This window comes from Burkholderia lata, from assembly GCF_902499025.1.
GTDB classification, from domain to species: domain Bacteria; phylum Pseudomonadota; class Gammaproteobacteria; order Burkholderiales; family Burkholderiaceae; genus Burkholderia; species Burkholderia lata_C.
This window is the reverse complement of record NZ_CABVPW010000001.1, coordinates 229,230-286,700: the sequence shown is the minus strand read 5'-3', so window position 1 is coordinate 286,700 and position 57,471 is coordinate 229,230. Positions and strand designations below refer to the sequence as shown.

The following is a 57,471-nucleotide window of genomic DNA, read 5'->3' as shown; positions in this document are numbered from 1 at the left end:
CGGCTCACACGTCCACCGAACCGGTTTTCGGACTCGCTCAACGCGGCACAAAGCGAAACTGACAAAAAAGTCATGTTCACGTCAGGGTCTCAACGGGATGCGCGCGCCATCATGACGTACCGGACTGCGCATCCGGTCCATCGCCACCCCGCCCGCGTTCGATCCCTGCGGGCACCTCCGTCCCCCGGCGATGGGCTCCGTGACTGGGCGAGCAGACACGGCGCGCAGGCCGATTTCCCGCCCCGGACTTCGCGTCCGGGGCGTTTTTGTCTGTGGTTTCCAAGAAAATAAGCGTGGATTGTTTCTAAATCGGCAAAAGGTAATTTGAGCCAGACAGGATGTTTTTTCCGGTCACAGACGCTTACATTTAGCGCACCACTCATGGAAACCGCTACGGATTCGCGATCGGGTAGTGACATCCACTGCCATGACCGAACCGCACGAGCTTTAGGAAACGGCAAATGAAGGCCTCCAAATCCCTGCCTCCGCTCGATCCCGCCGACGTTCACGTCGAAATCCTCGAACGTTCCGATACGCTGCTCGTCGTCCGCTGGGTCGAACCCGGCCGCTGTCACTACGGTGAACAGCGCTGGCGCCGCCGCTTCGCGCAACGCACCGGCACCTGCGCGCTGTCGCGCCAGGTCATCCACCGCGGCGACGAAGTCTTCCGCCCGGCCGAACGCCCGGCACCCGCGAACGCAGCCGCGATGATCTCCGCCGCCGAAGTGCTCGCGCTGGCCGGCGGCAGGTAAATCCTGCCGGCCGCGCGTCACGGCACGCGGCGCCACACGATGTGCCGGCCCTAGAAGCGCCGGTCTAATTCCCCCGCTTGTCTGCCACGCCTGCGCGCACTATCGTTACACCACTCAATGTAATGATTACGTGCCGCGGCCGTCCGGTCGCGCCGATGGAGGCAGACATGCATGCATGGAGCGCGCGCCACGTCCCGGCGCAAGGCGGCAAGGTCGCGGTCGTGACCGGCGCCAACAGCGGGCTCGGCTGGCAGCTGACGGAAACGCTGGCCGCGAAAGGTGCGACGGTCGTGATGGGATGCCGCGATGCCGCCCGCGCCGCGCAGGCGGCCGACGCGATCCGCCGGCTCCACCCCGGTGCCCGCGTCGAAGTCGACGCGCTCGACCTCGCCGATCTCGCGTCGATCGCACGCTTCGCGGCCGATGTGGCCGAACGCCATGGCCGCGTCGACATCCTCTGCAACAACGCCGGCGTGATGTTCCTGCCGCTGCGTCATACGCACGACGGCTTCGAGATGCAGTTCGGCACCAACCACCTCGGCCATTTCGCGCTCACCGGCCATCTGCTGCCCGCGCTGCGCGCCGCGCGCCGGGCGCGTGTCGTGACGATGTCGAGCGGCTTCAACCGCGGCGGCCGGATCCGCGTCGACGACCTGCGCGCCGAGCACCGCTACAACCGTTATCTCGCCTATTGCGACAGCAAGCTCGCGAACCTCGTGTTCGCGATCGAACTGCAGCGCCGGTTCGAGCGCGCGGCGTTCGCCGGGATCAGCGTGGCCGCCCACCCCGGCTACGCGGCCACCAACCTGCAGTTCGCGGGCCCGACGATGGACAGCTCGCCCGCCCGTGCCGCGCTGATGCGCGCCGCGAACCGTTATCTCGCGCAGCCGGCCGACCAGGGCGCGCTGCCCGCGATTCATGCGGCAACCGCGCCCGATCTCGCCGGCGGCGCCTACCTCGGGCCGTCCGGCTGGTTCGAGTCGCGCGGGCTGCCGGCGCCCGCGAGCGTGCCGCGCGCAGCGCGCGACGTGGCCTCGGCTGCGCTGCTGTGGGAAGCCTCGGAAGCCGCGACGGGCGTGCGCTTCCTCAGCACGGGCGCACCGGCCGGCCGCTCGCCGGGCCGGCCGTTCGACACCGCGGCCGAGGCGCGCTGAACCGCGCACCGCGCTCCGCAACATTCTTCAGACTTGTTGCACGAGTCGAAAAGAAAGCCGGTTGAAAGCATGATTCTTCGCACTACTGTTACCACTCAGGAAACAATCTATCGTCAAAATCAGCGTTTACCCTGAACCTTCCGATGACTAAGATTTGATCAATCGCTTAAGACATGGTGTCGAGAGCGAACTCAATAAAACACCGGAGGTCATCATGAAATCGCTCGTTTCCGCAGTCGTTGCCGCTGCCGCCCTGTCCGCTTCGTTTGGCGCATTTGCCCAAAGCACCGTGACCCGCGCTCAAGTGCGCAACGAACTGGTTCAGCTCGAACAAGCCGGCTACAAGCCGGGCCTGTCGAGCCCGTACTACCCGAACGACATCCAGAGCGCCGAAGCGCGTGTTCATGGTGCCGACACCAGCGGCTACGGCGCACAACCGGCTCCGGCCGTCCACTCGGGCGCCCCGGTTGCAACGTCGTCGAACGCTCGCGACTCGGTCTTCTTCGGCCAGTAAGCCGATGCGCCCTCGGCGGGCGCCGCGCGTCGCGCGATGAAGCAATATCCGGACGAGCCCCCTTGCGGGGCTCGTCTTTTTTATGAAACGCATACCTCCGCCGCCCGGCAACGGGTGGCTTCGCCCGGGCGCCTGGCGTCCGGGCGCTTTTTCATTTCCGAAGGAGGCGTGCAAGCAGGATGAAGCCGCGCACGCCCGTCAGCGCGGCGCGGCCGCGGCAGGCGCCGAACGCGACAGCACCCGCCACCGCGACAGCAGTTCGTCGCGATCGACATAGCAGCCCTGCAGGTGGCGGCGTCCGGTAGACGGATCGAACTCGGTGCGCGCATGCATCACGCGGCGGTTGTCGAACGCCCACATGTCGCCCGCCCGCAGCCGGCGCTGCACGCGAAAGCGCGGCTCGCGCGCGAGCGCAAGGAACCGCCGGTACGCGCGATAGACGGCCGCGACCGAGCCGGCCGGCGCATCGAGCGGCCCGCGCAGGAAGTTCGCGACGCGCACCTCGGTGACGTTGCCGCGCGCGTCGAGCCCGATCACCGGCGCCGAGCAGCGGTAATCGCTGTTCGCACTCTTGTTCCAGAACTCGAACGGCGTCGACGCGAGCTGTTCAAAATCGGCCGGATGCTCGCGCCGCAGCGCATCCGCCAGCGCGAAGCCGTCGAGGAACACGCTGTCGCCACCGGTCGCGTCGTTCGCGAGGCAATGCAGGAACTGCACGCCCGGCTGCAACTCGCGGGTCGGCAGGTCGGTATGCGGCGGCAGGTTCAGCGACGTATACGCATTGCTGTCCGGGCGCGGCTTCGATTCGACGTCGAACAGCACGCCGAAATTACTTTCGCGAATCAGGCCGATGCGGCGCGCGATCTCGTCGACGCGGCCACGCTCGGCCGGCACGCCTTCGACGAGCGTCAGCCCCGTGCGTTGCAACGCGGCGAGCCACGCGAGCAATGCACCGTCGTCGTTCATCACGTCGCGCCACGCGAACACGCCGATGGCCGTCGCATCGTCGCCGGCCCACACGTGCCGCCCGTGCGCGGCCTGGCGCTCCGCGCGCGACGCGTCGTCGTACGCATGCGCGCGCAACCAGCCCGGCGACCACGCGCTGCGGTGCCCGTCGTTCCACTCGACATGCAACGCGCCATCGGTTTCGACGTGCACCGTGAGCGCGGAGAGATCCTCGCGCGCGTCGGCGATCTCGAACACCTGTTCACGTGTGACGGCATGCACGCACGCGGAACACCCGCAGTTGTCGCGCAGCCAGTCGAAATGAAACGGCGATCGTCGCGTGTCACTCCACTCGACGTCCACCGCGCCCTCGCCAATCGTCGCCGCCGCAATGGCCGCGTCGGCCGAAAACGTCCGCCAGTCCTCGATACGGTGTTGCGCTGCCTGCATCGTTGCCTCCCGGAAACGCCCGCTACGCGTGTGGTGCGAGCAGAAACCCGCCGACCGTCCGGTGCAGCCGCGCCGCCTGCGGGCTCGTTCCGAGCGCGCGCCAGCAGCCGTGCACCAGCCCCTCTCCCATCCAGTAGTGCGCGGCACCGCCGGCCGCGCGAATCCGTTCGACGTACACGCGCGCGTCGTCGCGCAGCGGATCGTGTTCAGCGCCGATCGCGAGCACGGGCGGCAGGCCGTCGAAACGCGCCGCCGCGAGCGGTACCGACGCGCGCAGCAGCGGGTTGCCGTCTCCCAGCGCGTCGGACAAACCGCCTTCCCAATACAGCGCGCGATAACGATGGACATCGTCGAGCGTCAGCATCGGCGCGTGCGCTTCCGTTTCGCGCGCGGGCGATTGCGGTTCGAATCCGAGCATCGGATAGACGAGCGCGATCCCGTCGACACCGCCTTCGCCCGCATCGCGCAGCGCAGTGGCCACGGCTGCCGCGAGCATGCCGCCCGCGCTGTCGCCCGCGAGCGTCAGCGGCTGCACGCACGGCCCGAACGACCAGCGCGCATCGCGGGCAGCGCGCGTGACCGCCAGGCAATCTTCAAGTGCGGCCGGCGCGCAATGCTCGGGCGCCAGCCGGTAATCGACCGCGATCACGTCGAGCCCCGTATCGGCTGCCAGTTGCGCGGTGATCAGCGCATGACTGTCGAGCGAGCCGACGACGAAGCCGCCGCCATGAAAGAACAGCACCGTGCCGCGCGGCGTGCCATGCGCGGACGTGTAGCGCCGCAGCGCGATCGCGCGACCGTCGGGCGCCTGCCAGACGGCGTCCTGCTGCACGATGCCGGCCGGCAGCGCGGCCGGCGTCCATTCGGCCGCGAAGCGGTCGTACAGACGGCGCTGCTCGTCGGGCGAGCGCGCCGCCGCGTCGGCCGGATACCACGCGTCGACGGCCGCAACGAACGTCGCGATTTCCTGTTCGAGCATCGTGTGCGCTCCGCGGTTGAAGGTTCGCGCCGGCTATCGGCGCGGCGGCAGCCCGATCACGCGGCCCGCATACGCGGGCGCCGCGCAATCGCGCTGCAACGCATGCAGCTCGGCCACGCGTGCGGCCACGTCGTCGTCGAACGGCGCAGATTTTGCGCCGTCGCGCGTATCGACGTGCAGCAGCATCTGCTCGCTCGCCGATACCGCATCGTCGTGCCCGTCCGCGAACAGTTCGAGATACAGATGCAGCCGCTTCGCGTCGTGCGCGAGCACACGCGCATCGACGCGCACCTGCGTGCCCTCCTTGATCTCGTGCAGGTAGTTCACGTGCGCTTCGAGCGTGTAGACCGAGCGGCCCCGCTCGCGACGCGCGGCGTCGTCGAGACCGATGCGATCCAGCAGCGCATCGGTCGCGAAGCTGAAGATCAGCAGGTAGAACGCATCGCGCAGGTGGCCGTTGTAGTCGACCCATTCGGGCCGCACCACGTCGCGGTAAGTCGTCAGCGGGGTATCGCCCGTCATCGTCACTCGTCCTCAGTCTTCGAATCGCATCCCGTGCCGCGCCTTCACCGCGGCGATCGACTTCAGCACCTCGGTGATGCACTCGTCGCGATAGCGCTCGAGCGCCTTGATGCTGCGCGTGCCCTGCTGTTCGGTCGTGCCTTCGACGACGCTGTCGATCAGCGCATCGGTCAGCGTGGGCGCGACCAGCTTCGTCCACGGCAGTTCGAGCGCGGGGCCGAACTGCTGCATGAAGTGTCGCATGCCCGCGTCGCCGCCCGCGAGCGTGTAGGTCAGGAACGTGCCCATGAACGACCAGCGGATGCCCGCACCGAAGCGGATCGCATCGTCGATCTCGCCGGTCGTCGCGACGCCTTCGTTGACGAGGTGCAGCGCTTCGCGCCACAACGCTTCGAGCAGCCGATCGGCGATGAAGCCCGGCACTTCCTTGCGCACGTGCAGCGGCCGCATGCCGAGCTTGCGATAGATCTCCATCGCGCCTTCGACCGCTTCCGGCGACGTGCGCGCGCCGCCGAGCACCTCGACGAGCGGCAGCAGATAGACGGGATTGAACGGATGGCCGACCACGCAGCGCTCCGGATGCGTCGCCCGTGCGTAGAAATCCGTCGGCAGCAGCCCCGACGTCGACGACGCGATGATCGCGTCGGGCTTCGCCGCGCGGCTGATCTGCTCGTGCAGCTCGAGCTTCAGCGCCTCGCGCTCGGGCGCGCTTTCCTGGATGAAATCCGCCTCGGCGACGCACGCTTCGATCGTCGAGACGAAACGCAGCCGCGCGGGATCGGCGCCCGGCGCCAGGCCGACGCGTTCGAGCGCGGGCCACGCGTTCGCGACGTTCGCGCGCAGCCGCTCTTCCGCGCCCGGCGCCGGGTCCCAGACGACCACGTCGAGACCGTGCGCGAGTGCGCGGGAAATCCATCCGCTGCCGATCACGCCGGTGCCGATGGCGGCGAACGTCTTGATGTCGGTCTTCACAGCCATGTCAACGCATCCTTCAAATCAGGGGAAATCGGTGGGCGGCCGCGCCTGTGCGTGCCGCCGCGTCAGGTCAATCAGTCGGCGCAACCGCTCACGCGAACTCGGCGATCGCACGGCGTTCGAGCGGGCGCTCGCCGCGTGCGGGCAAGCCGAGCTTGCGGCGGCCTTCGGCCGGCGTCAGCACGCGGCCACCGAGCCGTTCGACGATCTCTCGCGCGCGCTCGACGAGCGTGCCGTTGGTCGCGTGCACGCCGCGATCGAGCCAGATGTTGTCTTCGAGGCCGACCCGCACGTGGCCGCCGAGCAGCATCGCCTGCGCGACCATCGGCATCTGCATGCGGCCGATCCCGAAGCCGGCCCAGTGCGCGCCCGGCGGCAGGTTGTCGACCATCGCCTTCATCGTGCCCGTGTCGGCCGGTGCGCCCCACGGAATGCCGAGGCACAGCTGGAACAGCGGCGGATCGTCGAGCAGCCCTTCCTTCAGCAGCTGCTTCGCGAACCACAGGTGGCCCGTGTCGAAGATCTCCAGCTCCGGCTTCACGCCGAGCTCCTGGATGCGCTGCGCGCCGGCGCGCAACTGCGCGGGCGTCGACACATAGATGTAATCGCCGTCACCGAAATTCAGCGTGCCGCAGTCGAGCGTGCAGATCTCGGGCAGCAGATCCTCGACGTGCGCGAGGCGTGTGAGGCCGCCGACCAGGTCGGTGCCCTTGCCGAAACGCATCGGGTCTTCGCCCGGACCGATCTCGAGATCGCCGCCCATGCCTGCCGTCAGGTTGATGATCACGTCGACGTCGGCCGAGCGGATGCGGTCGACCACTTCGCGGTACAGGTTCGGGTCGCGGCTGCCGCGCCCCGTCTGCGGATCGCGCACGTGGCAGTGCGCCACCGTCGCGCCGGCCTTCGCGGCCTCGATCGCGGCGGCCGCGATCTCCTTCGGCGTGACCGGAATCGCCGGATGCTTGCCGACCGTATCGCCCGCACCGGTGACGGCGCAGGTGATGATGACTTCGTGGTTCATGCTGGTTGCCTCGCTTGAATCGGGTTGTGTCGCAATGCGGATGTGTCGTCGGGGCGCGCCGCGTGCGGCGCGCAAGCCGTCACAGGCCGAGATACGCCTTCACGGCCGGCAGCCCGTCCTTGCCGTCGAACGTCTTGACGCCCGCGAGCCACGGATCGAGCACCTGCGGGTTCTTCTTCAGGTACGCCTTCGCGGCATCGGCCGGCTTCGTCTTGTTCATCACCGACTGCATCAGCTGGTTCTCGAGCTGCGTCGAGAAGCGCAGGTTCGTGACGAGCTTGCCCGCGTTCGGGCAGCGGGAAATGAAGTCGGGCGCCGTGAGCGTGTACACGCGCGCTTCGCCGTAGTTCGGCCCGAACGATGCATCGCCGCCGGAGAGATAGTTCATGCTGAGCTGGATGTTCATCGGGTGCGGTTCCCAGCCGAGGAAGACGACCCACTTCTTGTCGCGGATCGCGCGCTCGACCGTCACCAGCATCCCGGCCTCGCTCGATTCGACCAGCTTGAAGCCGCCGAGCCCGTACTGGTTCGTGTCGATCATCTTCTGGATCGTCGCGTTCGCGCTGCTGCCCGGCTCGATCCCGTAGATCTTGCCGTCGAGTTCCGCGCGGTGCTTCGCGATGTCCTCGAAGGTCTTCAGGCCGGCCTGGTATTCGTAGCTCGGCACCGCGAGCGTCGCCTTCGCGCCCGACAGGTTCGGCGGTTCGACGACGTTGATCGACTTATTGTCGAGAAACGGCTGGAGCTGCTTCTGCTGCACGGGCCACCAGTAGCCGAGCGACACGTCGAGCTGCTTGCTCTTCAGGCCGGCGAACGAGATCGGCACCGACGCGATCGTCGTGGTCGGCTTGTAGCCGAGCGCCTCGAACACGGTCGACGCGAGCGCCGTGGTCGACGTGATGTCGGTCCAGCCGATATCCGCGAAACGCACGGTGCGGCAGGTCGCGGCATCGGTTTCGGCCAGCGCCGCATGCGTGAACGCGCCGGTCGCCAGCACGGCCGCGGCAAGCGCGGCGATCTTCGTCGACTTCATGGTTCGTTTCCTCCCGGTTGGACTCGCGGCAGCCGGTGCGCGGGGTGTGCCCGGCCTGCATCGTGGGAGTAAAAGTAACGAGCCATATTGGCCGCGAGAAGACCGGCGGCGACCTGTTCTTGACTATTTGCGACTATGAGTGGAAACCACTAGGTTTCTTGAAAGGCTTGATGGGCGGGGTTTTCATGCACATTTCCGATTGATTTCGTTTGTCCACATGCGGCGCGACGCTTTCGATTCTGCCGGGACGAAACGAAGTGTCGGCGCGGCGCCGGGCCCGGCGTGTTCGCGCCGCCCCGACGAACGGGTGTCACGGGCACGTGTGAAGCTGGCCCGGCCTCCAGCAGCCGAAAGTGCGTTTCGTATTGCGGAATCCACGCCGAATTCCCGTGCCACCGCCTTTTCGTCGCTTGAAAACATGTTTTACATCGCAAAAATGACGACGCAACTCTTTGAAAAACAACAAAAAATAATGTCTTATGTCTTATATAAGACATCGCCAAAAGCTCGATGGGCGGCGTTACTATTTATCCCATGCAGTTCGCTTCGACAGACGTAGCGGGCACGCTCAACCAGTTACTCAAACGCGCTTTGCTCCCAGGAGATTGACATGGCCCAGTATCAAGACGACATCAAGGCAGTTGCCGGTTTGAAAGAAAACCACGGCAGCGCGTGGAATGCGATCAGCCCCGAGTACGCCGCCCGCATGCGTGCCCAGAACAAGTTCAAGACGGGCCTGGACATCGCCAAGTACACCGCGAAGATCATGCGTGCCGACATGGCCGCCTACGACGCCGACCCGGCCAAGTACACGCAGTCGCTGGGTTGCTGGCACGGCTTCATCGGCCAGCAGAAGATGATCTCCATCAAGAAGCACTTCAACAGCACCGAACGCCGCTACCTGTACCTGTCGGGCTGGATGGTCGCTGCGCTGCGTTCCGAGTTCGGCCCGCTGCCGGACCAGTCGATGCACGAAAAGACCTCGGTCAGCGCGCTGATCCGCGAGCTCTACACGTTCCTGCGCCAGGCCGACGCCCGTGAGCTCGGCGGCCTGTTCCGCGAACTCGACGCCGCCAAGGACGCCGCTGCGAAGGCCGCGATCCAGGACAAGATCGACAACCACGTCACGCACGTCGTGCCGATCATCGCCGACATCGACGCCGGTTTCGGCAACGCGGAAGCCACGTACCTGCTGGCCAAGCAGTTCATCGAAGCAGGCGCCTGCTGTATCCAGATCGAAAACCAGGTGTCCGACGAGAAGCAGTGCGGCCACCAGGACGGCAAGGTCACCGTGCCGCACGAGGACTTCCTCGCGAAGATCCGCGCGATCCGCTACGCGTTCCTGGAACTGGGCGTGGACGACGGCATCATCGTCGCCCGTACCGACTCGCTGGGCGCCGGCCTGACCAAGCAGATCGCCGTGACCAGCACGCCGGGCGACCTGGGCGACCAGTACAACGCGTTCCTCGACTGCGAAGAACTGTCGGCCGACCAGCTGGGCAACGGTGACGTCGTCATCAAGCGCGACGGCAAGCTGCTGCGTCCGAAGCGCCTGCCGAGCAACCTGTTCCAGTTCCGCGCCGGCTCGGGCGAAGCACGTTGCGTGCTCGACTGCATCACGTCGCTGCAGAACGGCGCCGACCTGCTGTGGATCGAAACCGAAAAACCGCATATCGCACAGATCGGCGGCATGGTCAGCGAGATCCGCAAGGTGATCCCGAACGCGAAGCTGGTGTACAACAACAGCCCGTCGTTCAACTGGACGCTGAACTTCCGTCAGCAGGCATACGACGCGCTGAAGGCCGAGGGCAAGGACGTGTCGGCCTACGACCGTGCGCAGCTGATGAGCGTGGAATACGACGAGACGGAACTGGCCAAGCTGGCCGACGAGAAGATCCGCACGTTCCAGGCCGACGCATCGCGTGAAGCCGGCATCTTCCATCACCTGATCACGCTGCCGACGTACCACACGGCTGCACTGTCGACCGACAACCTGGCCAAGGAATACTTCGGCGACCAGGGCATGCTGGGCTACGTGGCCGGCGTGCAGCGCAAGGAAATCCGCCAGGGTATCGCCTGCGTGAAGCACCAGAACATGTCCGGCTCGGACATCGGTGACGATCACAAGGAATACTTCAGCGGCGACGCAGCGCTGAAGGCGGCAGGCAAGGACAACACGATGAACCAGTTCTGATACCGGTCATTTCCAGGCGAAACGCCAACCCTTCGGGGTTGGCGTTTTTTTTATCCGGCGGGATGATTCGCGCGTCGCCGGTCAAACATCTTCCCGGGCGCTTCCCGCTCCGACCACGCGCACGAACGAGCCCGCCAGTACCGTCGGCTCGACCGGCAACACCAGCGCGCACACCGACTTTGCGTCTTCATCCGAGATCGGCACGAAGGCGACCCCGTCGATCCCGAGACTCGCCATCCGTTCCGGCACGATCGCGACGCCATGCCCGGCCGCGACGAGATTCAGCATCGACGTCTTCGGTGACACGATCCGGGCGGTAGCGGGCACGAAGCCCCGCTTCAGGCAAAGATCGATCACGACGCGCGCCAAGCCGCCCCGCTCCCGATACACGGCCGACACGAACGGCTCGTGCCGCAGCCGCGAGAGCGCCGTGCGCTTGCGGCCCGCCAGCGGATGATCGGCCGGCACCGCCACGCACAAGCGCTCGGCCGCGAGCTCGACGAAGCGCACGCGCGGATCGCGGCGCAGCACCGGCAGACGAACGATCCCGATATCGGCGTTGCCGTTCGCGATCTCCAGGATCTGATCCTCGGACGAGGCACGATCGAGATCGATCCGCGCGCCCGGACACGCGCTCATGAAGCGCTCGAGCACCGGCATCAGGCTTCCGACGGGAACGGTGCTGGAATGCAGCAGCCGCAATACGCCCGCTTCGCCGCGCGACAACTGCGCCCCCTCCTCGGCCGCGGCGGTCAGGGTCGCCGGAATCGACGCCACGCGATCGCGATAGATCGCGCCGGCCGGCGTGAGCCGCACACCTCTCGGCTCGCGGTCGAACAGCAGGAACCCCAGCTCGTCTTCGAGTTGGCCGATCTGCCGGCTGAGCGCCGACTGCGCGACGTGGAGCGCGCTCGCGGCCGGCGTGAAGCCGCCGAGATCGGCCACGGTCAGGAAATACTGGATCTGCCTCAGGGATGGCATGCCGAAAAGAGATGGATAAGCGCCCGATTTGATATTTGCGTTATACCGTCGCGCTTCCCAGAATGGAAGTCTTCCGTGCCGGCACCGCCGTCACGGCCACCTCGCCGGAGCCTCCCTCGTCGTGACTACTCTCCTGTCCTATCTGCTGGTCGTTGCCGCCGGCGTCAGCGTCGCATTGCAACAGGTGCTCAACGCCAATCTCCGCGCGCAACTCGGCTCGCCGTGGTGGGCCGGGTCGGTCAGCTACGTCGTCGGCCTGGCCGCGATGCTCGCGGTCGCGCTCCTGTCCCCGCATCCGCGCTTGAGCGGCACCGTCACCGGCGCCGGGTCGTGGTTCAGCTGGACCGGCGGATTCTTCGGCGCGGTGTTCGTCGGCATCGCGATCCTGATGGTGCCGCGACTGGGCGCCGCGACGACGTTGGCGCTGATCGTCGTCGGGCAGATGACCGGCGCGCTCGTGTTCGACCACTTCGGCCTGCTCGGCATCCAGCAGCATTCGGCCAGCCCGATCCGCATGGCCGGCGCGGCGTGCCTCATTCTCGGGGTGGTGCTGGTTCGTGCGTGACGCCGTCGCGGATCGCTGCCGGATGCGTGTGCGTTGCCGAACCGCCGGCCACGCACGCACCCGCCGCTACGCTCATGCGTAGTTCATCATCACCGACTTGCTTTCCGTGTACTGGTCGATCACCGCGCGACCGAGTTCGCGACCGAACCCCGACTGCTTCATCCCGCCGAACGGCATCGCGTTGTCGAGCAGCGAGTGGCAGTTGACCCAAACCGTGCCGGCCGCGATCCGCGGGATCAGCTTGTGAATCGCGGAAAGATCGTTCGACCAGATGCTCGCGCCGAGACCGTACGGCGTGTCGTTGGCGAGTTGCACGGCCGTCTCGACGTCGTCGAACGGCATCGCGACGAGCACCGGCCCGAAGATCTCCTCGCGCACGACACGCATCGCCTGCGTCGTATCGACCAGCACGGTCGGTTCGACGAAGAAGCCGGGGCCGTCGATCGCGCGGCCGCCCGCGGCGGCGCGGGCGCCCTCGCCGAAGCCCGAGTCGATATAGCCGCACACGCGCTGGCGCTGCTTCGCCGAGACGAGCGGGCCGATCTGCGTCGACGGGTCCATCCCCGGGCCGATCTTCAGGCTCGCGGCGATCTTCGCGACGCGCTCGATCACGTCGTCGAACACCTTTGCATGGATGTACGCGCGCGACCCGGCCGTGCACACCTGCCCCTGGTTGAAGAAGATCGCGTTCGCCACGCCCAGTGCGGCCTTGTCGGGATCGGCGTCGGACAGCACGATCACCGGCGACTTGCCGCCGAGTTCGAGCGACATCCGCGTCATGTTGTCGAGCGCCGCGTGGCCGATCGTCTTGCCCGTTTGCGTCGAACCCGTGAACGCGATCTTGTCGATGCGCGGATCGTGTGACAGCGCGGCGCCGGCCGTGTGACCGTAGCCGGTGACGATATTGACGACGCCATCGGGAAAGCCGGCCGCCTGAATCAGCTCGCCGAGGCGCAACGCGCTGAGCGGCGTATCTTCCGCGGGTTTCAACACCAAGGTGCAGCCCGTGGCCAGCGCGGGCGCGAGCTTCCACGCGGCCATCAGCAGCGGGAAATTCCACGGAATGATCGCGCCGACCACGCCGACCGGTTCCTTGCGCGTATAGGTGAAGATCTCGCTGTCCGGCATATACGGCATGCCTGCGTCGATCACGCTGCCTTCGATCTTCGTCGCCCAGCCGGCCATGTAGCGGAAACACTGCGCGGCCATCGCGACATCGAGCCCCTGCGCGACCATCACGGGCTTGCCATTGTCGAGCGACTCGATCTCGGCCAGCTCGCGCGCATTCGCGTCGATCAGGTCGGCAAGCGCGAGCAGCAGACGCTCGCGGTCGGTGGTCTTCGCGGTGCGCCACGGCCCCGCGTCGAATGCGTGCCGCGCGGCTGCGATGGCCTGCTGCACGTCATGCTCGTCCGCTTCGGGCACACGTGCGAGCACGGTGCCGTCGGCCGGATTCACGACGTCGAGCTGGCGGCCCGACGCCGCATCGCTCCACTCGGCGCCGATCAGCATCTTCTTCGGTTTCGCGAGAAACGCACGCGTGGCGTCGAGCAGCGGGAAATTGTCGTTCGTCTCCATCTTCGATCCTCCTAGAGTTCCTGAATGGGTCGGTCAGTAGCGATCCGCGACGCCGTCGATCCCGCGGGCCTGCAACGCGCGAACGAGGCCGGCGCGCACGGTCGCGACATCGGAAAAGGCGGGACGGCGGTGCGCGGCGACTTCGGCGGCCGTATAAGGCTTGAAGTCGCGCGGCAGCGCGTCGTGGTTCATGGTCGTGAGTACCCAGTTGAGCACGTCGGCCAGATCCTGGTCCGACAGTGCCGAGTTCGACGCGCCGGGCACGCGCATCACGTACTCGCGCCCAGCCGGCAAATGCGTGAAATAGCCGAGCGAGTTGGCAAGCGGCGGTACCTTGCCGGGGATACCGCCGCCCGTCGCCGTGTGGCAGCCCATGCAGTTGAGCACCCAGTGCTGCCGCGCAAGCGCCGCATCGGCGGCGCCGTCGGCATGCGAGGGTGCCGCGGTCAAACCGACGACCGCCCCGGCCAGCATCAGCAACGACGACAGGCGGCGCGACACGCTGCCGAGCCGCGACGACACCGCGCACCGCGTGCGCGGTGCGGCGTCGCCAACACGGGATGCGCGGGCGAGCGTCACAGGCCGAGCCCGTTGACGACGGCTTCGCGTTGCGCATGAACGGCCGTGCCGTCCATCGCCTTCGCGCGCGCCGCGCGGATATCGGCTGCCGTGAACGGCTTCGCATCGCCGTGCTGCGCGTTGAGATCGAACACGACGTAGTTGATCACGTGCGCGATGTCGTCATCGCTCGCACTCGCAAACGACGGCATCTTGAAGTTGTAGCGCTTGTCGCGCACCGTGATCTCGCCGAACATCCCGTGCAGCAGCGTCGCGACCAGTTGTGCGCGCCCCGCCTCGGCCGTCGCGTACTTGCCCGGATACTCGGTCAGCGGCGGCGCGAGGCCGTCCTGCCCCTTGCCGCCCGCCTGGTGGCACACCGCGCACTGCGCGTCGAACACGCTCTTGCCGGCCGGGTAATGCACGGCTTCCTGCGCGCCGGCCGCGCCCGCCAATGCGAAGGCTGTCATGGCCGTCATGCATGCGACGGCGATCTTTCCAGCTTGCTTCCCTGTCATTGCTTTGCCGCTCCCAGCAGAACCGAAACCGAACAGTGATAGTTCGAATTACCGTTGGCCATGCACCAGTTGATGTCGTTGTTCAACGACAGCTTGTACAGCGGCTTCTCGCGCTCGTTGCGGTTGCAGAAGCACTTGCCGCACGACGTCTTGCCGCAGCAATCGTTGTACGACACGATGTAGTCCGAACCGTCGTGCGGATTGCGGCACGTGCCGATCCACGTGATCGGCGAAGGCGTCGTGCCCGGCGGGCAACTGCTCGACGTACCGCCGCAGCAACTGCACAGCCAGCCGTCGATCGCGCAGTACTTCCAGTAGTCGCAGCTCATCGGATCGTCGCTTGCACCCGATGCGGCACCACCGGACGCCGCCGACGCGCCCGATGCCGCATCGGCCGCATACGCGGTGCGATCGACGGGCAGCAGCGGCAGCATCGCCGATCCCACCAGTACCTTGCCGAGCTTCGCCATCGCACTGCGCCGCGAACTGTGCTGCGCGACGCCGCGCGCCGACCGCTCGAACCATGAATCAAACAGGCCCATGTCGTTGTTCTCCCTTGACGTTGAAAGAGGGTCGGCCGGTCATGCGTGCTGCGCGTGCGCGTCGTGGTCGTGGCTGTGATCGCCGTGCACGAACTGCTGCAGCGATGCGACGCCGCGCTCCTTCGCTTCGAACAGGCTCTCGAGATGCTCGCGCGTGTTGACGAGCCCCTTCGCACGCACCGTGCCGGTTTCGTCGAGCAGCACCGCATACGGCAGCTTGCCGATCTGGTACGCGAGGCCGAGTTCCTGCGACAGCACGTACGGGAAGCGCCCGAGATCGTGCTTGCGCGCGAAGCGCGTGTGTTCGTCGATATCGCCGTCGCTCGCGAGCACGATGTTCACCGGCGTCGATTCGCTCGCCTGCAGCGACGGCAGCAGCGGGAGCAGCTTCTTGCAGACGGGGCACGTCGGCGACAGGAAGAACAGCAACGTCGCCTTGCCCGACGCATCGAAGCCGCCGACCTTCACCTGCGAGCCGCGAATGTCGGTCAGTTCGAACGTCGGCGCGATCGCGCCGACCGCCGGCCCCTTGTCGATCATCAATGCACCGGCCGGCATGATGCGTTCGTACAGGATGCCGATCTGGCGCACGAGCGCGAGGCAGATCGCGCCGAGCGCGAGGACGGCCACCCACAGCAGGGCGGTGGAAACGGTGAGAGCGGTTTGCATCATGAATTCCTCAGGTGGGAAAGGCGCGGTACGTTGGCGAGCAGCACGTCGACGGTGAGCAGTGCGCAGACGATCAGCAGCACGGAGAAGAACAGCGTCAGGTAGTCGAGCCACACGACCGCGCGTGCGCCCGGCTCGACGAGCGCGGTCGCGGCCAGCGCGGCGAGCAGCAGCGCGCGCCCGACATGCAGCCAGCCGATGCCGCGCGGCGCATCTGCGCGCGCCGTCGCGAAACCGGAACAGCCGCAGTCGATATCGGTGTGGCCGCGCAGGAGATTGATCGCAATCGCCGCGGCGAAGGCCAAGAGCAACGCGATCAGTCCGATCGCGCCGGCCGTGCGCGTATCGGGAAACAGCAGCGCCGCGGCGCCGACGGCTTCCGCAAGCGGAATCGCAAACGCGACGGGGGCGGTCAGCGCATCGGGCAGCAGCCGGTAGCCGGCGAGCGCCTGGCTGAACGCGGCGGGGCGGCGCATCTTCGCGAAGGCGCCGAGCAGCACGACGACGGCAGCGCCGGCCTGCGCGCTGGTGGCAAGTACGGGATCGAGCGTCATCGCGGCCTCACGGGTTGACGAGCAGCGACGACGTATTGCCGATCTGCTTCTCGACGTGCTGCAGCTTGCCGGTGCGCGCGTCCATCACGACGAGGTCGGACGTCGCCGTCAGCCCGTAGAACAGCGGCTTGTCGTCCTCGCTGACCTGAATCGACACGAGCGGGTCGACCTTCTGCTGCGCGAGATCCCAGCGCGCGACACGCTGCTTCGACTTCAGGTCGTATACCCACACCTGCGTACCGGGATCCTTGTGCGAGCCGTCGCCGCCCTTGTGCATCAGCACGTAGTAGCGGTTTTGCCTGCCCTGCACGGCCGTCTGCTGCATGCCGCCCGGGCGCCAGCCCTCGGCGCGCTCGGCGTCCGTCAGTAGCGGCCACGGTGTGCCGAACGCGGGCTTGTCGCCGCTGAAATCCGCGCTGCGCACGTTGCCGCCGTACGTCGTGAACAGATAGTCGCCCTTGTAGCGCGATGCGTTCACGAACGCCGGATCCTTGTCGACGTCGATGAACGCATCCGACATCGCGCGCTTCGTTTCCTTGCCGTTCGCATCGAGCGTGACGGTCAGCGCCTTGCCGCTTTCGCACAGCGCGGTGAAGCGGTCGTTGCCCGACGGATACGCGAGCACGCAGGCCGCCGTGTCGATCTCCGACAGCACCTTCTTCGACACGGCATCGATCACCGTCACCGATGCGGCCGGCGTGATGTTCGCGACGTACAGCCGCTTGCCGTCCGCGCTGAACGCGGTGTTGTACGGCGACGGCACATGCTGCGCGTGCTTCGCCGGAATCATGATCTCGCCCGCGTGATCGAGCGTCGTGTTGTCGGTCATCTCGACGACGTCGGTGCGCGTGCCGTGCGAGCCGCGCGAGAAGTAGGTCGTCGCGACGAAGCTCGTCTTGTGGTCGGGCGAAATCGCGAAGCCGGGGCCAAAGCCGCCGTCGATCTGGCCCAGCAGCTTCTTCGCATCGGCGTCGTACACGTAGATGCGCCCGTCGGTCATCGACGGCATCGAGATGTCGACGATATAGACCTCGTGCGGATGCCATGGCGGCATCTTCTGCACGACCAGTTCCTCCGGCTGTTCCGTCGCGTTCGCGCTGCCGACCCATGCCGCCGCGAACGCCAGCGTCGCCGCGAGCGCCGCGGTTCGTCGCCTTGTCCTCATGTCGCCTCCAGTTGGGGATTCACGTTATGTGGGGCGACTGTAGTTCGACAATAAATCCGGTCAGCACCCGGACCGGCACCGCGTGCGTGCCGATTCGGGATATTGGAAAACCGCCTGAAAGCCGCGTCGGCCGGAGGCTTCCGACCCTCTGACCCATGCGCGCGGAATAGCGCTCCCCCTTATTGCGCCGACCGTGCGGTCGGTTTAATCTTGCGCGGTCCTGATCGACGCACCTGGAGGCGCTGTGTTCGTGTTTCACGAGAGGTTCGACAACGCGGACCGGCACGCCGAGGCGCTGCGCGGCTGGAACCAGCGCTACGACCAGATCGGCTCCGGCGCGTATCGCAGCGCGGTCAAGCATGCGGTGCTGGACGGCATGCAGCTGTTCCAGGAAGCCGCCAACGTGCGCATCATCCAGCGCGGACGATTGCCGCACGACCACACGGTATTCGGCATGCCGCTCACCGGCTCGGGTACGTTCGCATTCGGCGGCGCGCGCATCGAGCGCGGCACGATGGTGATGGCGCGCGGCGGTGCGCCGTTCGAGCTGCATTCGCCCGACGACATGTCGCTGATCGGCGTCGTCGCCGATGGCGAACTGATGCAGCAAGTCGAGGATGCAGCCGATGTGCACCTCGACGAAGCCACGTTGCGGCGCGGCGTCGTCGACATGCCGACCGCCGTGCTGATGCGCGCGAGCGTGCAGGTCGCCACGCAACTCGAGCGCGTGCTGTCGGCACCCGATACCTACCTCGATGCACGCGCGCAACGCGAACTGCGCGGCGAGATCGGCAACGTGCTCGTCGATCTCCTCACGTACCGGATGCCCGAACCGTCGAACCGTCTCACGCACGCGTGTCGCGCCGACATCGTGCGCCGCGTGCACGACTACGTGATCAACCATCCCGAAGCACCGGTCGACGTGCTGAGCCTGTGCACGCAGTTGCGCGTGAGCCGGCGCACGATGCAGAACAGCTTCCAGTCGGTCGTGCAGACCAGCCCGTTGAATTACGTGCGCTCGCTGCGCCTGTCGCAAGTGCGGCGGATGCTGCTCGATACGCGGCAGGCCGACCTGCCGATCAGCGACGCGGCCGCGCGCTGGGGCTTCATCCATCTCGGGCATTTCGCGAACGCGTACAAGGCGCAGTTCGGCGAGTTGCCGTCGACCACCGCGCGCCGGGCCGTGCGCGGCGCAAAAACGCGCTGAAGCCGCGCAAAACCCGCGATAATCTCCCGCTGACCGTTCGGCGCGCGCGAGCCGGCCGCGGCGCATGTCCGTCCGCTCGCCGCCCCGCACGATGCGCGACGACCACCGGATTCCATCCCCTGCCCCGATGCCCGAGGATTTCCACTTCCTGCTGCTGCCCGGCTTCTCCGCACTCGGCTTCATGTCCGCGGTCGAGCCGCTGCGCGTCGCGAACCGCTTTCGCACCGAGCTCTATCGCTGGCACGTGATCAGCGCCGACGGCGCGCCGGTCGCCGCGAGCAACGGCATTCCGGTTGCCGCCGAAGCCGCGTGCGCGGAGGTCGACAAGGTCGATACGGTGTTCGTCGTCGCGGGCTTCGATCCGCTCGTGTGCTACACGCGCGCGATCGGCGACTGGCTTCGCCGCCAGCACCGTCACGGTGCAACGCTCGGCGGCATCGATACCGGCAGCTTCGTGCTCGCGGAGGCCGGGCTGTTCGACGCATCGCAGCCGCTCACGCTGCACTGGGAAGCGCTGGCCGCGTTCCGCGAGCGTTACCCCGCCCTGAACGCGACGCAGGAGCTGTTCGAGATCGATGACCGGCGCATCACGTGCGCGGGCGGCACCGCATCGATCGACATGATGCTCGACCTGATCGGGCGGCGGCACGGCGCCGATCTCGCGGCGGCGATCTCCGAGCAGTTCGTCGTGAGCCGGATCCGGCAGCGCTCCGACAGCCAGCGGCTCGAGATCGCCGCGCGCTACGGCGTGCACAACCGCAAGCTGATCCAGGTGATCGGCACGATGCAGCGGCACATGGAAAACCCGCTCGGCTCCGATGCGCTCGCGCAGGAGGTGTCGATCACGCGGCGCCAGCTCGAACGGCTGTTCAGCGCGACGCTGAACGACACGCCGACGCATTTCTACCTGAACCTGCGCCTCGATCGCGCACGCGAACTGCTGCAGCAGACCGACATGAGCATCACGTCGGTCTGCGTCGCGTGCGGATTCGAATCGCCGTCGCATTTCTCGCGCACGTATCGCGCGCGATTCGGGTTGAGCCCGCGCAACGACCGGCGCGCGACGCGCTGATCGTCGCCGGTTTCAAGCACAATCCGGCGCGGAATTGCGCGTTCCGGCAGCGATTCCCGCCGCTCGCTGAACAATTCCGGCGATTGATCGACGGACCGAAGCGGTCATCGAAAATAAATTGGAATGTCGTTGAAAATATTCTGTAACATACCAAAAAAAGTTAGATAGGCAGCCTAACGACTCGCATGCTTCATCCCGACGCGCGTCGCGCCACGCGGGCTGCCAACCGAAATCGATTCGATCCGAGGGGTATGACATGACGATGCTCGATTCGCCGTCGCCGCACCTGCCTGCCGTTCGCATCCCTTCACGCGCGTCCCCCGCGTCTCTCTCTTCGCCCGCCTGTTTCTTTTCGACCTGACATTTAGGGCTCCTTAGTCAGTCGACACCCCCAACACCGCTTCGCCGCACCGGCTCCATCGAGCCGGCGCGCGGGCCGTGTCGTGCCTGCGCGCCACGAACGCGCGGGCGTATCCAACCGTTGAGATGAGGATCACGTATGCAGACATCACGCAAAGCACTGCCGCTCGCCCTGGGTCTCGCGCTCGGTTTCGGCATCGTCGGCGGCACCGCGGCCGATACGAAAGTGTCGAATCCGCAAGCAACGAGCCTGCGCGAAAGCCTGACGCGCGGCGTCGCACCGGCGGCCGCCAAGGCCGATACGGCCGCCGGGCAGTTCCGCGCGGACGGCGTCGCCGTCACGCTCTACAACCCCGCGTATCGCGCGAAGAAAACCGCCACGACGCCCGCCGCCACCGCGCGCGACTTCGTCGCATCGCAGGCCGCGCAGCTCGGGCTCGACGCAACCGCACTCGCGAGCCTCGTCGTCACGTCGGAGCGCAGCGATGCCGACTTCACCGTCGTGCGCCTGCAGCAGCAGGCGGCCGGATTGCCCGTGTACGGCAGCGATATCGCGGTGACGGTCGCGAAGGACGGCCGCATCCTGTACGTCGCGAGCAACACGATCAACGGCGTGGTCGCGACGTCGCGCAAGTCGCAGGCCGTCGACCAGCAGCAGGCGCTCGACCGCGCTCGCGCGTATCTCGGCGTGAGCGGCTTCACGAACCTGGATGCGCAGCTCGTCGCCTTCGTCGACAAGACCGGCACGCATACCGCGTGGAAAGTGCGCGGCCGCCCGAACGACGGCCCGAAAGGCGACTGGGAACTGCTGATCGACTCGGGCAGCGGCGAAGTGCTGCGCGCCGAGGACAAGGCGTTCTACGCGACCGACGGCACGGGCTTCGTGTTCCGGCCCGACCCGCTGTCGTCGACCAAGAGCAGCTACGGCAGCACGGGCTACAAGGACAACAACGACGCCGATTCGTCGCAGCTCACCGCCGCACGCGTGCGCGTGACGTTGAAGGATCTCGCGCAGTCGGGCGGGCGTTATTCGCTGTCGGGGCCGTATGCGGTATGCGTCGATTTCGATGCGCCGCTCGACAACGCGTGCCCCGTGCAGTCGACGCCCGCGTTCGAGTTCACGCGCGGCAACCTGTACTTCGAGGCCGTGAACGCGTACTACCACATCGACACGTTCCTGCGTTACGTGAACCAGACGCTCGGCATCAAGGCACTGCCGTACCAGTACACGGGCGGCGTGCAGTACGACCCGCACGGCGAATCGGGCGACGACAACTCGTCGTACTCGTCGAGCAGCGGCCGGCTGACCTTCGGGCAAGGCGGCGTCGATGATGCGGAGGATGCGGACGTCGTGATCCACGAGCTCGGCCACGGCATCCACGACTGGGTGACGAACGGCGGCCTGTCGCAGCAGGAAGGGTTGTCGGAAGGCACCGGCGACTATCTCGCCGCCGCGTACAGCCGCGACTTCAACCAGTGGAGCCCGTCGGATGCGCAGTACCACTGGGTCTACAACTGGGACGGCCACAACGAGTTCTGGGGCGGCCGCGTGACCAACTGGAACGTCGGGCGCACCTATGCGCAGGCGCGCGGCGCGGAGATCCATACGGCCGGCCAGTACTGGGCCTCGTGCAACCTCGTCGCGCGCGACGCGATCGGTGCGCAGGCGATGGACAAGGCGTTCCTGAAGGGGTTGTCGATGACCAACAGCTCGACCAACCAGAAGGCCGCCGCGCAGGCCGTGCTGACGGCCGCCTCCGCGCTGGGCTACAGCAACGCGCAGCTCACCGCGATCGGCAATGCGTACAACCAGAGCTGCACGTACGGCGTGACCGTACCGAAGAAGTCGTAATTCCGCAGCAGGCGGGGGCGCGTCGCACGACCTGCGGCGCGCCCTCTTCCTCGACATCGCCATCCTCACGAGATCGAACATGCCTACTCTGAAACTGACCCGCCTGAGCGCCGCGCTGGGCGGCATGCTGCTGACCGCCGCCGCGCACGCGACGCCGGTATGGATCACGCTCGGCGACGCGGCGTTCCGCCAGTTGCAACGCATCGACGCCAGCGCCACCGCGCAATACAGCACGACCCTCGACGCCGGCAAGACGGCCGACGGCGCCGCGCGTCGCGAAACCGTTCATGTCGTCGAAATCGACGATTCACGGCTCGGCGAGCTCGCCCATGCCGTCCACCATACGCGTGGCCACGGGCCCGGCTATGTCGTGCACGACTCGTTCGACGAAGCGCGCCACGCACTGCAGCCGTTGCCGCCGACGCTCGCGAAGCAGGCTGCCGCCTCCGTGTACAAGGTGTCGAACGCACCTCAGATCGGCACCTGGATTCAGCAACTTCAGGCCAGTAACATCGTCGGCACGATCACGTCGCTGTCCGGCTTCACCAATCGCTACTACACGACGTCGCACGGCGTCGCCGCGTCCGACTGGCTCGCCTTGCAATGGAAGCAGCTGGCGGGTTCGCGCGCCGACATCACCGTCGAGCAGTTCGCGCACACGAACTTTCCGCGGAAATCCGTGATCCTGACGATCCGCGGCAGCGATCCGGCCGCGGGCACGATCGTGCTGGGCGGTCACCTCGATTCGACGGTCGGCCGCACGACGGAAAACACGCGCTCGCCCGGCGCGGACGACGATGCGTCGGGCATCGCCAGCCTCACCGAAGCGCTACGCGTGCTGCTGGCGAACAACTACAAGCCGAAGCGGACGATCAAGTTCGTCGGGTACGCCGCCGAAGAAGCCGGGCTGCTCGGCTCGAAAGCGATCGCGAAGCAGTTCCGCACGCAGAATGCGAACGTGGTCGGCGTGCTGCAGCTCGACATGACGAACTACAAGGGCGATCCGAAGGATATCTACCTGATCACCGACTACACGAATGCGTCGCAGAACACCTACGTGACGAATCTGGCGAAGACCTACCTGCCGGAACTCGCGGTCGGCACGTCGCAGTGCGGGTATGCGTGCTCGGATCACGCGTCGTGGAATGCGCAAGGGTATCCGGCGTCGTTCCCGTTCGAGGCCGACGAGAACGACAGCCCGTATATCCATACCGTGAACGACACGCTGGAGAATTCGGATCGGCAGGCGAATCACGCGCTGAAGTTCGGCAAGCTGGCGCTGGCCTACGCGGTCGATCTCGGTGGCGACGGCAGCACGGCCGTGAAGCCCTGACGGTGTGCGGTCGGGAAGGAGGCGGCTGTAGGTGTCTCCTTCCCGGCGACCGCGGTCAGATTCGGACGATCTCGTCCAGCGTCCCGTAAAGACGCATGCCCACCGCGCGCGCGACCGCCGCGGAAGCCGGATTGTCGAGCTGGCACCGGTACTGCGGCTCCAGCCCTTCGCGACAGGCCGCGACGCTCATCGCGCGCACGACGCCGCGCGCGTGGCCGTTGCCCCTGGATGCGGGCAGCGTCAGCACGCCCATGTCGGCCAGGCAGGAATTCCACCACGCGTACACGCTGCCCGCGCACACCAGCCGATCCTGCTCGAATGCACCGAAGACGCGCCAATGGTCGAGCTCGACGCTGGCCGTATCGAAGTCTTCTTCCGGCATCGCGGCGGTGAATGCGTCGAACGCCGTGCGATCCGCCGGCGTCAGCGCCCGCACCGTGGCGGGAATCGCGTGACGCTGCAGATCGGCCAGGGCCTGCGCGGAATAGTAGAAAAGATTGTCCGCGCCGCACAGGCCGCCGCCGGATGCCGACAGGCGTTCGAGGAACCCGGCCATCGTCCACGCATCCGTTTCGTCCAGACGCAACGTGCGTGCAACCTTTTCCTGCACGACGATCCGGCTTCTGCCGTCGGTCGGCATGAGGACCATGCCCTGCTCGTCGTCGAGCGCGGAACTGACGGCGATCTGCAGATCGTCGCCGTCATGGACGCACCGGTCTCCCGAAAACTTCTGCTGCCAGAACTCGCTGATACATTCGTTAAACAATGCCCACCTCTCGATTGTTTGACCGGCAGCATCGCGATAGCGTGCGACGCCAACCACCGACTTCGTGTGCGCGTCCGGATAGAATCGTCATTCGACCACTCCGCTACCCAGGCCCCGCCATGATCGATACCCCCCGCTCCCTCGACGATCTGTCACCCGCTCGCGTCACGACGGCGTTCGACCTGCCCGGCCACACGACCGTCCGGTCGCTCGGCGTCGCGCAAGGCATCATCGTGCGCTCGCGCTCGATCGTCGGCTCGTTCGGCGCGTCGCTGCAGACGATCTTCGGCGGCAACATCACGCTCTATACGTCGCTGTGCGAGAAGGCGCGCCAGCATGCCTTCGACAAGATGCTTGCCGATGCCCGCAAGCTCGGCGCGAATGCGATCGTCGCGATGCGCTACGACTCGACCGAGATCGGCTCGGGTGTAACCGAAGTCATTTGCTACGGCACGGCCGTCATCGTCGAACCGGCATGATGCCCGACGCCGGCAAACCGCGTTGCCCCGTTCAGCCGGACCTGCCGACCGGGCTCCGCCCGCTGTCCCGAAATTGTTCTTGCCCATCGCTGGCAGCGCCCGATCGCACCCGGTCGACCTGCCGGCGAACCCGCCCGAAACACGTGCGAAGTTTTCGATTGACGCGCCGCGCGGTTCCCTCTTACCATCGCACTCGTTTTCATTCATGGAGGCTTCTGTGCCTACCGATGCGAGTTGTAGTTGGTCCTGCACCAACCTGACTGCCGCCTGAGGAAGCTTCGCAGAGCCTTGTCTTCTGCCGCATCCCGGGATAGCAGGATGCGGTGTCTTTCAGGATCGGCATGCCGTCGATCCGAAATTCCCGTACTCGACAATTCATAGCCGTTCGACATTCGAGTGGCGTCCGTACGTGACCCGCGTCGCGTGCGTGTGTCCGGCTGCATGCCCACGCGTGCACAGCCCAGGTTCACGCACGCGTTGCGCAAATAGACAGGAGTTCGAAATGGACGACGACCCTAGCCGATTAAGCTGCGCCGGCGCGCGCTCGCACGCCATGCCGGCGAACACCCGACTCCCAGCCTCTTATCAGCCGATCGCGCCCGACGCGGCGCGGCGGGAAGCGCTCGTCCGTCGTTGACGTCATGACGCTCCCGCCGTGCGCAGTCCGGCGCCTGGAGCACTCATGACACGACTCGATCTCTCCGCTCAGCCGAACCGGCAGCACCGGTTCGCACACGACAGCCGCAAGGACGCTCTCCCGCGTCGCCACCCCACCGGCCATTTACGTCGATCCACAGCGGCTGCTTCACGCGCGCCGCGATGACGCCGACCGGGTCGCGCACACCACGCCCCGCCTTCTCATGTGCCCGCAACGCGGCAATGCCCGCCGTTCGGCACCACGCCATGTCCGATGTACCGGGAGAACACCATGCAAAACCGTATGAAACTCCATGCAAGCCGCCTGATCCGCGACAGCTACATCTACTTCAAGATGCCGTACGCGCTGCTCGTGCATTTCGACCGGCTCGCGGCAGCCTATGACCAGCTGGATCGCAAGCAGAAGCACGCGTTCTCGTTTCCGGACCAGACCGACGGCTTCCTGCCGTTCGGGCTCGAATACTCGCATACGCCGGACCGGCCGGATCTGTGCGACCGGTTCTGCTACTGGGTCGCACGGCGCGACGCACATCACGGCTTCGCGCTGGCCAAAACCGCGTTCTATCGCGAGATGGCCGCCTACGAGGCCTGCATCCATGCAATCGCGCAGGACCTGCTCGATGCGGTATGCGACAACCTCGGCGGCACGCCGCAGCCGCCGGTCCGGCACAGCTCCTACCTGCAGTTCTGCGCGTACGAGCAGCATCACGGCAGCCACGACCGCGCGTACCTGCAGGATCCGCACGAGGACGGCCACCTGCTGTCGTTCATCCGGCCCACCGCACCCGGCCTGGTCCTGCTGCCGGATGCGTCGCCGATTTCCGCGCTGCCTCGGCCCGACGAAATGATCGTGCTGGCCGGCTCGCTCCTCGAGGCCCTGACCGACGGCGAAGTGCCGGCGATGCAGCACGCGGTCGAACGCCCGCGCACGCGCGCACCGCGCAAGTCGCTGATGTACTTCGTCAATCCCGACCTGTCGGCCGGGCACGCCAGCACGGTCGTCAACCAGCGGCCGCTGGACTTGCGGGCACTCGCAGAAGGCCGGCACGTCGCGTTCGGCAACAGCGCGCTGTGCCGCCCGTGCGCGGCCTGACCCGCCTCATCCCGCCCACCTTTTCCCCGGAGAATCCATGCTTGGACGCTTCCTCCCCGTCGAAAACCGCTTTTTCGACCTCTTCGACACGCATGCGCAGCACATCGTCCTCGCCGCGTGCGAGGTGCAGATGCTCCTCGACAATCTCGACGATGCCGAGCTGGCCATGGCCAACGTCCAGATCACCGAACGAACCGGCGACAAGCTCGCGCACGATGCGATCGACCTGCTGCACAAGACGTTCATCACGCCGCTCGATCGCGACGAGATCCACAAGCTGGTCACGACGATGGACGACATCCTCGACCTGATGGAGGACGTCGCGACCACCGTCGTGGTCTACGACCTGAAGTCGGTCACCGAGGAGGCCAGCGAACTCGCGGACATCGTCGTGCAGTCGGCGCTGCAGGCGCAGATCGCGGTCAACCTGCTGTCCGACATGACCGAGTCGGCGCAGATCCTCAAGGCCTGCGAAGAGATCGACACGCTCGAGACCCGCGCCGACCGCGTGCTGCGATCGGCGATCTCGAAGCTCTTTCGCGACGACATCGACGTGAAGACGCTCATCAAGCTGAAGGGCGTCTACGACCTGCTCGAACGGATCACCGACAAATTCGAGGATGTCGCGAACATCGTCGAAGGCATCGTGCTGGAAAACGCCTGAGCGAATCAACAAGATGCATTCGATACAACTCGCCCTCTGGATGGTCGCGACGCTGGTGCTCGTCGCGCTCGTATTCGACTTCATGAACGGCTTTCACGACGCGGCGAACTCGATCGCCACCGTCGTGTCGACCGGGGTGCTGAAGCCCCAGCAGGCCGTCGTGTTCGCGGCGGCGTTCAACGTCATCGCGTATTTCATCTTCCACCTGAAGGTCGCGCAGACCGTCGGCAAAGGCACGATCGATCCCGAGATCGTCGACCACTACGTCGTGTTCGGTGCGCTGGTCGGTGCGATCGGCTGGAACGTGATCACGTGGTACTACGGGATCCCGTCGAGCTCGTCGCACGCACTGATCGGCGGCCTGGTCGGCGCGGCGCTCGCCAAGTCGGGCTGGAGCTCGCTGAACATCGACGGGCTGCTGAAGACCATCGCGTTCATCTTCATTTCGCCGCTGCTCGGGTTCATCCTCGGCTCGCTGTTCATGCTCGGCGTGTCGTGGCTGTATTTCCGCACCGCGCCCAGCAAGGTCGACCGGCGCTTCCGCCGGCTGCAGCTGCTGTCGGCCGGGCTGTACAGCCTCGGCCACGGCGGCAACGACGCGCAGAAGACGATCGGCATCATCTGGATGCTGTTGATCGCGTCGGGCTACGCGTCGGCAACCGCCGATGCGCCGCCCGCGTGGGTGATCGGCGCGTGCTACCTGTCGATGGGCCTCGGCACGCTGTTCGGCGGCTGGCGCATCGTGCGCACGATGGGCCAGAAGATCACGAAGCTCAAGCCGGTCGGTGGCTTCTGTGCGGAAACCGGCGGTGCGATGACGCTGTTCCTCGCGTCGTTCCTCGGCATTCCGGTGTCGACCACGCACACGATCACCGGTGCGATCGTCGGCGTCGGCGCGACGCAGAAGCTGTCGGCCGTGCGCTGGGGCGTGGCCGGCAACATCGTGTGGGCGTGGGTGCTGACGCTGCCCGCGGCCGCGCTGTTCGCGGCCGGTGGGTGGTGGCTCGGGCACCGGATCTTCTGATGCCGGCGGCCCGCGCGCTTCACTGCGGCGGGCCGCCCGTATCGGTCGAGCCTACGGCAATACCGAACAGGCGTTGCCCTTCCGACGTGTCCTCGACTCTCCAGCCCTCGGCGCTCAACGCTTCCCGGATCCGGTCAGCTTGCGCCCAGTCCTTCTCCGCCCTGGCGCGCTCACGCTCACCAAGCAACATGCGGACGCGTTCCGGAATGTCGAACGCAACCGGCCTCCATGCGCGCAAACCGAGGCCAAGCACCGCGTCGAAGCTGTCCACGGTCGCTTTCAGCGTCGCGGGCGGCAGGTTGCTCCTGACCAGCTCCCACAACACGGCGAGCGCCCTGGGCAGATTCAGGTCCTCGTTCACTTCGGCGTCGAAGCGCGCGGAGAAATCCGCATCGATGCGCCCGCCGTCCGGCCAGCCCGCATAGAGGTGCCGAAGTCGGTTCAACGCGGTGTGCGCCGCATCGAGCGACGCCCACGTGAAATGCAGCTTGCTGCGGTAATGGGCCGTCAGGCACAGGTAGCGATACGCGAGCGGATCGACACCCCGGCTCTGCAAGGTCTGCAGACGGACGAAATCGCCGCTCGACTTCGACATCTTCGCATCGGCATCGAGCGTCAGGAAGTGCCCGTGCATCCAGTAATTCGCGAGTTGCGTGCCGTGGGCCGCCCGCGTCTGCGCGATCTCGTTGCTGTGATGCACGGCGATATGATCCTCGCCGCCGCAATGGATATCGAACAACGTCCCGAGATACTTCGCGGACATCGCCGAGCATTCGATATGCCAGCCCGGAAAGCCGCGCCCCCACGGGCTGTCCCATTCCATTTGCCGCGTGACGTCGGCCGGGCTGAACTTCCACAACGCAAAATCGGTGATGCTCCGCTTCTCGCCCAGCGCCACCCGCTTGCCCGCCTGCAACCCGGCACGGTCCAGCCGCGCGAGATAGCCGTAGTCATCCTGACGACTGGTGTCGAAGTAGAGGCCATCGTCCGTGCGGTAGACGTAGCCGGCCCGGTCGAGCGTTTCGATGAACGCGATCTGTTCGGCGATGTGATCGGTGGCGCGGCACCAGACCGTCGGCTCGAGCAGGTTGAGCGCGCGCCAGTCCCGGACGAAAGCCTCGGTGTAGCGCCGGGCGATGGCCCACGCCGATTCACCGGTTCGCCGGCTGCCCTTCTCCATCTTGTCTTCGCCTTCGTCGGCATCCGAAGTCAGGTGGCCGACGTCGGTGATATTGACGACGTGCCGGACCGCGTAGCCGTTACGCTCCAGTGCGCGGCGCAGGAGGTCCTCGAACACGTAGGTTCTCAGGTTGCCGATGTGGGCATCATCGTAGACCGTGGGGCCGCAGCAATACATGCCGACCTGTCCGGCCCGGATTGGCGTGAACGGGCGCACGGTACGCGACCAGGTGTCATACAGCGCAAGCGGCATCGAGTTTCTCCATCCCGAGGTGTGGCCCAAAAACAAAAAGGCCGCCTGGTTTGCATCACAGGCGGCCGGAAGGCGATTGCTTGAATGTTTAGCGAGTTCGCTAGACGCAACTTCCCCCTGGCATGTTCTGACAACATGCGCGGATCAACGAGGAGGGGGACATGGCGCGATCAAGCATGCGGACGATGCTAGCGTCTATAGACGGCATTGGTCAATACCGTCGGGCCGCGGTTCCCCGGGCAGTGGCCAGGCGGCCGGCACCGGCCGGACGGATCCCATGCCCGCTCACACCCGGCAAAAAAAAAAGCGCGAACCTCGGTTCGCGCCAAAGAGAGACCTCTCGCTGAAGACGTCGCTGCCCCACCCCATCCCGTTCAGAACGAATGCCGCATCCCGATCCGCACGTCGGCCTGCGTCTGCGTCGTCGACGGCGTGAAGCTGTAGCCGATCACCGCATCCACGCCTTGCGACGCGCGCAGGTAATCGCCGGAGATGTACACATCCGTGCGCTTCGACAGCAGGTAATGCAGGCCCGCCGTGCCCTGGTTCCAGTGATGGCCTTCGAAGCGCGTGTGCTGGTAGCCGGCAATGAGGCTCAACGCCGGCGTGAACTGGTACGAGCCGCCGCCTTCATAGACCTGCATGTGCGACGACTGGCCGAAGCCCTTGATCGTCGTGTACGAGAAGTTGCCGTCGAGCGTCAGCTTGCCGATCGTGTAGCTCGTGCCGATGCCGAACGTACCCTGGCTGTCGACGTCCATCGGCGTGTTCGCGAACAGGTCGGTGCGTGCGCCGGTCGCCGGATCGACGGTGACGGTCTGCTGGCCGAGGAACGTGTGCGTGCCGATCATCGCGTACGGATCGAACGCGTAGATGCCGTTCGGGTTGTTCAGGCGCGTGTACGCGGCGCCGATCGAGAAGTCGCCCTTCGTGAAGCTCGCGCCCGCGCTCCATGCGCTGTTGCGGTGGAAGTTGCCCGCGACGTTGCCGAACGAGTACATCGCGCCGAACTTGAAGCCGCTGAGGTCGTTCGACAGGAACTTCACCGAGTTCGGGAGACGGTCGCCGTTGAAGCGGTCGAAGTCGCCCTGGTGAATCGCGTAGCCGCTGCCCCACGCGGAGATGTTGTAGATCGACACGAGTTCGTTCGTGATATCGAGCTGGTTGCCGAACGACAGCGTGCCCCAGTCGTTCTGCAGGCCGACATACGCCTGCCGGCCGAACTCCGAGCCGCCGAAGCCGAGCTGCCCGGTGCCGAGGCGGAAGCCGCTCTCGAGGGTGAACACGGCCTTCAGGCCGCCGCCGAGATCTTCCGTGCCCTTGAGGCCGAAACGGTTCCCGTACGCGACGCCGTCGTCGAACTTGACCACGTGCGAGCCGCCCGTGTTGTTCACGTACGTGATGCCCGCGTCGAGAATCCCGTACAGCGTCACACTGCTCTGCGCATGCCCGATGGCGGGTACACAGGCCGCGCATGCAAGCGCGGCGGCTACGGCAACTTTCGTGTGCTTCATTATCGACCACCCTCCCTGAACCGTTCGATGGAAAGAACCTCGTCCCGGCGCGTGCAACGATGCGCCGGTGGATTCGAATTCAGTACGCCCGCTGGCTTCGGCATTTCGTTTTCCGCAATAACGCAGCCATTGGCGAAAAATACAAACCCATATTTCGGGTCACCCGTCTGAAGGCGACACCAAATGGTCACGATGCGACCGGTCGGGAAAACACGTAGACGGCGGCACGGTAAAAACCGGCCGCCCGGAGGGAGGAAATCAACGACCGTCGAGGGCCGCGCGCACGGCCGGCAGGCCCGGTGCGCCGGCTGCCGTCGTCACGCCGTCCAGCCAGCCGGCCAGCAGCGCCGGGTCGGCCTTCAGCGCATGCTGCGCCGCGAGCGCGGGCGAGGTCTTGTGGTCGAGCATGTCGGCAATCATCCGGTTCTCGACGTCGACGGAAAACGTCATCTGCCGGAACAGCCGCGCCAGGTTCGTACACTGGCCGGCGAACCCGGCGCGCGTGACCGTATTGACCGTCGCGCCGCCGTAGTTCGGGCCGAAATACGCATCGCCGCCCGACAGGTAGGTCAGGTGGAACTTCGTGTTCATCAGATGCGGCTCCCACGCGAGAAACACGATCCAGTGCTTGTCGCGTACCGCGCGCTCGACCTGCGTGAGCATGCCCGTCTCGCTCGATTCGACGAGCGACCAGTTCGCCGGGCCGAGCGCATGGTCGGACAGCAGCCGCTTGATGTTCTGGTTCGCGGGTGCGCCGGGCTCGATCCCGTAGATCTTGCCGCCGAAGCGGTCCGCGTAGCGCGCGAGATCGGCGAACGTATGCACGCCGGCGGCCGCCACGTAATCGGGCACGGCAAGCGTGAACTTCGCGCCGCTCAGGTTCGCGTGCAGCACGTCGATCGACTTCTCGTCGACGAACGGCTTCACGAGCGGTGCCTGCGCGGGCATCCAGTTGCCGAGGAACACATCGACCTGCCCTTTCTTCAGCCCCTGGTACGTGATCGGCACCGACAGGTTAGCCACGTCCTGCCGGTAGCCGAGCGCCTTCAGCACGACGCCCGCCATCGCGTTCGTCGCATCGATATCGGTCCAGCCGGGCGCCGCCATCTTCACGTCGCTGCACGTCTGCGGGTCGGCCGCCTGCGCGGCCTGCGTGGTCATCAGGCACGCGGCCGCGCCAAGCGCCGCGCCGATCCGGATTGCTGCATTGCATTGCCGTTCCATCGTCCGCTTCCTCCGTCGTTCGTCAATGTTCGCGATGCGGGACGCTCAGCGCCCGACGCGCGGAAAGCGCGCCATCGCCTCGAGCGTGTCGAGTTCGATGTGATTGCGCATGTAGCGCTGGCTCGCGTCGGTGAACGGCTGCCAGTCCCACGCCTGGATGCGGCCCTGCGTCGTCGCCGCGTAATGGAAGCGCCGGCGCCGCTGGCTCGCGCGCACCTGCCGGTCCAGTTCCGGCAGGTTCCAGCGTTGCGCGGCTTGCGCGCGGAATGCGGCGAGCACATCGGCCGCTTCCGGCGTGCCGGCGAGGTTCGTCAGCTCGCGCGGGTCGTCCGACAGGTTGTACAACTGGTCGGGATCGAGCGGGCAATGCACGTACTTCCAGTCGCCGCGGCGGATCATCACGACCGGCGCGACCGCGCCTTCCGCGAGGTATTCGCCGAGCGCGACGTCGTGCGCCGGCGTGCCGTGCAGGTGCGGCACGAGGCTCGCGCCGTCGACCGGGTCGGGCCAGCCGCCGGCCGGCGCGGCGCCGGCCAGGTCGACGAGCGTCGGCAGCAGGTCGACGTGCGACACGGGCCCGCGCACGCGCGCGGCGTCGAAGCGGCCCGGCGCATGGACGATCAGCGGCACGCGGCAGCCGCCTTCGAAGAACGTCATCTTGTACCAGAGCCCGCGTTCGCCGAGCATGTCGCCGTGGTCGGACGTGACGATCACGATCGTGTCATCGGCGAATCCGCACTGTTCGAGCGCGGCCAGCACGCTGCCGAACTGCGTGTCGACGTAGGACGTCGCGCCGTAGTAGGCACGGCGCGCGGCGCGGATCTGCGCGTCGGTGGGCGGCGTGCGGTCGTTCTCGCAGACGAAGCGCAGCCGCTGCGAATGCGGGTCGCTGTCCGCCGCATCCAGGTGCACGGCCGGCATGTCGATCTCGTCGTCGCTGTATCGATCCCAGTATTCGCGCGTGATCGCATACGGATCGTGCGGATGGGTCAGCGACACGACCATGCAGAACGGCCGCGCATCGTGCCCGGCCGCACGCTCGCGCGCGACGTCGTACAGCTTCTGCTTCGCCGCGAACGTGACTTCATCGTCGAAATCGAGCTGGTTCGTGCGCACGCACGGGCCGGCCTCCAGCACCGAACTCATGTTGTGATACCAGCTCGGCCGCTCGGTCGGGCTGTCCCAGTCGGGCACCCAGCCGAAATCGGCCGGATAGATATCGGTCGTGAGCCGCTCCTCGAAGCCGTGCAGCTGATCGGGCCCGCAGAAGTGCATCTTGCCGGACAGCATCGTCCGGTAGCCGCCCGCGCGCAGGTAGTGCGCGAACGTCAGCGTTTGCGCCGGCAATTCGGCGGCGTTATCGTAGGCGCCGATCCCCGACGGCAACTTGCCCGTCAGCAGCGAGAAACGCGACGGCGCGCACAGCGGGCTCGCGCAGTACGCGGCGTCGAACACCACGCCTTGCGCGGCGAGACGGTCCAGCGTCGGCGTGCGCGCGACGCGATTGCCGTAGGCCGGCAGCGCGAACGGCGTGAGCTGGTCGGCCATCAGGATCAGGATGTTGGGTGTCGGGTTCGTCATCGGCTGTCGTGGGGAAAACGGTGTTCGAATGGAACGGCGCGCCGCTCGCGCAGCGAGACGTCCGGCATGACGGAAGCGGCTCGAAGAAAGTGCCGCACCTGCGGCCCGCGACTGGCTAGAATCGCGGAATGCCTTGCGCGGCGGCCGTGAAACGGGATGCGAAGCGCGCATGCCGTACCGTCCGAAGCACTATCACCCGCCCGAATTCGCGCGGGTAGGCGTCCGGCCCTTATGGGGCCATTAGAGAGACTTATGTCGAAATCCGAACCGTTACCGTCGATGCAGGCGCTGCGCGCGTTCGAATCGGCTGCCCGGCTCGCGAGCTTCACGGCCGCCGCGCGCGAGCTCGGCTCCACCCAGCCGGCCGTGAGCCAGCAGGTGTTCCAGCTCGAGGCCGAACTGGGCGTGCCGCTGTTCGAGCGCAGCCCGCGCGGCGTCACGCTGACGGCCGACGGCCAGTGCCTGTACGAAGCCGTGCGGCTGAGCCTCGACACGCTGCGCGGCGCGACCGCGACCCTGCGTGCGCGCCGCGAGCATGGCGCGCTCACGATCGTCACCGACTTCGGCTTCGCGACCTACTGGCTGATGCCGCGCCTGGCCGGGCTGAAGCGCGTGATGCCGGACGTCGACGTGCGCGTCGTCACGTCACAGGATTACGACGCGCAGCGCGACCATGGCGACATCGCGATCCTGTTCGGCGACGGCCACTGGCCGTCGTGCACCGCCGCACGGCTCTTTCCGGAATCGGTCACGCCCGTCTGCTCGCCCGCGTTCCGCGACGCGCACCCGCACGTCGCGCGGGCCGAGCACCTGCTCGCGATGCCGCTGCTGCACGTGCAGCCGACGCGCCCCGAGCGCTGGCTGTCGTGGTCCGGCTGGTTCGACGCGCACGGCCTCGATACGGCCGCCGCCGCGCGCGGCGTGACCTTCAACAGCTACGCGCTCGTGATCCATGCGGCGCTGCTCGGCGAAGGCGTCGCGCTCGGCTGGTCGCCGCTCGTCGACGAACTCGTCGCGTCGGGGCAGCTCGTGAAGCTCGTCGATGCGCCGGTCGTCACGTCGCGCGGCTACTTCCTGGTGCGGCCGCCCCAGCGGCCCGAGCCGGACGCGACCCACGTGTTCCGGCGCTGGCTGCTCGACGCGTGCGCGAGCGCGTGACGGGCCCTGCCCGCCCCCGCGTGCTGGCGCGCCGATACCAGCCACACGGCGCGTTGGTTCTATCCGCCCCAAAATCGTCCTGATTTACTTGAGCCTCCCGCTACCCGCGCGGCGCGGCGCCTTCGTGCGCCGCCGCACGGCCGTGCGCCCATGCCATCCGAGGAGTCTCATGACCGCCGAGCACCGCCCCGATCAATTCGTCCTGACACTGTCGTGCCCGAGCGCGGCCGGCCAGGTCGCCGCCGTCGTCGGCTTTCTCGATCGCCATCGCTGCTATGTCGATGCGCTGAACGTGTTCGACGACGATCTCAGCAACCGATTCTTCGTGCGCTGCGTCTTTCATCCGACGGATGAAACGCTGCAGATCGATGCGCTGCGCCAGGAATTCGCGCCGATCGCAGCCAGCCTCGGCGGCCAGCAGGGCGACATGCAGTGGGCGATCCACGACGTGAACGCACGCCCGAAGGTGCTGATCATGGTGTCGAAGCTCGAGCACTGCCTCGCGGACCTGCTGTTCCGCTGGCGGATGGGCGAGCTGAAGATGGACATCGTCGGCATCGTGTCGAACCATCCCGACTTCGAGCCGCTCGCCGCGCAGCACGGGCTGCCGTTCCGCCACTTCCCGATCACCGCCGATACGAAGGCGCAGCAGGAAGCGCAGTGGCTCGACTTCTTCGAGACGAGCGGCGCCGAACTCGTGATCCTCGCGCGCTACATGCAGGTGCTGTCGCAGGAGACGAGCGCGAAGCTCGCGAACCGCGCGATCAACATCCATCATTCGTTCCTGCCCGGCTTCAAGGGTGCGAAGCCGTATCACCAGGCGCATGCGCGCGGCGTGAAGCTGATCGGCGCGACCGCGCACTTCGTCACCGACGATCTCGACGAAGGCCCGATCATCGAGCAGGTCGTCGAGCGCGTCGATCATGCGCTGCGCCCGGAGCAACTGCTCGCGGTGGGGCGTGATGTCGAATCGCTCACGCTCGCACGCGCGGTGAAGGCATTCATCGAGCGGCGCGTGTTCCTGAACGGGGATCGGACGGTGGTGTTTCCCTAACGCACGAACGCACGACGTTCACGTGGAAGCCGACGGCACGCGCGCGGGCGTCGTGCCGATTCGACGCGCCCTGCGCCGCAGGTACAGGTTGTTCAGGATCAGCGCCGCGCCCGTCAGGGCAGCGCCTGCGATCTGTGCACGATTGGGCACGACGCCCGTGAATGCGGAAACGGCGAATGCCGTGATGGGCACGATGTCCATGAACAGCACGCCGTTCATCGGCCCGAGAATCCGGTTGCCCGTCATCCACAGCAGGATCGCGCCGAAGCCGGCCACCGGCCCCATGTACGCGAGATCCGGCAGGACCGCGTGCACCGCGGCGAGTGACGGCGCCGCAATCCGGTGCGTGACGATCAGCAGCAGGTTGACTGCAACGATCGTGGTCAGTCCGAGCCACGTCGTGAAGGTCGTGTATTTCAATGCCGACCAGCGGGTGAAGCGCGCCGCGCCGAACGTATAGACGACCCAGCACAACGCACCGACGACGATCAGCGCGTTGGCCGCATAGTGCTGCGGTTCGTGCAGCGCGGCGATCAGGTCGCCGCGCGTGATGACGAGCGCCACGCCGGTAAAGGACAGCACGACGAACAGCACCGACGCCGGCGCAGGCGCAACACGCCGCACCAGTGCGTTGAGCAGGAGCCCCATCATCGGCTGCGTCGCCATCATGATCGACGCGGTCAGCGCGCCTTCGTCGCCGGCCAGTTGCTGGCCCAGGAACACGAACGATCCGAATCCGCAAAAGCCGATCGACCCGAGCAGCCACGCGAGCGCCACGGGCTCGCCGGCCGAACGGAACGCACCGGGCCCTTCGACGATCCGCAACAGCACGATGAAGCCCGTGCCGGCGATCAGGTAGCGCAGCGACGTGAACGTGAAGGGATCGATGGTCCGCAACGCATCGGTCATCACCGGAAACATCACGCCCATCAGGATCGTCGCGGTCACACATGCGACGATGCCTTTGCCGTACGCGCTCACGGCAGGGGTTGCGAGTGTCGTGTTATTCATGACTGATCATTCCCAAATTAATTGAAAAATGATGCCGGTGCGGCTGTGCGCAGCGGCAGCGTCGTATCAACTTCGTTGCTGTCCTTGCCTGCCCTTCACGGTCTCGATGCGGACACCCGGATTGCCCCACATTTGAAACCAGTCATTCTCAAAATAATCAAAAAAAATCAGGTCAGCGCCCGCATCGCGATATCGACGATCGATGCCAGTTCCGCCTCCGACGCACTCGACTTGCCCAGCACGCGCATGCCCTGGATCAGGCACAGCAGGAACCGGCCCACCTCTTCCGGATCGAGATTCCGGTCGAAATCGCCCGACTGCTGGCCGCGTGCGACGGCCAGGCTGAATTGCGTGCCGATGCGCAGCAGCGTCGATTCGATGTATGGGCGCAACGCGTCATCGCCGGGCAGGAGTTCGACGGCCGAATTCGTGATGAAGCAGCCGCGTCGCTCCGACAGCCGTACACCGATTTCCGTGTAGTACAGCAGTGCATCCCGGAGGGCCTGCCGCGGCGGCAGATCCGCCGCGAGACGCTCCTTGAGCCGTGCGATCGCGCCTTCCGCATAGCGATCGAACGCGGCGACCAGCAGCCCGTGCTTATCGCCGAAGGTGCGGTACAGGCTGCCGCGAAAGACGCCGGTCGCTTCGCACAATGCGTCGATCGACGTCGCGTGATACCCCTGCTCCCAGAACACGCGTGCTGCCGCGTCGATCACCTCGTCGGTGTCGAATTCGCGTGGACGCCCCCTGTCACGGGCGCCGGAAGATGTCGGGGTCGGGCTCATGGTTGTCGATATTAGAACCGATCGTTCTCAAAATCAAGCGCCCATGCCCGGTTGTATAGCCGGGCTCCCGAAATGGCATACGCCGACCCGATCAGGATGTCGACGGATCGAAGTCGGGAAACTGCTGCCTGGCGGCCGCGGACGAGAGGTAGGACACGCCGCGCTCCAGCGCCCCTGTACGGATCAGCTGACCACACGCGCGGCAGCGATAAAGCTCGGACTGCATGGGCTCATTCACCGCCACCTCATCGTAGTTCGAGGTGGGCAACGGGAATTTCCGGCAGGTGGAACACGGCATCACGATTTCCCGGCGGCAGGCGTCCTGTCATGCCGGCATTATCGCGTTTGACGTGCCGCGGTCGCGCGACGGCCCCGTGTGCGGTTTCCGGAGCCATCGCGTGCCGCGGCACGCACGCATTACCTTGTCACTTCACCCACGCGAAGTAATACGACAGCCAGATCGTCAGCCCCGCGCCAACCAGCGCAACGTAAGGCATCAGGCTCAGCCACATCGCGCGCTTCGGCACTTCGAGTTCCATGTCGCGCTGCATCTGCGCGGGGAAACGGCCGCGATCCTGCCAGTAGTGGCGGAACAGGAACACCGGCACGATCAGCAGCATCGCGATCAGCCCGTTGCGCAGCGTGCCCTCGCCCTGCAGGTTCGCACCTGCGCCGACGTACACGAGGTTCGCATACCCGCAGATCGCGCCGCCGACGAGCAGCCACGTCGGGCAGCGGAACGGCCGATCCCAGTTGCCACGATCCATCCGGTGGATCCAGCCCGACTGAAGATTCAGGAATACGAACAGCATGTAGCAGACGTTCGAGATCGACAGCACCGTCATGTAGTCCGACATCATCAGCAACACGAGGTTGAAGCCGAGATCGGTCCACATCGCGCGCGTGGGCGAGCCGTGCTCGTTCACGTGCGACAGGTACTTGGGCAGCCAGCCGTCGACCGATGCCTGGTACAGCGTGCGCGACGAGCCCATCATCGACGTCATCACGATCAGCAGGATCGACAGCATCAGCATCACGACGACCGCATTCGCGACCCATGCGCCGCCGCCGACGATCTTCGCCATCGCAGCCGCGACACCGGTGCCGTCGCCGATCGACGGATCGAGCATCGCCTGCGTACCGAGCGCGCCCTGGAACGCCAGCGGCACGAGCGTCATCACGACGAGACACAGTGCGCCCGACCAGAAGATCGCCTTGGCGGTATCGCGACGCGGGTCACGGAATTCACGCGTGTAGCAGACGGCCGTTTCGAAGCCGTACGACGCCCAGCCGGCCATGAACATCGCGCCGAGTGCCATCGTGACGCCCTGCCCGTTCCACGAGCCGAACGTCGCAGCCGTGAGATTGCCGTGCGCGTCGTGACCGAGCGGCAGCAGCGGGAGCAGGTTCGACATCGGCACGTCGCCCGTGACGAACGGCACGATGCCGACGATCAGCAGCGGCGTGAGCGATGCGATGCCGAGAATGCGCTGCGTGCGCGCAGCCTTCGATGCACCGCTGTGCTGAAGCTTGAACGTAATGAGAAGCAGGATCGTCGCGATGATGAACGTCGCATTGATCCGCAGGGACAGACCCGGCTTGATGAACCCGAGATCGGCAACCTTGAGCTGCCAGTGCAGCACCGCCGCATCGGCGGGAAAGAGACTCGTGAGCGCATAGCTCGCCGCGAGGCCGCAGCCGAGCGCGAGCATCGGCGACCACGCGAGCCAGTTGCACCACACGGACACCGGGGCAATCAGCTTGCTGTAACGAACCCAGCCGATCGCGCCATACACGGACGCGCCGCCCGATTTATGGGGAAATAGCCCTGATATTTCCGCATAAGTCGCGCTTTGAATCAGCCCCATCGTGATCGCGGCGATCCAGATCGCCCACGCAGGCTGGCCGATCGTCGCGCATACGCCGCCGATCGTGAACAGCACGCCTGCCGGCACGCCGCTCGTTACCCAAAAAGCGTCTTTCCAAGTCAGGCCACGATGCAGCGTGTGGCCCGTCGAATCATGTGAGATGGTTGCCTCAACATCACTGGTGCGGTTCGCACGCAGTCCTGCCTGACTCATCCAATTCCTCCTGTGATGACTCCGCACAAGGGCGCTAGTGTAACAAGTTACGCACTTTTTTGCAGAATCAAAAAAATAATTCCGGGATAAGGTCGTATCGCAGTGCGATTATTTTGCACTCCTGCCAACCTTTCCCGGACTGTCTCTTTATCTAATTATCGAGGCGATTCATCGCCGGCTTACTGCGCGCCTTCCGTCCACGCATTCACGCGATCCGCGTGCGCGGCGATCCACGCATCGGCGGCCGCTTCCGGCTTCGAGCCGTTCTGGATCGCGAGCATCACGCTGTCGATTTCACCCGGCTTCCACTGGAATTTCTTCAGGAAAGCGACCACCGGCTTCGCCTTCGTTTCGAGCCCCGGATTCACGACGCTGTCGACGTGCTCCGCGCCGCCGAACACCTTCTTCGGATCCTCGAGGAAGCGCAGCTTCCACTTCGCGAACATCCAGTGCGGCGCCCAGCCCGTCACGATGACCGGCTTGTTCGAACCGACGGAGCGCGCCAGCTCGGCCGTCATCGCACCGCCCGAACTCGGCATCAGCGTGTAGTTCAGGCCGTAGCTCTTGATCGCATCGTCGGTCTTGCGCATCACCCCCGCGCCCGCGTCGATGCCGACGATGCGGCCACCGAAGTCACTCTTCTCCGCGTTCAGATCGTCGATGCTCTTCGCCTTTACGTACTCGGGAACAATCAGGCCGATCTTCGCGTCGGGAAAGTTCGCGCCGAGATCGACGACCTTCGCCTTGTATTCACCCCAGTACGAGCCGTGCGTGACCGGCAGCCATGCGGACAGCGTTGCGTCGAGATCGCCGCGCGCGACGCCCTGCCACATGATCCCGGCGGCGACCGGCACGAGCTGAACCTGGTAACCGAGCTTCTTCTCGATCACGCGCGCCGCGACATTCGACGTCGCCACGCTGTCATCCCAGCCTTCGACGTAACCGATCTTCAGCGTGGGCTTCGTGTCGGCGAGCGCCGACGCGCTCAGCGCCACCATGGCCGACAGTGCGCCGGTCCACAACAGTTTTCCGAACAGCTTCATGGTCGATCTCCTTGATATGCGCCTGCGCGCGTTGTCTCTCTAGGTTCTTCAACCACAAATCCGCGGTATCGTTGTTTTCCGACGGATGCTTGTCCGGGCGCGACGCGCCCGGACAGCCGATGGCGCGTTGCGACTACTTGTCGATCACGAGATCCGACAGCGGCTTGCTGCAGCACAGCAGCACCATCCCCTGATCGATCTCGCGCTGGCGGATGCCGCCGTTGTGCTTCATTTCGACCTGCCCCGACACGAGCTTCACCTTGCAGGTGCCGCACATGCCCTGCGTGCATGAAGCCGGCAGCCGCACGCCCGACTGGCGTGCCGCATCCAGCACGTGCTGCTCCGAGCCGCACGCAATCTCGCGATTGCTCTTTGCGAAGCTGACCGTGTACTGCTTCGTATCGGTGTCGGCGCCTTCGGCCGGCGGCGCGAGATCGGCGAGCAGCTCGTCGCTTGCGGTTTGCGCGAGCGTCTCGAACGAGAAGCTCTCCTCGTGATACTGCTTGCGCTCGAAGCCGGCTTCGTCGAGCAGGTCGCGCACGGCCTTCATGTACGGCGCGGGGCCGCACGTGAAGATCTCGCGCTCCATGAAATCCGGTGCGATCAGCTTCAGCAGCGGCAGCGTCAGGAAGCCCGTGACGCCCGGCCAGTTGGTGCGCGCACCGACGCGCTCGACGACGAACGACGTGCGGAAGTTCGTGTGGTTCGACGCGATCAGGTCGAGCTCGCGCGCGAAGATGATGTCGTCCGGCGTGCGCGCGCTGTGCACGAACAGGATGTCGCGATCCTCCGCGAGATCATGGTGCGCGCGGCTCATCGACATCAGCGGCGTGACGCCCGAGCCGGCCGACAGGAACAGGTACTTGCGCGCCGGATGCCGTGCGCACGTGAATTCGCCGGCCGGGCCGAGCACGCGCACCGGTGCGCCCGGCTGCAGGTTGTCGTGCAGCCAGTTCGACACCTTGCCGCCCGGCACGCGCTTCACGGTGATCGACACCGTGTGCGGCCGCGCGGGCGACGACGAGATCGTGTAGCAGCGGTTGATCGTTTCGCCGTCGATGTCGAGCTCGAGCGTGAGGAACTGCCCGGGCTCGAACGAGAACGAGCGGCCCTGCGGCGAACGGAAGAAGAAACTCTTCACGTCGTGCGTTTCCTGCCGCACATGGCAGCACACCAGCGTTTCCTCGACGTCGCTCGTCCAGCGCTCGGGAAGGCCATTCCAGAACGCCGGGCGCGTGACCCGGCTGTCCGTCGGCTCGAAGTTGGCCGCATCTCGCATCATGTCTGACTCCGCTTGTCCGCTGCTGTACGCTTATTCGCCGGTTTTTTCGGCGAGCCGGCCGATGTACCAGGCCGAGAATTTTTCGACGAGACCTTCCGTGAACGGCGAATACGGGCCCGGCTCGTACGCGCTGCTGGTCGCGCCGCGCTGCGAGAATTCGACGAGCGCGCGATCCTGGTCGTTGGTCGCGTTCCACACGGCCGTGAGGTTCTTCACGTCGTAGTCGATCCCTTCCTTCGCGTCCTTGTGCACGAGCCACTTCGTGCGCACCAGCGTCTTGCCGGCCGACAGCGGGATCACCGAGAACGTCACGATGTGATCGCTCATGAAGTGGTGCCACGAGTTCGGCTGGGTCCAGAACGACAGCCCGCCGAGGTCCGCCTTGTCGAAGCCGCCGAGCAGCTTCTTCGACGCGACCTTCGCATCGAGCGTCTGCGATTCGCCGTGACGATCGAGCGGCAGGCGCTGCGTGCGGAAGCCCGTCACGTCGAGCAGCTTTTCGATCTCTTCGGACGGCAGGCCCATCTCGGCCCACTCCTTGCCGCGCCGCACGCACGTTTCAGCGAATGCATCCATGCCTTCGGCGTTCGCATCGGAACGCTGGTAGCCGAAGCCGTATTCGTACAGCGAGATGGTGAGCTCCGGATGGTTCGCGACGCAGTGATAGCACTCGCGGTTGTTCTCCATCGTGAGCTTCCAGTTGCCTTCCTCGATGATGTCGATCTGCGCGGCGATCTTCGTGTTCGGCAGATCGTGCGGCAGCAGGTACGGCTCCATCTCGGCGCGCAGTTGCGCGAAGTCGGCGGGCGGCTCGTCGGCGAGGCACACGAAGATCAGGCCCGCGAGGTTCTCGACGTGCACCGATTTCAGGCTGTGCTTGCAGCGGTCGAACTTCTCGCCCATGTGCTCGGCGAACATCAGCTGGCCCGTCAGGTTGTAGGTCCAGCTGTGGTACGGGCACACGATGTTGCCGACCGAGCCCTTGACTTCGTTGCACAGGCGCGCACCGCGGTGACGGCACACGTTGTGGAACGCGCGGATCGCCATGTCGTCGTCGCGCACGATCAGGATCGAATCGCTCCCCAGTTCCACGGTCACGTAGTCGCCCGGCTCGGGAATGTCCGGTTCGATCGCCACCTGGATCCAGTGCTGGCGGAAAATCGCCTCCATGTCGAGCGCGAAGATGTCCTCGCTCGTGTAGAACGGCGCTTCGAGGCTGTGCCCTTCCTTGCGCCGCTCGATCAATGCACGAATGTCTGCCGATACTTTCATCGTTTGCTCCGGATTCCTTGCATCCCTGGGTTCTTGCCGACAGGCATCAAAATCAGTAGTCGATGAGCTGATGCTCGCGCAAATACGCGAGGATCACTTGTGCTTTTTCGACCGAACTCCCTTCATTTACGACGTTGCCGCCACGGCTTTCGGTCGTCGTCGCGGACAGCATCCGGGCATGCCCGGAGCGCTTCTCGGCGGCGACCAGCTTTACGGGTTTACGCTCGACCGGACCGACCGTCCACGCGGCCGCATCGGCGTCCGCGCCGGGCGCCGCGAGCGCGGGCCGGATCGCGCCGGCACGCAGCCGCGCATACGCGTAGCGCGGCTCGGCATTGGCCAGCGGATGAACGGCAATGACGACCGGCAGCGCCGCATCGACGCGCCGCCGCAGCCCTTTCGGCAAAAATTGCCGGACGGCCGCACGCCCGCCTTCGACCGTCACGTCGACGGCCGAGCCGACGAGCGGATAGCCGAGCGCCGCGGCGATGCGATACGGCAGCATGCCGGTGTCGTACGCGCCCTCGGCGCGCGTGCCGGTCAGCACGAGGTCGTAGCCCTCGACGCGCGCGGCGAGCGCGTGCACGGCATCGTCATCGTCGCGGCAGGCCAGCACCTCGACCTCCGGTGCGCCGAGCGCGAGATATTCGGCAAGCGCCGCATTCGCGGGGTCGCCCGCATGGATCACGTCGAGCTTCGCGCGATGCCGCTCCGCGAGCTGGCGGCCGGTTTCGAGCGCGGCCGCGTCGTTGCGGCTATAGCGCGCAACACCGCTGACCGAGTGGCGGCCGACGGACACGAGCACCGCGATGCGTTGCAGCTGGCGGGGGGCGTTCATGCGGCGACTCCTTCCGGTTCACGGGTGCCGACCGCGGCCGGCGATTCGCCACGCGCGGCGCGCGCGGCCTGCACCTGTTCGATCAGCGCGGCGATCGTGCCCTGCGCGTCGCCGACCACCGTCAGGTTCGCGCGCTTCGCGATCGGCGCGCTGCCGTCGAGGTTCACCGCAATCACGTGGCGGCAGTCCTTGATCCCCTGCAGGTGCTGCACCGCGCCCGAGATGCCGAACGCGATGTACACGCTCGCCTCGACCGTCTTGCCGGTGGCGCCGACCTGCTTGTCGCGCGTGAAGTGGCCGTTGTCGACCGCGACGCGGCTCGCGCCGATCGCCGCGCCGAACGCACCGGCCAGCCGCTCGAACGCGCCGATGTCGGACACGCCGTTGCCGGCCGACACGATGAAATCGGCTTCCTCGAGCGCAACCTGGGCCGCATCGATTTCGTCGAGGCCGAGATCGCGGTACGGCTGCGCGGCGTCGTGCGCCGGGCGGATGAAGTCGGCGGCCAGGCGTTCGCCCGCACCGACGAACGGCAGCTTCGCGTCGACCGCGTTCTGCGCGAGCAGGATCACGTCGGGCAGCGCACGGGTGGCAAACGCGCGTCCGGCCTGCGCATACGCGCCGACATGCTTCGCGTCGATCTCGACGACGTGCGCCGCGACGCTCGCGCCCGCGGCTGCCGCGTAACGCCGGCCGAGATCGCCGTCGCCCGTCGCGTTGTCGGGCACGAACACGTGTTTCGGCGCGAGTGCCGCCACGCAGGCCTGCAATGCTTGCAACTCACTTTCAGGGTCGAACGCACGGCGATCGAAACCGGCGAGTTCTAGCAGCTTGTCGACGCCCAGTTCCGCCACATCGTCCTTCAGTTCGCCGAACGCGAGCAGCGCGACTTCGGTCTGCGCATCGGCGAGCAAGGCGGCGGCGGCAATGGCCTGCCGCGAATGATCGTCGAGCGCGCCTCGTTCGCTGTGCGCGACCACCAGCATCACGTGCTTCGGATCCTGCACAGCGCGGCGCGGCTTCGCGGCCGCTGCGCCATGACCGTGCACGGACCCGTGCGCGGCGTTCGCATCGGCGCTGCCTTCCTCGCCGAGCGTGATGCGCTTCAGGCCGGCGGCCGTGATGATGAACGGCCGGCGCGGATCGATTCGTTTGATCGTATTCATCGATTCACTCCAGCGAGGCGGCAACGAGTTCGGCCACGTCGAGCACGTCGGGGCGCGGGCCCACGACGCCTTCGAGCATCGCCGTGCAGTTCGGGCAGGCAACCGCGACCACGTCCGCGCCGATCGTGCGGGCGTCGGCGATGCGGATGTCGGGAATGCGCTGCTTGCCGGGGATGTCGGTCAGCGGTGCCCCGCCGCCACCGCCGCAGCAGCGGCCACGCATGCCGTTGCGCTCCATCTCGACGACCTGGATGCCGATCGTCTTCAACAGCTTGCGCGGCGCTTCCGTCTCGCCGTTGTAGCGGCCGAGGTAGCACGGGTCGTGATACGTGGTGCGCTTCTCGCGCAGCGCTTCGACGGCCTTCGGCGCGATCTTGCCGCTGTCGGCCAGCTCCGCGAGGAAGGTCGTGTGATGCTTGACCGTCACGCACAGCCCGAGCGCACGGTATTCGTTGCGCAGGCTGTGCATCACGTGCGGGTCGGCCGTCACGATCTGCTTGTACGACAACGTGCCGAGCGTGCCGATCAGGCGCTTCGCCATCTGCTGGAACGTCGCTTCGTCGCCGAGCCGGCGTGCAACGTCACCCGTGTCGGTCTCGGTCGAGCCGAGCACCGCATAGTCGACGCCCGCCTTGTTCAGCACCGTGACGAACGCACGCAGCGTGCGCTGGTAGCGCATGTCGAACGCGCCTTCACCCGCGACGAACAGCACGTCGACCGGCTTGGCCGGCTGCGCGACGGGCGCGTTCAGGTCGACCGACCAGTCGTAGCGCGCGGCCGTGTCGTAGCCGCCCATCGTGCCGGTTTCACGCAGGTTCGCGAGCACTTCCTGGCCCTTGCCCGGCACCGTGCCGTGCACGAGCGTGCGGTTCCGGCGCATGTCGACGATCGCGTCGACGTGTTCGATCAGCATCGGGCATTCCTGCACGCATGCGCGGCAGGTGGTGCACGACCACAGCGTCTGTTCTTCGATCAGGCCCGACACGATCGGGCCGTTCGGCTCGCCGCGATGCTGGCCGACCGCGAGGCCCGGCGACGGGCTGCCCGCGTACGCCGCATCGGTGCCGCCCGCCATCCCGACGACGAGATCCTGGATCAGCTTCTTCGGGTTCAGCGGCTGGCCCGACGCGAACGCGGGGCACGCGGCTTCGCACTTGCCGCACTGCACGCATGCATCGAAGCTCAGCAGCTGGTTCCAGCGGAATTCGACCGGCTTCTCGACGCCGTACTCCCGATGCTCGATGTCCGGCAGCTTCAGTGCGGTCGGCGGCGTGGCCGTGCCGTTGCCCGTGAACGATTCGCGGGTGGCCGCGAAGCGCTCCTGGCGCGGGTGGAACGCGAGGTGCAGGAGACCTGCGATCGCATGCTTCATCGGGCCGCCCTTCGCGGCGCCGACCGTCATCGTGAAGGCACCGACACCGATCAGCACGGCGCAGAGCACCGCAAACGCACCCGACATCGCGCCGGTCGGCACCAGCATGAACAGCACGAGGCCGAGCGCGAACGAGCCGAGCAGCCAGGGCAGCGTATTCCACGGGCCGCGCGACAGGCGCGCTGGCACGTCTTTCGCCGCGCGACGGCGCCACACGAACACCGCGCCGACCAGCATCGCGAGTGCCGACAGGAAGATCAGCTTGTCGAGCCACGGCGAGTAGATCGCGAGGCCGTAGTTGATGAACACCAGCGCAAGCGCGCCGATCGCGCCGCCGGCCGTCGCGACGTGCGTCTTCGCGATGTACGGATCGCGGGCGACCACGTGGTGCAGGTCGACGAAGTAACGCTTCGGAATCGCGAACAGGTTGGCGATCCCGAACGCGCCGGGCGCCGTCGCGCGGCCCAGGCGCCAGTAGGACGAGCGCTTCGCGACCGCGAACGCGAGCCCCGCCACCGACAGCCACAACAGGGCGGTAATGAGGAAGGACGGATTCATCGTTTAGAAATCCTTCACGAGACGCAGCGAGTCGTAGATCGCACCGTGGACGTTGTGCATCGAGATGCAGTCGCCGACACGGAACAGCAGGAAACGGCCGTTGCCGAGTTCTTCCGACAGGCACGGCTGCGGCTCGGCCGCGAACAGCGTGTGCGGATCGATCTGGCCGCGGTTCACCGATTCCGGCTTGAGCTTCCAGTACAGCTCGTCGTTCGGCGACGAACCGTTCTCGATCACCACCTGGTCGACCGCGCGCTCCTCCAGCTCTTCCGTGTACTCGTTGCGCAGCACGGCGATCAGCTTGCCGTCTTCTTCGTAGACGCGATCGAGCATCGTGTTCGGCGTCGGGATCACGCCGAACGCGTACAGGCGGCGATAGAAGATCGGGAACGTCGTGCCGCCGCAATCGTCGGCCACCTTCACGTCAGGCGTGACGACCTCGACCTTCGAGCCGCGGCTCGCCATGAAATCGGCCACGCCCGCGCCCGCATGCGTGCTCACGCCGTCGAACAGCAGCACGTTCTGCTTCGGCTCGACCTTGCCGGTCAGGATGTCCCACGAGCTGACGGCAAGCCCCTCCGCCACGCCCCAGCCCGGCACCTGCCACGTGAAGCTCGACCCGCCCGTCGCGAGCACGACGATGTCCGGCTTCTCGGCCATGATCATCTTCTCGTCGGCGGCCACGCCGAGACGACGGTCGACGCCCAGGCGCTTCGTTTCCATGTCGAACCAGCGGATGATCCCCGACATCTGCTCGCGCTGCGGCGCCTTCGCGGCGATCATCACCTGCCCGCCCACTTCCGCGTTCTTCTCGAACAGCACCACGTCGTGGCCGCGCAGCTTCGCGACCCGCGCGGCCTCGAGCCCTGCGGGGCCCGCGCCGACCACGACGACCTTGCGCTTCGGGCCGCGCGACTTCTCGATGATGTGCGGCATCGTCGCTTCGCGCGACGTCGCCGCGTTCTGGATGCACAGCACGTCGAGGCCGTTGTACTGGCGGTCGATGCAGTAGTTCGCGCCGACGCACTGCTTGATTTCGTCCTCGCGGCCGTCGCGGATCTTGATCACCATGTGCGGATCGGCGATCTGCGCGCGCGTCATGCCGACCAGGTCGATCATGCCGGTCGCGAGCAGGCGCTCGGCCTGGCCCGCATCGCGGATGCTCTGCGCGTGCATCACCGGAATCTTCACGACCGACTTGATGCCGGCCGCGAGGTGCACGAACGGCTCCGGCGGCAGCGCCATCGGCGGCATGCAGTTGGCGATCGTGTTGTGCGTATCGCCGCCCGAGCCGACCACGCTCAGGTAGTCGATCAGGCCCGTCTCCGACATCGCCTGCGCGATTTCCTTCAGCGCTTCGTGATCGAGGCCGTCCTCGTGGAATTCGTCGCCGCACATGCGCAGGCCGACGCAGAAATCCTTGCCGACCGCCTCGCGCACGGCCGTCAGCACCTCGATGCCGAAGCGCAGCCGGTTCTCCAGGCTGCCGCCCCATTCGTCGGTGCGGTGGTTCGAACGCTTGCTCCAGAACTGGTCGATCAGGTGCTGGTGGGCGGCCGAGATTTCGATGCCGTCCATGCCGGCCGCCTTCACGCGCTTCGCGGCCGCCGCGAAATCGCCGATGATGCGGCGGATTTCCTCGATCTCGATGATCTTCGCGTTGCCGCGGTGCACGGGTTCGCGCACGCCCGACGGCGACATCAGATGCGGCCAGTGCTCGCCGTGGAACGACGAGCGGCGGCCCATGTGCGTCGCCTGGATCATGATCTTCGCGCCGTGCTTGTGCATCGTGTCGGCGAGGCGCGTGAGCGGATCGATGATCTTGTCGGTCGACAGGTTCACCGATTTCCACCAGCCCTGCGGGCTGTCGATCGACACCGGGCTCGACCCGCCGCAGATCGCGAGGCCCACGCCGCCCTTCGCCTTTTCTTCGTAGTAGCGGATATAGCGGTCGCCCGGCAGGCCGCCCGGCTCGGCATACACCTCCGCATGCGCGGTGCTGACGATCCGGTTGCGCAGCGTCAGCTGGTTCAGCTGCATGGGTTTGAACAGGTGGGGATAACGCATCGCTGGCGACCTCTGGCGTTCGAATGTCTCGTGTTGCGGGTGTTGTTCTGTTTCGGTGAATCAGTGCGTCAGGGCATCAGTGCGCGATCGGCGACACTTCGAAAACGCAGTGGTCGTGATGCTCGGCCGCGCACTGCACTTCCTTGGATTGCGCACGCGGCGCGCCCTTGCCTTCCGGCGTCGTATCGTTGACCCAGTCCATCGCGCCGGCGAACCAGCCCGCGAACATGTAGCAGAGCTTGCCTTCCTTGCCCGGCTGCTGGAGCACGAACGACGAGTGGCGCAGCTCGATCTTTGCGCGCGCGCTGGCCGGATCGGCCTCGATGATCGAGAACAGGCCCCAGCCGCGCTGCGACAGGCGCTTCAGATAGTGCTCGAACACGGCCATGCCGGTCAGGCCGTGCAGCTTCGCTTCCTTGTCGCACCAGTGGTACGCGGACTTGTAGCCTGCCTTGTAGAGGATCTCGGCATACGCTTCGACGCCGAGCGCTTCCTCGACGGCGACGTGGTTGTTCGTGAAGAAGTGACGCGGCACGTACAGCATCGGCAGCGCGTCGGTGGTCCAGACGCCGGTATCGGGATCGACGTTGATCGGCAGTTGCGGTTGCATCGTGTGACTCCGTGAGGAAAGTGGCCGCGCGGCTCAGTGCGCAGGCGCGACATCGTCCGCGTGCCCGCGCGGCTTGCGCGGGCACGTCCCGATTTCTTTTAATGTTGAATCGCTGGCGGCGGTTCGGCGGTCGCGGCGCTTACGCGCCCCACACGTCCTTGAACACGCGCACCCAGTTCTCGCCCATGATCTTGCGGATACGCGACTCCTTCCAGCCGTGGCGTTCCATCGCGGCCGTCAGGTTCGGGAATTCGCCGATCGTGCGGATGCCGTCCGGGTTGATCACCTTGCCGAAGTTCGTCAGCTGGCGATAGCGGCCCTTGTCATGCGTCAGCATGTCGAAGAACTCCTTCGCGTAATCCTGCGTGAAATCCGTGCCGATGCCGACCGCGTCTTCGCCGATCAGGTTCACGACGTAGTCGATCGCCTCGATGTAGTCGTCGATGTTCGCTTCGATCCCGCGCTTCAGGAACGGCGCGAACATCGTCACGCCGACGAAGCCGCCGGCGTCGGCGATCTCCTTCAGCTGTTCGTCGCTCTTGTTGCGCGGATGCTCCTTCAGGCCCGACGGCAGGCAGTGCGAGTAGCACACCGGCTTCTTCGAGAACGCGATCGCTTCCGACGACGTGTTGCCGCCCACATGCGACAGGTCGACCATGATGCCGACGCGGTTCATCTCGGTGATCACTTCGCGGCCGAAGTCCGACAGGCCGCCGTCACGCTCGTAGCAGCCGGTGCCGACCAGGTTCTGCGTGTTGTAGCAGAGCTGCACGACGCGCACGCCCATGTCGGCGAATGCCTCGATGTAGCCGATGTTGTCCTCGAACGCATGCGCGTTCTGGAAGCCGAGGATCACGCCGGTCTTGTCTTCCTTCTTCGCGCGGAAGATGTCTTCCGTCGTGCGCACCAGCGTCAGCAGCTCGCTGTTGTCGCGGATCTTCTTCTTCATCACGCCGATGTTGTCGACGGTCTTGGTGAAGTTCTCCCACACCGACACCGTGCAGTTCGCGGCGGTGATGCCGCCACGGCGCATGTCTTCGAACACCGGCTTCTCGAACTTCGAGATGTTCAGCCCGTCGATGATGATGCTGTCTTGATGCAGCGTGCTCATGTGTTGCTCCAGTATTGTCGGGACAGTGGGATCAATAGATCGGGAAGCGTTCGCACAACGCGAAGATCTCGCGGCGCACGCGCTGTTCGGTCGCGTGGTCGCCTTCCGGGTTCGCGCGCAGCGCGTCGAACACTTCGAGGATCAGGCGGCCCACCTCGCGGAATTCCGCGACGCCGAAGCCGCGCGTCGTGCCGGCCGGCGTGCCGAGGCGGATGCCCGACGTGACGGTCGGCTTCTCGGTGTCGAACGGGATGCCGTTCTTGTTGCAGGTAATGCCCGCGCGCTCCAGCGCCTGTTCGACCGGCGCGCCCTTCAGGCCCTTCGGGCGCAGGTCGACCAGCAGCAGGTGGTTGTCGGTGCCGCCCGTGACGAGATCGACGCCGCCGGCCTTCAGCACTTCGCCGAGCGCCTGCGCGTTCGCGAGCACATTGTCGATATAGGTCTTGAAGTCCGCCTGCAGCACTTCGCCGAACGCGACGGCCTTGCCGGCGATCACGTGCATCAGCGGGCCGCCTTGCAGGCCGGGGAACACGGCCGAGTTGATCTTCTTCGCGATCTCCTCGTCGTTGGTCAGTACGAAGCCGCCGCGCGGGCCGCGCAGCGTCTTGTGGGTGGTCGACGTGACGACGTGCGCATGCTCGACCGGGTTCGCGTGGCGGCCCGCGGCGATCACGCCGGCGATGTGCGCCATGTCGACCATCAGCTTCGCGCCGACGCTGTCGGCGATCGCACGGAAGCGCGCGAAGTCGAGCGCACGCGGGTACGCCGAGAAGCCGGCGATGATCAGGTTCGGCTTGTGCTGCTGGGCGAGTTCCTCGACCTGGTCGTAGTCGATCAGCATCGTGTCGCGGTTCACGCCGTACTGCACGGCGTTGAACCACTTGCCCGACAGCGCCGGCTTCGCGCCGTGCGTCAGGTGGCCGCCGGCGTCCAGCGACATGCCGAGCACCGTGTCGCCCGGCTTGGCCAGCGCGAGCATCACCGAGCCGTTCGCCTGCGCGCCCGAGTGCGGCTGTACGTTCGCATAGCCGGCGTTGAAGATCTTCTTCACACGCTCGATTGCCAGCGCCTCGACTTCATCCGCGAACTCGCAGCCACCGTAGTAGCGCTTGCCGGGATAGCCTTCCGCGTACTTGTTGGTCAGCACCGAGCCCTGCGCCTCGAGCACGGCACGCGACACGATGTTTTCCGACGCGATCAGCTCGACCTGCGACTGCTGACGCTCGAGTTCCTTCAGGATGGCGCTGCGCACCGGCGCGTCGCGCTCGGCCAGGGGCTGCGAGAAGAAAGGCTGGGTGTTCGACATAGTGCGTCCGTGACGAAGAATAAGGGGCTGAAACCGAAGCTCAAGGCCCGCCCTGCCTGGGTTTCCCGCTCGTCCCGTACAAGGCTGCCGACGGCTCTATTCTTGTCGTTCGGATTTTCGGCGGATTGATGAATTTAGACGCGTTCTTTGCCTTTTCCGCCATCCGCGTCCGTTTTATACAAGTGACCGGTCGTGCTTTTTCGGATGACCAAGCAAACCGCCTCCGGCAGTTCACCTATGAACAGGCACGCCGGCGGTGCGATTGCCGCCCGGTCGGGGTGCAACGCGTCCCGAATACGGTGCAGTGCAGCATGCCGCTTTCGGCCAGACAACGTATGGATCTAGGGTTTAGCCGTATGGCACGCTTGTTGCGCTGGCTCACACAATGTCGCAGCCCGTCCGTGCCCCCGGGCGTAAAGCTATTAGAGATTCAAGGAACACCCCCCATGTCGCCCGACCGCACAGCGTCGCTGTCCCACTTCGCGTTCATGCCGTTACCGAACTTCACGATGATCGCGTTCACCAATGCGATCGAGGTGCTTCGGATGGCGAACTACCTGAGCGGCCAGCCGCTCTACCGCTGGTCGGTCATCAGCCCGGACGGCGGCCCGGTCACCGCGAGCAACGGCCTGACGGTCGACACCGGCCCGGCCGAATGCGTGGGGCAACCGGACATCGTATTCGTGTGCGGCGGCGTCGACGTGCAGCGCGCGACCACGCCCGCCCATCTGTCGACGCTACGCCGCTTCGCGCGCTCGGGCATCCCGCTCGGCAGCCTGTGCACGGGCACCTATGCACTCGCGAAGTCGGGGCTGCTTGCGGGCTACGCGTGTGCGATCCACTGGGAGAACATGTCGGCGCTGAAGGAAGAGTTTCCGGACACGCGCTTCCTGAAGGAACTGTTCGTGATCGACCGCGACCGCATCACGTGCACGGGCGGCGTCGCGCCGCTCGACATGATGCTGAACCTGATCGCCGCGCGCGTGGGCACCGCGCGCGTCACGCAGATCGCCGAGCAGTTCATCGTCGAACACGTGCGCGACACGAGCGCACAGCAACGCATGCCGCTCGTCGCACGCCTCGGCTCCGCGAACAAGTCGCTGTTCGAAGTGATCTCGCTGATGGAGAACAACATCGAGGAGCCGCTGTCGCGCGAGGAACTCGCGCGGCTCGCGAACATGTCGCAGCGGCAACTGCAGCGCCTGTTCCGCGAACACCTCGGGATGACGCCGACGCACTACTACCTGACGCTGCGGCTGCGCCGCGCGCGCGAACTGCTGCTGCAGACCGACATGTCGATCATGCACATCACGATGGCGTGCGGCTTCCAGTCGGCGTGCCATTTCAGCAAGAGCTATCGCGATGCGTTCGGCGTCGCGCCGACCCGCGAGCGCCGCAAGCAGGTCGCGCCGCTTGCACAGGGTGCGGCGAGCGCCAGCCCGGCATTCCCTGCGCATGTGCTGCACGCGTAATCCGCACCGCCACTGACGCATGAAAAAAGCGGCCTTGAAGGCCGCTTTTTCTTTGCGCTTACGATCCCCACACCTGCATTTCGTCGAGCGAGTAACCCCACTGCGTCGCGCGCTTCGTGCCGTACATCCGCACGTAGCGGCCATGCCCGTTCAGGTTCGGCAGCGTCACGTGGCCATACGACACGCCGTTGTTCGTCGAGTAGATCGTCGTCCAGTTCACGTTGTCGTTCGACGTCTGGATCTGGTACACGAGTGCGCCCGCATCCCAGTAGAGATCGATGCTGTTGATCGTCTTCGTCGCACCGAGATCCACGGAGATCCATTGCGGATCGACGCCCGCACCTTCCGGCGAATCCCAGCGCGTGCTCGTGGTGTTGCCGTCGAACGCCTTGTCGGGCGTGAGCGACGCGTTGTAGCTCGCCGATGCGGCAGCCGGGTGGCCTTGCGACAGCAGCGTGATCTGGTTCGCCGCCGGGCCGCCGTAGTAGCTCGACCCGAGCTTGGCCTTCGTCGTGTCGGCGTTCACGCCGAACGGCGACAGGCTCCAGCGCTGGCCGGTCGTCACGTCGCCCACGTAGAGCTGGTAGCCGCCCGCCGTCGTCGACGAGAAGAACAGGTAGTTCGTGCCGCTCACCGGCGCGGGGTCGGAGTTGTTGCTGATGCAGTCGTTGAGCGCCAACTGATTCGGCGTCGATGCCGGGTCCGCGGTCTTCGAGTAGATCTGGTCGAGCTGGCTCGTGTCCTTCCAGCGCGCGTAGAACACCGTGCCGTCCGCACGCACGATCGGATAGTAGGTCTGCAGGCCCGCCGGATTATCGAACACGGCCGTGGCGCCGGTCGCGAGCGTGCGCTTCATCAGGCCCATGTTCGCGCCGGTGCCGCTCGCGTAGTAGACGGCGCTCGCGTCCGGCGCGAGGAACGGCATCGAGTACTCGGCGCCGGCCGGCGCATTGGTCAGGCTCACGACCGACGTGAACACCGGGCCCGCGCTCGTGTACGACAGCGTGGCCTGCTTGACGTCGCCGTTCTGCTTGAACACGAGGGTCTTGCCGTCCGCGCTGAATTTCGGATCCTCGTTGCGGGTGGCGCCCGTGCTGTTCGTCATGTTGATCGGCGCATTGCTGGTGCCGAGCTGAACCATGAACACGTTCCATGCGTTGTTCTTGATGCCCATGAACGCAAGCCACTTGCCGTCGGGGCTGAACACGCCGTTCATCGGATCGGTGATGCCCCACGTGCTCTTGCTCAGTTGCGTCAGCGTATGGGCCGAGAAGTCGTAGAGGAACAGCTGGCTCGTGCCATCGCCGTACTTGACGTAGCTGTGATAGACGAGCTTGCCGGTCAGTGCGGCGGGAAACGTCGTGTTCGGTTGGGCGGCGGGATCGCTGATGCAGGCGGCCTGCGCGGCGCCGCCGAACAGGTTGAGGGCGAGGCCGGCCACGAGGCCCGCGACGAGAGTGTTCGTTTTCACGCTGAAGGTTTCCGGTTAGGGTCATGACACCGTTGACTAGACCTCGCACGCACCGGCGCACGGGCCACGGATCAGCCGGCGGACAGCGTGAATTCCGTATCGGTCAATGTCGGGAACAGAGATTGCTCGAGCGGCGAAAGCATGCCAGCGAGTCGCGCCGAAAAACAGGATCAGAGCCCGTGAAAAACATGCGGATCACGGGATAACGAGGCCTGTCGCGCAGCGCGCGCCGTGCTACTCTTTTTTCGGCACAAAGCTGCTCGACTTGAGGCACGCATGAAGCGTTATGCGATGCTCGCCCGGACGATTTCCGAGTCGATCCGGCGTGGAGATCTGGCCCCCGGTACGCGCATCCCCACCGTGCGTGCCGCGTGCCGCGCATATGGCGTGAGCCCGTCCACCGTGTTTCGCGCGTACTACGCGCTCGAAAGCGAGGGTCTGATCGTCGCGCGTGCACGGTCCGGATATTTCGTTGCGAACCTCGAAGACAAACACCTTCGATTCGCCCACGATCCGCCGCGCAAGCCGGTCGCCGCACCCACCGGTGACGACGACACGCTGTCGCGCCTGCTCGATTCGCTCAAATACGACGACGTCGTTCCACTCGGCTCCGCATTCGCCAGCTATTCGCTGTTCCCGATGAGCAGCCTGTGGCGCTACGTTGCGTCGGCGGCGCGCAGCATGGACCGCACGAAACTGCTCTCGGGATTGCCGCCCGGCTACGACGCGCTGCGCCGCCAGATTGCGTTGCGCTACCTGAACGCGGGGGCGGCGCTGCCGATGGACGAGATCGTCATCACGACCGGTGCGCTCGAAGCGCTGACGCTGAGCCTGCAGGCGCTCACGCGCCCCGGCGACATCGTCGCGATCGAACGGCCCGCGTTCCATGCGGTGCTGCATGCCGTGCAGCGCCTGCACCTGAAGGCCGTCGAGATTCCGGTCGACCCGCGCACGGGCCTCGACCTCGACGCGCTCGCGCAGGCACTCGACACGCATCCGGTGCGCGCGTGCTGGTTCATGACGTCGTTCCACAACCCGACCGGCGCGACACTGACCGACGAGCGCAAGCGCGCGCTGATCGAACTGCTCGCGGCACGCAACGTGCCGTTGATCGAGGACGACGTCTATGGCGAGCTGCATTTCGGCACGGCACCCACGCGCCCCGCCAAGCTGTATGACGACAGCGGTCTCGTCCTGCATTGCGGTTCGTTCTCGAAATGCCTCGCGCCCGGGTTCCGGATCGGCTGGGTCGCGGCCGGTCGCTACGTGCGGCAGATCCGCCAGGCGAAAGGCGCGAGCGCGCCGGCGGCCGACGTGCCCGCGCAGATGGCGATTTCGAGCTACTTGCGTGACGGCGCGTACGACCGCTTCCTGCGCAAGCTGCGCCGCAATCTTGCCGCGCACCAGGCGCAGATGCTCGCCGCCGTGCGCGCGTATTTTCCGGCCGGCACCGAAGTATTCGCGCCACGCGGCGGGTATTTCCTGTGGATCGAGCTGCCGCCGCGCGTGGATGCGATGCACCTGTTCGGCGATGCGATGGAAAGCGGCGTCAGCATCGCGCCGGGGCCGATCTTTTCCGCGACCGGCGGATTCCGCCGCTATCTTCGGCTCAATTACGGCCGGCCGTGGACACCGGCCGTCGAGCACGCGATGGAGACCATCGGCACGCTCGCGGCCCGGCAGCGAGCGGACGGTTAGCGCAGCACCGACGAATCGCGACGGCCCGCATGCGCCTTGCGTTTCACGCGCCGGCGACCAAGAATGAAGCGGTAGGCAACCGCGAACGAACGTGTTCCGCACACCCGACGTCACGGAGAATCGGATGAGCACTGCATGCGAACGACAGTCGACGACGCACGCTCCCCCGCATCGCGGCACGGGCCGGTC

The 57,471-nt window shown here is 66.2% G+C and carries 52 protein-coding genes (1 of these 52 cut by a window edge); 17 read left to right on the top strand and 35 right to left on the bottom strand.

The annotated features are described in order from the left end of the window. Positions 1-74, bottom strand: partial view of an RNA polymerase sigma factor gene (locus BDI24065_RS01220; RefSeq protein WP_175029713.1) — the start only. The gene continues 643 nt to the left of window position 1, outside the view; only the first 74 of its 717 coding nucleotides appear in the window; its start codon is at positions 72-74; the stop codon falls past the left edge of the window. Between the two features lie 387 nt (positions 75-461). On the opposite strand from BDI24065_RS01220, the gene BDI24065_RS01215 reads away from it, so the two are divergent. The 3 genes from BDI24065_RS01215 to BDI24065_RS01205 all read left to right on the top strand — a co-directional run bounded on the left by BDI24065_RS01215 (position 462) and on the right by BDI24065_RS01205 (position 2,420). Beyond that, positions 462-752, top strand: coding sequence for a DUF3331 domain-containing protein (locus tag BDI24065_RS01215; RefSeq protein WP_175003173.1), 291 nt, complete (start codon positions 462-464; stop codon positions 750-752). 167 nt (positions 753-919) lie between these two features. Beyond that, positions 920-1,906, top strand: a complete 987-nt coding sequence (locus BDI24065_RS01210; protein ID WP_175029636.1) for an oxidoreductase — start codon at positions 920-922, stop codon at positions 1,904-1,906. Between the two features lie 214 nt (positions 1,907-2,120). Beyond that, positions 2,121-2,420: a DUF4148 domain-containing protein gene (locus BDI24065_RS01205; RefSeq protein WP_175029635.1), complete on the top strand. Its 300-nt coding sequence runs from the start codon at positions 2,121-2,123 to the stop codon at positions 2,418-2,420. A 198-nt stretch (positions 2,421-2,618) separates the two neighbouring features. Here the strand turns inward: BDI24065_RS01205 and BDI24065_RS01200 are convergent, their stop codons facing one another. From BDI24065_RS01200 to BDI24065_RS01175, 6 genes are all read right to left on the bottom strand, one after another. Further along, the gene (locus tag BDI24065_RS01200) at positions 2,619-3,815 is read right to left on the bottom strand and encodes a TauD/TfdA family dioxygenase (RefSeq protein ID WP_175029634.1); all 1,197 of its coding nucleotides are present in this window, start codon (positions 3,813-3,815) and stop codon (positions 2,619-2,621) included. 22 nt (positions 3,816-3,837) lie between these two features. Beyond that, a complete protein-coding gene (locus BDI24065_RS01195; protein ID WP_175029633.1) occupies positions 3,838-4,794 on the bottom strand; it encodes an alpha/beta hydrolase in 957 nt (318 codons plus the stop codon). A 33-nt stretch (positions 4,795-4,827) separates the two neighbouring features. Next, positions 4,828-5,316: a thioesterase family protein gene (locus tag BDI24065_RS01190; protein ID WP_175029632.1), complete on the bottom strand. Its 489-nt coding sequence runs from the start codon at positions 5,314-5,316 to the stop codon at positions 4,828-4,830. Positions 5,317-5,328: 12 nt separating this feature from the next. Continuing rightward, entirely contained in the window at positions 5,329-6,294 is a 966-nt protein-coding gene (locus BDI24065_RS01185; RefSeq protein ID WP_175029631.1) for an L-carnitine dehydrogenase, read from the bottom strand. Positions 6,295-6,382: 88 nt separating this feature from the next. After that, on the bottom strand, positions 6,383-7,312 hold the full coding sequence (locus BDI24065_RS01180) for a 3-keto-5-aminohexanoate cleavage protein (protein ID WP_175029630.1): 930 nt from the start codon (positions 7,310-7,312) through the stop codon (positions 6,383-6,385). A gap of 79 nt (positions 7,313-7,391) precedes the next feature. Continuing rightward, entirely contained in the window at positions 7,392-8,345 is a 954-nt protein-coding gene (locus BDI24065_RS01175) for a choline ABC transporter substrate-binding protein (RefSeq protein ID WP_175029629.1), read from the bottom strand. A gap of 610 nt (positions 8,346-8,955) precedes the next feature. On the opposite strand from BDI24065_RS01175, the gene BDI24065_RS01170 reads away from it, so the two are divergent. Continuing rightward, positions 8,956-10,539: an isocitrate lyase gene (locus tag BDI24065_RS01170; protein ID WP_175029628.1), complete on the top strand. Its 1,584-nt coding sequence runs from the start codon at positions 8,956-8,958 to the stop codon at positions 10,537-10,539. Positions 10,540-10,620: 81 nt separating this feature from the next. On the opposite strand, the gene BDI24065_RS01165 is transcribed toward BDI24065_RS01170, so the two are convergent. Then, entirely contained in the window at positions 10,621-11,520 is a 900-nt protein-coding gene (locus BDI24065_RS01165) for a LysR family transcriptional regulator (RefSeq protein WP_175029627.1), read from the bottom strand. Positions 11,521-11,641: 121 nt separating this feature from the next. Here BDI24065_RS01165 and BDI24065_RS01160 point away from each other — a divergent pair, with 121 nt between their 5' ends. Next, positions 11,642-12,085 (top strand): DMT family transporter, encoded by a 444-nt coding sequence (locus BDI24065_RS01160; RefSeq protein ID WP_175029626.1) that lies wholly within the window; start codon positions 11,642-11,644, stop codon positions 12,083-12,085. Positions 12,086-12,157: 72 nt separating this feature from the next. On the opposite strand, the gene BDI24065_RS01155 is transcribed toward BDI24065_RS01160, so the two are convergent. The 7 genes from BDI24065_RS01155 to BDI24065_RS01125 all read right to left on the bottom strand — a co-directional run bounded on the left by BDI24065_RS01155 (position 12,158) and on the right by BDI24065_RS01125 (position 17,669). Further along, a complete protein-coding gene (locus tag BDI24065_RS01155; protein WP_175029625.1) occupies positions 12,158-13,663 on the bottom strand; it encodes an aldehyde dehydrogenase family protein in 1,506 nt (501 codons plus the stop codon). Between the two features lie 33 nt (positions 13,664-13,696). Beyond that, positions 13,697-14,137 (bottom strand): c-type cytochrome, encoded by a 441-nt coding sequence (locus BDI24065_RS01150; RefSeq protein WP_254609647.1) that lies wholly within the window; start codon positions 14,135-14,137, stop codon positions 13,697-13,699. Positions 14,138-14,238: 101 nt separating this feature from the next. Then, entirely contained in the window at positions 14,239-14,739 is a 501-nt protein-coding gene (locus BDI24065_RS01145; protein ID WP_175029624.1) for a c-type cytochrome, read from the bottom strand. Next, positions 14,736-15,281: a methylamine dehydrogenase light chain gene (locus BDI24065_RS01140; RefSeq protein ID WP_011354212.1), complete on the bottom strand. Its 546-nt coding sequence runs from the start codon at positions 15,279-15,281 to the stop codon at positions 14,736-14,738. Before BDI24065_RS01140 ends, BDI24065_RS01145 begins: the two co-directional genes overlap by 4 nt. 39 nt (positions 15,282-15,320) lie before the next feature. Beyond that, a complete protein-coding gene (gene mauD / locus BDI24065_RS01135) occupies positions 15,321-15,953 on the bottom strand; it encodes a methylamine dehydrogenase accessory protein MauD (protein ID WP_175029623.1) in 633 nt (210 codons plus the stop codon). Further along, a complete protein-coding gene (locus tag BDI24065_RS01130; protein ID WP_175029622.1) occupies positions 15,950-16,504 on the bottom strand; it encodes a MauE/DoxX family redox-associated membrane protein in 555 nt (184 codons plus the stop codon). The genes mauD and BDI24065_RS01130 overlap by 4 nt, the downstream gene beginning before the upstream one ends. A 7-nt stretch (positions 16,505-16,511) precedes the next feature. Next, entirely contained in the window at positions 16,512-17,669 is a 1,158-nt protein-coding gene (locus BDI24065_RS01125) for an amine dehydrogenase large subunit (RefSeq protein WP_175029621.1), read from the bottom strand. Between the two features lie 244 nt (positions 17,670-17,913). Between BDI24065_RS01125 and BDI24065_RS01120 the strand changes: the two genes are divergently transcribed. The 4 genes from BDI24065_RS01120 to BDI24065_RS01105 all read left to right on the top strand — a co-directional run bounded on the left by BDI24065_RS01120 (position 17,914) and on the right by BDI24065_RS01105 (position 23,493). Continuing rightward, a complete protein-coding gene (locus BDI24065_RS01120) occupies positions 17,914-18,876 on the top strand; it encodes a helix-turn-helix domain-containing protein (RefSeq protein WP_175029620.1) in 963 nt (320 codons plus the stop codon). A 127-nt stretch (positions 18,877-19,003) separates the two neighbouring features. Beyond that, positions 19,004-19,948 (top strand): GlxA family transcriptional regulator, encoded by a 945-nt coding sequence (locus tag BDI24065_RS01115; RefSeq protein ID WP_175029711.1) that lies wholly within the window; start codon positions 19,004-19,006, stop codon positions 19,946-19,948. Positions 19,949-20,447: 499 nt separating this feature from the next. Further along, positions 20,448-22,160: a M36 family metallopeptidase gene (locus BDI24065_RS01110; protein WP_175029619.1), complete on the top strand. Its 1,713-nt coding sequence runs from the start codon at positions 20,448-20,450 to the stop codon at positions 22,158-22,160. 79 nt (positions 22,161-22,239) lie between these two features. Continuing rightward, positions 22,240-23,493 carry a M20/M25/M40 family metallo-hydrolase gene (locus BDI24065_RS01105; protein ID WP_175029618.1) on the top strand — a complete coding sequence of 418 codons (1,254 nt, stop codon included), beginning with the start codon at positions 22,240-22,242 and terminating at the stop codon, positions 23,491-23,493. A 55-nt stretch (positions 23,494-23,548) separates the two neighbouring features. Here BDI24065_RS01105 and BDI24065_RS01100 read toward each other — a convergent pair whose 3' ends face one another. Continuing rightward, positions 23,549-24,259 carry a GNAT family N-acetyltransferase gene (locus BDI24065_RS01100; RefSeq protein ID WP_175029617.1) on the bottom strand — a complete coding sequence of 237 codons (711 nt, stop codon included), beginning with the start codon at positions 24,257-24,259 and terminating at the stop codon, positions 23,549-23,551. A 119-nt stretch (positions 24,260-24,378) separates the two neighbouring features. Here BDI24065_RS01100 and BDI24065_RS01095 point away from each other — a divergent pair, with 119 nt between their 5' ends. From BDI24065_RS01095 to BDI24065_RS01080, 4 genes are all read left to right on the top strand, one after another. Beyond that, the gene (locus BDI24065_RS01095) at positions 24,379-24,738 is read left to right on the top strand and encodes a YbjQ family protein (protein WP_175029616.1); all 360 of its coding nucleotides are present in this window, start codon (positions 24,379-24,381) and stop codon (positions 24,736-24,738) included. Positions 24,739-25,678: 940 nt separating this feature from the next. Continuing rightward, positions 25,679-26,488, top strand: coding sequence for a 2OG-Fe(II) oxygenase family protein (locus BDI24065_RS01090; protein ID WP_175029615.1), 810 nt, complete (start codon positions 25,679-25,681; stop codon positions 26,486-26,488). Between the two features lie 37 nt (positions 26,489-26,525). Continuing rightward, positions 26,526-27,152 carry a DUF47 domain-containing protein gene (locus tag BDI24065_RS01085; protein ID WP_175029614.1) on the top strand — a complete coding sequence of 209 codons (627 nt, stop codon included), beginning with the start codon at positions 26,526-26,528 and terminating at the stop codon, positions 27,150-27,152. A 13-nt stretch (positions 27,153-27,165) separates the two neighbouring features. Beyond that, on the top strand, positions 27,166-28,176 hold the full coding sequence (locus BDI24065_RS01080) for an inorganic phosphate transporter (RefSeq protein WP_011354200.1): 1,011 nt from the start codon (positions 27,166-27,168) through the stop codon (positions 28,174-28,176). A gap of 19 nt (positions 28,177-28,195) precedes the next feature. Here BDI24065_RS01080 and cysS read toward each other — a convergent pair whose 3' ends face one another. From cysS to betC, 4 genes are all read right to left on the bottom strand, one after another. After that, entirely contained in the window at positions 28,196-29,608 is a 1,413-nt protein-coding gene (cysS, locus tag BDI24065_RS01075) for a cysteine--tRNA ligase (RefSeq protein ID WP_175029613.1), read from the bottom strand. Positions 29,609-29,982: 374 nt separating this feature from the next. Then, positions 29,983-31,122: a porin gene (locus BDI24065_RS01070; protein WP_175029612.1), complete on the bottom strand. Its 1,140-nt coding sequence runs from the start codon at positions 31,120-31,122 to the stop codon at positions 29,983-29,985. A 258-nt stretch (positions 31,123-31,380) separates the two neighbouring features. After that, entirely contained in the window at positions 31,381-32,346 is a 966-nt protein-coding gene (gene choX, locus BDI24065_RS01065; RefSeq protein WP_175029611.1) for a choline ABC transporter substrate-binding protein, read from the bottom strand. Between the two features lie 45 nt (positions 32,347-32,391). Then, on the bottom strand, positions 32,392-33,927 hold the full coding sequence (gene betC, locus BDI24065_RS01060; RefSeq protein ID WP_175029610.1) for a choline-sulfatase: 1,536 nt from the start codon (positions 33,925-33,927) through the stop codon (positions 32,392-32,394). Between the two features lie 252 nt (positions 33,928-34,179). Here betC and BDI24065_RS01055 point away from each other — a divergent pair, with 252 nt between their 5' ends. Together BDI24065_RS01055 and purU are read left to right on the top strand one after the other, a co-directional pair. Continuing rightward, a complete protein-coding gene (locus tag BDI24065_RS01055) occupies positions 34,180-35,085 on the top strand; it encodes a choline sulfate utilization transcriptional regulator (RefSeq protein WP_041493195.1) in 906 nt (301 codons plus the stop codon). 169 nt (positions 35,086-35,254) lie between these two features. Then, complete coding sequence (purU, locus tag BDI24065_RS01050; protein ID WP_175029609.1) at positions 35,255-36,139, top strand: formyltetrahydrofolate deformylase; 885 nt, start codon at positions 35,255-35,257, stop codon at positions 36,137-36,139. Between the two features lie 18 nt (positions 36,140-36,157). Here purU and BDI24065_RS01045 read toward each other — a convergent pair whose 3' ends face one another. The 14 genes from BDI24065_RS01045 to BDI24065_RS00980 form a co-directional block, all read right to left on the bottom strand. Then, positions 36,158-37,150, bottom strand: coding sequence for a DMT family transporter (locus BDI24065_RS01045; protein WP_175029608.1), 993 nt, complete (start codon positions 37,148-37,150; stop codon positions 36,158-36,160). Between the two features lie 167 nt (positions 37,151-37,317). Further along, positions 37,318-37,935: a TetR/AcrR family transcriptional regulator gene (locus tag BDI24065_RS01040; RefSeq protein ID WP_175029607.1), complete on the bottom strand. Its 618-nt coding sequence runs from the start codon at positions 37,933-37,935 to the stop codon at positions 37,318-37,320. 91 nt (positions 37,936-38,026) lie between these two features. Further along, the gene (locus BDI24065_RS01035) at positions 38,027-38,203 is read right to left on the bottom strand and encodes a hypothetical protein (protein WP_175029606.1); all 177 of its coding nucleotides are present in this window, start codon (positions 38,201-38,203) and stop codon (positions 38,027-38,029) included. A gap of 157 nt (positions 38,204-38,360) precedes the next feature. Beyond that, positions 38,361-40,016 carry an APC family permease gene (locus tag BDI24065_RS01030; RefSeq protein ID WP_175029605.1) on the bottom strand — a complete coding sequence of 552 codons (1,656 nt, stop codon included), beginning with the start codon at positions 40,014-40,016 and terminating at the stop codon, positions 38,361-38,363. A gap of 179 nt (positions 40,017-40,195) precedes the next feature. Beyond that, positions 40,196-41,059: a glycine betaine ABC transporter substrate-binding protein gene (locus BDI24065_RS01025; protein WP_175029604.1), complete on the bottom strand. Its 864-nt coding sequence runs from the start codon at positions 41,057-41,059 to the stop codon at positions 40,196-40,198. Positions 41,060-41,192: 133 nt separating this feature from the next. Next, entirely contained in the window at positions 41,193-42,341 is a 1,149-nt protein-coding gene (locus BDI24065_RS01020; RefSeq protein WP_175029603.1) for a hybrid-cluster NAD(P)-dependent oxidoreductase, read from the bottom strand. Positions 42,342-42,371: 30 nt separating this feature from the next. Next, positions 42,372-43,613 carry an aromatic ring-hydroxylating oxygenase subunit alpha gene (locus tag BDI24065_RS01015; protein WP_175029602.1) on the bottom strand — a complete coding sequence of 414 codons (1,242 nt, stop codon included), beginning with the start codon at positions 43,611-43,613 and terminating at the stop codon, positions 42,372-42,374. A gap of 52 nt (positions 43,614-43,665) precedes the next feature. After that, on the bottom strand, positions 43,666-44,451 hold the full coding sequence (locus BDI24065_RS01010; protein WP_175029601.1) for an electron transfer flavoprotein subunit beta/FixA family protein: 786 nt from the start codon (positions 44,449-44,451) through the stop codon (positions 43,666-43,668). Continuing rightward, complete coding sequence (locus BDI24065_RS01005) at positions 44,448-45,617, bottom strand: electron transfer flavoprotein subunit alpha/FixB family protein (RefSeq protein WP_175029600.1); 1,170 nt, start codon at positions 45,615-45,617, stop codon at positions 44,448-44,450. Before BDI24065_RS01005 ends, BDI24065_RS01010 begins: the two co-directional genes overlap by 4 nt. 4 nt (positions 45,618-45,621) lie before the next feature. Then, positions 45,622-47,547: a (Fe-S)-binding protein gene (locus BDI24065_RS01000; RefSeq protein ID WP_175029599.1), complete on the bottom strand. Its 1,926-nt coding sequence runs from the start codon at positions 47,545-47,547 to the stop codon at positions 45,622-45,624. A gap of 3 nt (positions 47,548-47,550) precedes the next feature. Continuing rightward, positions 47,551-49,614: an NADH:flavin oxidoreductase gene (locus tag BDI24065_RS00995; RefSeq protein WP_021160633.1), complete on the bottom strand. Its 2,064-nt coding sequence runs from the start codon at positions 49,612-49,614 to the stop codon at positions 47,551-47,553. Between the two features lie 76 nt (positions 49,615-49,690). Next, entirely contained in the window at positions 49,691-50,224 is a 534-nt protein-coding gene (locus BDI24065_RS00990) for a DUF5943 domain-containing protein (protein ID WP_006488993.1), read from the bottom strand. 139 nt (positions 50,225-50,363) lie between these two features. Then, the gene (locus tag BDI24065_RS00985) at positions 50,364-51,335 is read right to left on the bottom strand and encodes a dipeptidase (protein WP_021160631.1); all 972 of its coding nucleotides are present in this window, start codon (positions 51,333-51,335) and stop codon (positions 50,364-50,366) included. Between the two features lie 31 nt (positions 51,336-51,366). After that, positions 51,367-52,641 (bottom strand): serine hydroxymethyltransferase, encoded by a 1,275-nt coding sequence (locus BDI24065_RS00980; RefSeq protein WP_175029598.1) that lies wholly within the window; start codon positions 52,639-52,641, stop codon positions 51,367-51,369. 356 nt (positions 52,642-52,997) lie between these two features. Here BDI24065_RS00980 and BDI24065_RS00975 point away from each other — a divergent pair, with 356 nt between their 5' ends. Further along, the gene (locus tag BDI24065_RS00975) at positions 52,998-54,113 is read left to right on the top strand and encodes a GlxA family transcriptional regulator (protein WP_175029597.1); all 1,116 of its coding nucleotides are present in this window, start codon (positions 52,998-53,000) and stop codon (positions 54,111-54,113) included. Between the two features lie 58 nt (positions 54,114-54,171). Here the strand turns inward: BDI24065_RS00975 and BDI24065_RS00970 are convergent, their stop codons facing one another. Next, positions 54,172-55,584, bottom strand: coding sequence for a discoidin domain-containing protein (locus BDI24065_RS00970; RefSeq protein WP_175029596.1), 1,413 nt, complete (start codon positions 55,582-55,584; stop codon positions 54,172-54,174). A 276-nt stretch (positions 55,585-55,860) separates the two neighbouring features. Here BDI24065_RS00970 and BDI24065_RS00965 point away from each other — a divergent pair, with 276 nt between their 5' ends. Beyond that, positions 55,861-57,282, top strand: coding sequence for a PLP-dependent aminotransferase family protein (locus BDI24065_RS00965; RefSeq protein WP_175029595.1), 1,422 nt, complete (start codon positions 55,861-55,863; stop codon positions 57,280-57,282). Positions 57,283-57,471 lie beyond the last annotated feature (189 nt).

Coding starts and splice junctions, on each gene's coding strand:
- BDI24065_RS01215 (WP_175003173.1), top strand. CDS start 462: ATGAAGGCCTCCAAATCCCTGCCTCCGCTCGATCCCGCCGACGTTCAC.
- BDI24065_RS01210 (WP_175029636.1), top strand. CDS start 920: ATGCATGCATGGAGCGCGCGCCACGTCCCGGCGCAAGGCGGCAAGGTC.
- BDI24065_RS01205 (WP_175029635.1), top strand. CDS start 2,121: ATGAAATCGCTCGTTTCCGCAGTCGTTGCCGCTGCCGCCCTGTCCGCT.
- BDI24065_RS01200 (WP_175029634.1), bottom strand. CDS start 3,815: ATGCAGGCAGCGCAACACCGTATCGAGGACTGGCGGACGTTTTCGGCC.
- BDI24065_RS01195 (WP_175029633.1), bottom strand. CDS start 4,794: ATGCTCGAACAGGAAATCGCGACGTTCGTTGCGGCCGTCGACGCGTGG.
- BDI24065_RS01190 (WP_175029632.1), bottom strand. CDS start 5,316: ATGACGGGCGATACCCCGCTGACGACTTACCGCGACGTGGTGCGGCCC.
- BDI24065_RS01185 (WP_175029631.1), bottom strand. CDS start 6,294: ATGGCTGTGAAGACCGACATCAAGACGTTCGCCGCCATCGGCACCGGC.
- BDI24065_RS01180 (WP_175029630.1), bottom strand. CDS start 7,312: ATGAACCACGAAGTCATCATCACCTGCGCCGTCACCGGTGCGGGCGAT.
- BDI24065_RS01175 (WP_175029629.1), bottom strand. CDS start 8,345: ATGAAGTCGACGAAGATCGCCGCGCTTGCCGCGGCCGTGCTGGCGACC.
- BDI24065_RS01170 (WP_175029628.1), top strand. CDS start 8,956: ATGGCCCAGTATCAAGACGACATCAAGGCAGTTGCCGGTTTGAAAGAA.
- BDI24065_RS01165 (WP_175029627.1), bottom strand. CDS start 11,520: ATGCCATCCCTGAGGCAGATCCAGTATTTCCTGACCGTGGCCGATCTC.
- BDI24065_RS01155 (WP_175029625.1), bottom strand. CDS start 13,663: ATGGAGACGAACGACAATTTCCCGCTGCTCGACGCCACGCGTGCGTTT.
- BDI24065_RS01150 (WP_254609647.1), bottom strand. CDS start 14,137: ATGCTGGCCGGGGCGGTCGTCGGTTTGACCGCGGCACCCTCGCATGCC.
- BDI24065_RS01145 (WP_175029624.1), bottom strand. CDS start 14,739: ATGACAGGGAAGCAAGCTGGAAAGATCGCCGTCGCATGCATGACGGCC.
- BDI24065_RS01140 (WP_011354212.1), bottom strand. CDS start 15,281: ATGGGCCTGTTTGATTCATGGTTCGAGCGGTCGGCGCGCGGCGTCGCG.
- mauD (WP_175029623.1), bottom strand. CDS start 15,953: ATGATGCAAACCGCTCTCACCGTTTCCACCGCCCTGCTGTGGGTGGCC.
- BDI24065_RS01130 (WP_175029622.1), bottom strand. CDS start 16,504: ATGACGCTCGATCCCGTACTTGCCACCAGCGCGCAGGCCGGCGCTGCC.
- BDI24065_RS01125 (WP_175029621.1), bottom strand. CDS start 17,669: ATGAGGACAAGGCGACGAACCGCGGCGCTCGCGGCGACGCTGGCGTTC.
- BDI24065_RS01115 (WP_175029711.1), top strand. CDS start 19,004: ATGCCCGAGGATTTCCACTTCCTGCTGCTGCCCGGCTTCTCCGCACTC.
- BDI24065_RS01110 (WP_175029619.1), top strand. CDS start 20,448: ATGCAGACATCACGCAAAGCACTGCCGCTCGCCCTGGGTCTCGCGCTC.
- BDI24065_RS01105 (WP_175029618.1), top strand. CDS start 22,240: ATGCCTACTCTGAAACTGACCCGCCTGAGCGCCGCGCTGGGCGGCATG.
- BDI24065_RS01095 (WP_175029616.1), top strand. CDS start 24,379: ATGATCGATACCCCCCGCTCCCTCGACGATCTGTCACCCGCTCGCGTC.
- BDI24065_RS01090 (WP_175029615.1), top strand. CDS start 25,679: ATGAAACTCCATGCAAGCCGCCTGATCCGCGACAGCTACATCTACTTC.
- BDI24065_RS01085 (WP_175029614.1), top strand. CDS start 26,526: ATGCTTGGACGCTTCCTCCCCGTCGAAAACCGCTTTTTCGACCTCTTC.
- BDI24065_RS01080 (WP_011354200.1), top strand. CDS start 27,166: ATGCATTCGATACAACTCGCCCTCTGGATGGTCGCGACGCTGGTGCTC.
- cysS (WP_175029613.1), bottom strand. CDS start 29,608: ATGCCGCTTGCGCTGTATGACACCTGGTCGCGTACCGTGCGCCCGTTC.
- BDI24065_RS01070 (WP_175029612.1), bottom strand. CDS start 31,122: ATGAAGCACACGAAAGTTGCCGTAGCCGCCGCGCTTGCATGCGCGGCC.
- choX (WP_175029611.1), bottom strand. CDS start 32,346: ATGGAACGGCAATGCAATGCAGCAATCCGGATCGGCGCGGCGCTTGGC.
- betC (WP_175029610.1), bottom strand. CDS start 33,927: ATGACGAACCCGACACCCAACATCCTGATCCTGATGGCCGACCAGCTC.
- BDI24065_RS01055 (WP_041493195.1), top strand. CDS start 34,180: ATGTCGAAATCCGAACCGTTACCGTCGATGCAGGCGCTGCGCGCGTTC.
- purU (WP_175029609.1), top strand. CDS start 35,255: ATGACCGCCGAGCACCGCCCCGATCAATTCGTCCTGACACTGTCGTGC.
- BDI24065_RS01045 (WP_175029608.1), bottom strand. CDS start 37,150: ATGAATAACACGACACTCGCAACCCCTGCCGTGAGCGCGTACGGCAAA.
- BDI24065_RS01040 (WP_175029607.1), bottom strand. CDS start 37,935: ATGAGCCCGACCCCGACATCTTCCGGCGCCCGTGACAGGGGGCGTCCA.
- BDI24065_RS01030 (WP_175029605.1), bottom strand. CDS start 40,016: ATGAGTCAGGCAGGACTGCGTGCGAACCGCACCAGTGATGTTGAGGCA.
- BDI24065_RS01025 (WP_175029604.1), bottom strand. CDS start 41,059: ATGAAGCTGTTCGGAAAACTGTTGTGGACCGGCGCACTGTCGGCCATG.
- BDI24065_RS01020 (WP_175029603.1), bottom strand. CDS start 42,341: ATGATGCGAGATGCGGCCAACTTCGAGCCGACGGACAGCCGGGTCACG.
- BDI24065_RS01015 (WP_175029602.1), bottom strand. CDS start 43,613: ATGAAAGTATCGGCAGACATTCGTGCATTGATCGAGCGGCGCAAGGAA.
- BDI24065_RS01010 (WP_175029601.1), bottom strand. CDS start 44,451: ATGAACGCCCCCCGCCAGCTGCAACGCATCGCGGTGCTCGTGTCCGTC.
- BDI24065_RS01005 (WP_175029600.1), bottom strand. CDS start 45,617: ATGAATACGATCAAACGAATCGATCCGCGCCGGCCGTTCATCATCACG.
- BDI24065_RS01000 (WP_175029599.1), bottom strand. CDS start 47,547: ATGAATCCGTCCTTCCTCATTACCGCCCTGTTGTGGCTGTCGGTGGCG.
- BDI24065_RS00995 (WP_021160633.1), bottom strand. CDS start 49,614: ATGCGTTATCCCCACCTGTTCAAACCCATGCAGCTGAACCAGCTGACG.
- BDI24065_RS00990 (WP_006488993.1), bottom strand. CDS start 50,224: ATGCAACCGCAACTGCCGATCAACGTCGATCCCGATACCGGCGTCTGG.
- BDI24065_RS00985 (WP_021160631.1), bottom strand. CDS start 51,335: ATGAGCACGCTGCATCAAGACAGCATCATCATCGACGGGCTGAACATC.
- BDI24065_RS00980 (WP_175029598.1), bottom strand. CDS start 52,641: ATGTCGAACACCCAGCCTTTCTTCTCGCAGCCCCTGGCCGAGCGCGAC.
- BDI24065_RS00975 (WP_175029597.1), top strand. CDS start 52,998: ATGGCACGCTTGTTGCGCTGGCTCACACAATGTCGCAGCCCGTCCGTG.
- BDI24065_RS00965 (WP_175029595.1), top strand. CDS start 55,861: ATGAAGCGTTATGCGATGCTCGCCCGGACGATTTCCGAGTCGATCCGG.